The organism is Desulfitispora alkaliphila, from assembly GCF_050433185.1.
Classification (GTDB): Bacteria; Bacillota; Desulfitisporia; order Desulfitisporales; family Desulfitisporaceae; genus Desulfitispora; species Desulfitispora alkaliphila.
The window spans coordinates 1-57,671 of record NZ_JBNPXS010000014.1; the positions used below are offsets into that span (position 1 = coordinate 1).

At 38.2% G+C, this 57,671-nt stretch carries 52 protein-coding genes and 2 pseudogenes (1 of these 54 running past the window's edge); 7 read left to right on the top strand and 47 right to left on the bottom strand.

The window, feature by feature from the left end; translation table 11 throughout:
- Window positions 1–95: 95 nt before the first annotated feature.
- The 10 genes and pseudogenes from GGQ84_RS06725 to GGQ84_RS06770 form a co-directional block, all read right to left on the bottom strand.
- Window positions 96–1,016, bottom strand: a pseudogene (locus GGQ84_RS06725) (phage major capsid protein); the annotation flags it as partial.
- Window positions 1,017–1,029: 13 nt separating this feature from the next.
- A complete protein-coding gene (locus tag GGQ84_RS06730) occupies window positions 1,030–1,740 on the bottom strand; it encodes a head maturation protease, ClpP-related (RefSeq protein ID WP_429160891.1) in 711 nt (236 codons plus the stop codon).
- Complete coding sequence (locus GGQ84_RS06735; RefSeq protein ID WP_429161045.1) at window positions 1,741–2,970, bottom strand: phage portal protein; 1,230 nt, start codon at window positions 2,968–2,970, stop codon at window positions 1,741–1,743. It lies immediately after the preceding gene.
- A gap of 65 nt (window positions 2,971–3,035) precedes the next feature.
- Complete coding sequence (locus GGQ84_RS06740; RefSeq protein ID WP_429160894.1) at window positions 3,036–3,407, bottom strand: HipA N-terminal domain-containing protein; 372 nt, start codon at window positions 3,405–3,407, stop codon at window positions 3,036–3,038.
- 73 nt (window positions 3,408–3,480) lie between these two features.
- Window positions 3,481–5,034: a terminase large subunit gene (locus GGQ84_RS06745; protein WP_429161048.1), complete on the bottom strand. Its 1,554-nt coding sequence runs from the start codon at window positions 5,032–5,034 to the stop codon at window positions 3,481–3,483.
- The gene (locus GGQ84_RS06750; RefSeq protein WP_429160896.1) at window positions 5,034–5,507 is read right to left on the bottom strand and encodes a phage terminase small subunit P27 family; all 474 of its coding nucleotides are present in this window, start codon (window positions 5,505–5,507) and stop codon (window positions 5,034–5,036) included. Before GGQ84_RS06750 ends, GGQ84_RS06745 begins: the two co-directional genes overlap by 1 nt.
- A gap of 11 nt (window positions 5,508–5,518) precedes the next feature.
- Window positions 5,519–5,740: a hypothetical protein gene (locus tag GGQ84_RS06755; RefSeq protein WP_429160898.1), complete on the bottom strand. Its 222-nt coding sequence runs from the start codon at window positions 5,738–5,740 to the stop codon at window positions 5,519–5,521.
- 120 nt (window positions 5,741–5,860) lie between these two features.
- Window positions 5,861–6,046 carry a hypothetical protein gene (locus tag GGQ84_RS06760; RefSeq protein WP_429160900.1) on the bottom strand — a complete coding sequence of 62 codons (186 nt, stop codon included), beginning with the start codon at window positions 6,044–6,046 and terminating at the stop codon, window positions 5,861–5,863.
- Window positions 6,036–6,806 carry a virulence-related protein gene (locus GGQ84_RS06765; protein ID WP_429160902.1) on the bottom strand — a complete coding sequence of 257 codons (771 nt, stop codon included), beginning with the start codon at window positions 6,804–6,806 and terminating at the stop codon, window positions 6,036–6,038. Before GGQ84_RS06765 ends, GGQ84_RS06760 begins: the two co-directional genes overlap by 11 nt.
- Window positions 6,807–6,991: 185 nt before the next feature.
- Window positions 6,992–8,233 carry a site-specific DNA-methyltransferase gene (locus GGQ84_RS06770; RefSeq protein ID WP_429160905.1) on the bottom strand — a complete coding sequence of 414 codons (1,242 nt, stop codon included), beginning with the start codon at window positions 8,231–8,233 and terminating at the stop codon, window positions 6,992–6,994.
- Between the two features lie 141 nt (window positions 8,234–8,374).
- Between GGQ84_RS06770 and GGQ84_RS06775 the strand changes: the two genes are divergently transcribed.
- Window positions 8,375–8,731: an AbrB/MazE/SpoVT family DNA-binding domain-containing protein gene (locus GGQ84_RS06775; protein WP_429160908.1), complete on the top strand. Its 357-nt coding sequence runs from the start codon at window positions 8,375–8,377 to the stop codon at window positions 8,729–8,731.
- Window positions 8,731–9,021 carry a type II toxin-antitoxin system RelE/ParE family toxin gene (locus GGQ84_RS06780; protein ID WP_429160910.1) on the top strand — a complete coding sequence of 97 codons (291 nt, stop codon included), beginning with the start codon at window positions 8,731–8,733 and terminating at the stop codon, window positions 9,019–9,021. Before GGQ84_RS06775 ends, GGQ84_RS06780 begins: the two co-directional genes overlap by 1 nt.
- 266 nt (window positions 9,022–9,287) lie before the next feature.
- Here the strand turns inward: GGQ84_RS06780 and GGQ84_RS06785 are convergent, their stop codons facing one another.
- The 16 genes from GGQ84_RS06785 to GGQ84_RS06860 form a co-directional block, all read right to left on the bottom strand.
- Window positions 9,288–9,668, bottom strand: a complete 381-nt coding sequence (locus GGQ84_RS06785) for an HNH endonuclease signature motif containing protein (RefSeq protein ID WP_429160912.1) — start codon at window positions 9,666–9,668, stop codon at window positions 9,288–9,290.
- Window positions 9,669–9,895: 227 nt separating this feature from the next.
- Window positions 9,896–10,558, bottom strand: coding sequence for a PIN domain-containing protein (locus GGQ84_RS06790; protein WP_429160915.1), 663 nt, complete (start codon window positions 10,556–10,558; stop codon window positions 9,896–9,898).
- Window positions 10,558–11,364 (bottom strand): ImmA/IrrE family metallo-endopeptidase, encoded by an 807-nt coding sequence (locus tag GGQ84_RS06795; protein ID WP_429160918.1) that lies wholly within the window; start codon window positions 11,362–11,364, stop codon window positions 10,558–10,560. Before GGQ84_RS06795 ends, GGQ84_RS06790 begins: the two co-directional genes overlap by 1 nt.
- Window positions 11,354–11,710 carry a helix-turn-helix domain-containing protein gene (locus GGQ84_RS06800; RefSeq protein ID WP_429160921.1) on the bottom strand — a complete coding sequence of 119 codons (357 nt, stop codon included), beginning with the start codon at window positions 11,708–11,710 and terminating at the stop codon, window positions 11,354–11,356. Before GGQ84_RS06800 ends, GGQ84_RS06795 begins: the two co-directional genes overlap by 11 nt.
- 130 nt (window positions 11,711–11,840) lie before the next feature.
- Window positions 11,841–12,245 (bottom strand): DUF722 domain-containing protein, encoded by a 405-nt coding sequence (locus GGQ84_RS06805; RefSeq protein ID WP_429160924.1) that lies wholly within the window; start codon window positions 12,243–12,245, stop codon window positions 11,841–11,843.
- Window positions 12,246–12,261: 16 nt separating this feature from the next.
- Complete coding sequence (locus tag GGQ84_RS06810) at window positions 12,262–13,623, bottom strand: SNF2-related protein (RefSeq protein ID WP_429160927.1); 1,362 nt, start codon at window positions 13,621–13,623, stop codon at window positions 12,262–12,264.
- A complete protein-coding gene (locus GGQ84_RS06815; RefSeq protein ID WP_429160930.1) occupies window positions 13,620–13,898 on the bottom strand; it encodes a VRR-NUC domain-containing protein in 279 nt (92 codons plus the stop codon). Before GGQ84_RS06815 ends, GGQ84_RS06810 begins: the two co-directional genes overlap by 4 nt.
- A 299-nt stretch (window positions 13,899–14,197) precedes the next feature.
- Window positions 14,198–16,612 carry a virulence-associated E family protein gene (locus GGQ84_RS06820; RefSeq protein ID WP_429161051.1) on the bottom strand — a complete coding sequence of 805 codons (2,415 nt, stop codon included), beginning with the start codon at window positions 16,610–16,612 and terminating at the stop codon, window positions 14,198–14,200.
- A complete protein-coding gene (locus GGQ84_RS06825; RefSeq protein WP_429160933.1) occupies window positions 16,599–16,973 on the bottom strand; it encodes a DUF7768 domain-containing protein in 375 nt (124 codons plus the stop codon). The genes GGQ84_RS06820 and GGQ84_RS06825 overlap by 14 nt, the downstream gene beginning before the upstream one ends.
- A gap of 20 nt (window positions 16,974–16,993) precedes the next feature.
- Window positions 16,994–18,943, bottom strand: coding sequence for a DNA polymerase (locus GGQ84_RS06830; protein WP_429160936.1), 1,950 nt, complete (start codon window positions 18,941–18,943; stop codon window positions 16,994–16,996).
- 5 nt (window positions 18,944–18,948) lie between these two features.
- A complete protein-coding gene (locus tag GGQ84_RS06835) occupies window positions 18,949–19,479 on the bottom strand; it encodes a DUF2815 family protein (RefSeq protein ID WP_429160939.1) in 531 nt (176 codons plus the stop codon).
- A gap of 19 nt (window positions 19,480–19,498) precedes the next feature.
- Window positions 19,499–20,647 carry a DUF2800 domain-containing protein gene (locus GGQ84_RS06840; protein WP_429160942.1) on the bottom strand — a complete coding sequence of 383 codons (1,149 nt, stop codon included), beginning with the start codon at window positions 20,645–20,647 and terminating at the stop codon, window positions 19,499–19,501.
- Window positions 20,647–20,931: an rRNA biogenesis protein rrp5 gene (locus GGQ84_RS06845; RefSeq protein WP_429160945.1), complete on the bottom strand. Its 285-nt coding sequence runs from the start codon at window positions 20,929–20,931 to the stop codon at window positions 20,647–20,649. The genes GGQ84_RS06840 and GGQ84_RS06845 overlap by 1 nt, the downstream gene beginning before the upstream one ends.
- A gap of 15 nt (window positions 20,932–20,946) precedes the next feature.
- On the bottom strand, window positions 20,947–21,198 hold the full coding sequence (locus GGQ84_RS06850) for a hypothetical protein (RefSeq protein ID WP_429160948.1): 252 nt from the start codon (window positions 21,196–21,198) through the stop codon (window positions 20,947–20,949).
- Window positions 21,199–21,217: 19 nt separating this feature from the next.
- The gene (locus GGQ84_RS06855; RefSeq protein ID WP_429160950.1) at window positions 21,218–21,541 is read right to left on the bottom strand and encodes a helix-turn-helix transcriptional regulator; all 324 of its coding nucleotides are present in this window, start codon (window positions 21,539–21,541) and stop codon (window positions 21,218–21,220) included.
- Window positions 21,542–21,723: 182 nt separating this feature from the next.
- The gene (locus GGQ84_RS06860) at window positions 21,724–21,966 is read right to left on the bottom strand and encodes a hypothetical protein (protein ID WP_429160953.1); all 243 of its coding nucleotides are present in this window, start codon (window positions 21,964–21,966) and stop codon (window positions 21,724–21,726) included.
- 319 nt (window positions 21,967–22,285) lie between these two features.
- Here GGQ84_RS06860 and GGQ84_RS06865 point away from each other — a divergent pair, with 319 nt between their 5' ends.
- Window positions 22,286–22,993 carry a hypothetical protein gene (locus GGQ84_RS06865; protein ID WP_429160955.1) on the top strand — a complete coding sequence of 236 codons (708 nt, stop codon included), beginning with the start codon at window positions 22,286–22,288 and terminating at the stop codon, window positions 22,991–22,993.
- Window positions 22,994–23,159: 166 nt separating this feature from the next.
- On the opposite strand, the gene GGQ84_RS06870 is transcribed toward GGQ84_RS06865, so the two are convergent.
- Window positions 23,160–23,624, bottom strand: coding sequence for a VanZ family protein (locus tag GGQ84_RS06870; protein WP_429160958.1), 465 nt, complete (start codon window positions 23,622–23,624; stop codon window positions 23,160–23,162).
- Window positions 23,625–23,754: 130 nt separating this feature from the next.
- Here GGQ84_RS06870 and GGQ84_RS06875 point away from each other — a divergent pair, with 130 nt between their 5' ends.
- Window positions 23,755–24,576 carry a hypothetical protein gene (locus GGQ84_RS06875; protein ID WP_429160960.1) on the top strand — a complete coding sequence of 274 codons (822 nt, stop codon included), beginning with the start codon at window positions 23,755–23,757 and terminating at the stop codon, window positions 24,574–24,576.
- Between the two features lie 101 nt (window positions 24,577–24,677).
- On the opposite strand, the gene GGQ84_RS06880 is transcribed toward GGQ84_RS06875, so the two are convergent.
- The 5 genes and pseudogenes from GGQ84_RS06880 to GGQ84_RS06900 all read right to left on the bottom strand — a co-directional run.
- Window positions 24,678–25,805 carry an SEC-C metal-binding domain-containing protein gene (locus tag GGQ84_RS06880; RefSeq protein WP_429160963.1) on the bottom strand — a complete coding sequence of 376 codons (1,128 nt, stop codon included), beginning with the start codon at window positions 25,803–25,805 and terminating at the stop codon, window positions 24,678–24,680.
- A gap of 307 nt (window positions 25,806–26,112) precedes the next feature.
- The gene (locus tag GGQ84_RS06885) at window positions 26,113–27,969 is read right to left on the bottom strand and encodes a polysaccharide biosynthesis protein (protein ID WP_429160966.1); all 1,857 of its coding nucleotides are present in this window, start codon (window positions 27,967–27,969) and stop codon (window positions 26,113–26,115) included.
- Window positions 27,970–28,014: 45 nt separating this feature from the next.
- Window positions 28,015–28,668 carry a YdcF family protein gene (locus GGQ84_RS06890; RefSeq protein WP_429160969.1) on the bottom strand — a complete coding sequence of 218 codons (654 nt, stop codon included), beginning with the start codon at window positions 28,666–28,668 and terminating at the stop codon, window positions 28,015–28,017.
- Between the two features lie 12 nt (window positions 28,669–28,680).
- Window positions 28,681–29,706, bottom strand: coding sequence for a GDP-mannose 4,6-dehydratase (locus GGQ84_RS06895; protein WP_429160972.1), 1,026 nt, complete (start codon window positions 29,704–29,706; stop codon window positions 28,681–28,683).
- 26 nt (window positions 29,707–29,732) lie between these two features.
- A pseudogene (locus GGQ84_RS06900) lies at window positions 29,733–30,092 on the bottom strand (UDP binding domain-containing protein); the annotation flags it as partial.
- 541 nt (window positions 30,093–30,633) lie between these two features.
- On the opposite strand from GGQ84_RS06900, the gene GGQ84_RS06905 reads away from it, so the two are divergent.
- Genes GGQ84_RS06905 through GGQ84_RS06915 form a run of 3 tightly spaced genes read left to right on the top strand, consistent with a single transcriptional unit; the run spans window position 30,634 to window position 32,546 of the window.
- Window positions 30,634–30,996 (top strand): helix-turn-helix transcriptional regulator, encoded by a 363-nt coding sequence (locus tag GGQ84_RS06905; protein ID WP_429160975.1) that lies wholly within the window; start codon window positions 30,634–30,636, stop codon window positions 30,994–30,996.
- Window positions 30,977–31,855: an ImmA/IrrE family metallo-endopeptidase gene (locus GGQ84_RS06910; protein ID WP_429160978.1), complete on the top strand. Its 879-nt coding sequence runs from the start codon at window positions 30,977–30,979 to the stop codon at window positions 31,853–31,855. The genes GGQ84_RS06905 and GGQ84_RS06910 overlap by 20 nt, the downstream gene beginning before the upstream one ends.
- Window positions 31,845–32,546, top strand: coding sequence for a hypothetical protein (locus tag GGQ84_RS06915; RefSeq protein WP_429160980.1), 702 nt, complete (start codon window positions 31,845–31,847; stop codon window positions 32,544–32,546). The genes GGQ84_RS06910 and GGQ84_RS06915 overlap by 11 nt, the downstream gene beginning before the upstream one ends.
- 148 nt (window positions 32,547–32,694) lie before the next feature.
- Here the strand turns inward: GGQ84_RS06915 and GGQ84_RS06920 are convergent, their stop codons facing one another.
- From GGQ84_RS06920 to GGQ84_RS06990, 15 genes are all read right to left on the bottom strand, one after another.
- Window positions 32,695–36,534, bottom strand: a complete 3,840-nt coding sequence (locus GGQ84_RS06920) for a recombinase family protein (RefSeq protein ID WP_429160982.1) — start codon at window positions 36,532–36,534, stop codon at window positions 32,695–32,697.
- Window positions 36,535–36,655: 121 nt separating this feature from the next.
- Window positions 36,656–38,359 (bottom strand): recombinase family protein, encoded by a 1,704-nt coding sequence (locus GGQ84_RS06925; RefSeq protein WP_429160985.1) that lies wholly within the window; start codon window positions 38,357–38,359, stop codon window positions 36,656–36,658.
- Window positions 38,343–39,965, bottom strand: a complete 1,623-nt coding sequence (locus GGQ84_RS06930; RefSeq protein WP_429160988.1) for a recombinase family protein — start codon at window positions 39,963–39,965, stop codon at window positions 38,343–38,345. The genes GGQ84_RS06925 and GGQ84_RS06930 overlap by 17 nt, the downstream gene beginning before the upstream one ends.
- Before the next feature lie 941 nt (window positions 39,966–40,906).
- A complete protein-coding gene (locus GGQ84_RS06935; protein ID WP_429160991.1) occupies window positions 40,907–41,887 on the bottom strand; it encodes an Abi family protein in 981 nt (326 codons plus the stop codon).
- 366 nt (window positions 41,888–42,253) lie between these two features.
- The gene (locus tag GGQ84_RS06940) at window positions 42,254–43,462 is read right to left on the bottom strand and encodes a recombinase family protein (protein ID WP_429160994.1); all 1,209 of its coding nucleotides are present in this window, start codon (window positions 43,460–43,462) and stop codon (window positions 42,254–42,256) included.
- Between the two features lie 488 nt (window positions 43,463–43,950).
- The gene (locus tag GGQ84_RS06945; RefSeq protein ID WP_429160997.1) at window positions 43,951–44,970 is read right to left on the bottom strand and encodes a type II TA system antitoxin MqsA family protein; all 1,020 of its coding nucleotides are present in this window, start codon (window positions 44,968–44,970) and stop codon (window positions 43,951–43,953) included.
- Window positions 44,971–44,980: 10 nt separating this feature from the next.
- Complete coding sequence (locus GGQ84_RS06950; RefSeq protein ID WP_429161000.1) at window positions 44,981–45,433, bottom strand: hypothetical protein; 453 nt, start codon at window positions 45,431–45,433, stop codon at window positions 44,981–44,983.
- A gap of 332 nt (window positions 45,434–45,765) precedes the next feature.
- On the bottom strand, window positions 45,766–49,413 hold the full coding sequence (locus tag GGQ84_RS06955; RefSeq protein WP_429161003.1) for a recombinase family protein: 3,648 nt from the start codon (window positions 49,411–49,413) through the stop codon (window positions 45,766–45,768).
- Between the two features lie 141 nt (window positions 49,414–49,554).
- Window positions 49,555–51,222, bottom strand: coding sequence for a recombinase family protein (locus tag GGQ84_RS06960; RefSeq protein ID WP_429161005.1), 1,668 nt, complete (start codon window positions 51,220–51,222; stop codon window positions 49,555–49,557).
- Entirely contained in the window at window positions 51,209–52,828 is a 1,620-nt protein-coding gene (locus tag GGQ84_RS06965) for a recombinase family protein (RefSeq protein ID WP_429161008.1), read from the bottom strand. Before GGQ84_RS06965 ends, GGQ84_RS06960 begins: the two co-directional genes overlap by 14 nt.
- A gap of 238 nt (window positions 52,829–53,066) precedes the next feature.
- Complete coding sequence (locus GGQ84_RS06970) at window positions 53,067–54,050, bottom strand: N-acetylmuramoyl-L-alanine amidase (RefSeq protein WP_429161011.1); 984 nt, start codon at window positions 54,048–54,050, stop codon at window positions 53,067–53,069.
- 197 nt (window positions 54,051–54,247) lie between these two features.
- On the bottom strand, window positions 54,248–54,664 hold the full coding sequence (locus GGQ84_RS06975) for a phage holin family protein (RefSeq protein WP_429161014.1): 417 nt from the start codon (window positions 54,662–54,664) through the stop codon (window positions 54,248–54,250).
- An 86-nt stretch (window positions 54,665–54,750) separates the two neighbouring features.
- The gene (locus tag GGQ84_RS06980) at window positions 54,751–55,821 is read right to left on the bottom strand and encodes a hypothetical protein (protein ID WP_429161017.1); all 1,071 of its coding nucleotides are present in this window, start codon (window positions 55,819–55,821) and stop codon (window positions 54,751–54,753) included.
- Between the two features lies 1 nt (window position 55,822).
- Window positions 55,823–57,220, bottom strand: coding sequence for a phage tail spike protein (locus GGQ84_RS06985; protein WP_429161020.1), 1,398 nt, complete (start codon window positions 57,218–57,220; stop codon window positions 55,823–55,825).
- Window positions 57,220–57,671, bottom strand: partial view of a distal tail protein Dit gene (locus GGQ84_RS06990; protein WP_429161022.1) — the 3' portion only. The gene runs 256 nt beyond the window's last position; 452 of the gene's 708 nt are visible here — the last part of the coding sequence; the start codon falls outside the window, past its right edge; it ends in the stop codon at window positions 57,220–57,222. Before GGQ84_RS06990 ends, GGQ84_RS06985 begins: the two co-directional genes overlap by 1 nt.

Genomic DNA, 57,671 nt, shown 5'->3' on the forward strand with positions numbered 1-57,671 from the left:
GGCGTTACTCCTTCATTTTACCTATTGAATTATCAGTTCTCCCACAACCGAACGGTTGTAGTGCGTAATCTTTTCAATTACGAACGTGTCACACGTTGCCAAATATATTGCCCGTTATCGTCCTTTAGTTTCCTGATGGCTTTTGCAGTACTATCATTTAAAAGCCATACTGCATTTTTTCTGTAAGGCTCTCTCAAGGAATGCCAAAGGTCAATCACCTCATCAAAGGTAATAGCATCTGCCACTGTTGTTGTAACCCCTACTTGACTGGTTTCCAATAACCCGGTGGGCTTATTAGTTCCATTTCCTTTAATAAAGGCTTCTTCTTCAGCATCTCCAATTCTTCTTGCAAACTCTGTGGCAATATAGTTTTCAATGTTAAAAACACTGTCATTTAAAAGCTCTTCTGAAATCTTGATAATAGTCCCAAGTTTATGAGCGCCTAAAATTACTTGACTAAAGGTATCATCACTCTCATTAAAGCTCCCACCCTCTTCAATCCAAGAAGCAGTTCCTTTAGAAGATACAACTGGGATTTGCCGATCCCCATAGGATGTATTTATAACCTTTGCTAAAGTTCTCATAATGTTAGTATCATTTAAAGCCTGAATGAGTGTTCTTTCAAATTCATCTGGAACCAAGTAGCCTCCTTCTGAGTCAGTGCCTATCTTCAAGGCATTTTGAACATCAAAACTCCCTTTGCTTCTCATAGCATTCCAAAAGGCTTTTGTGTACTCTTTTGAAGCCCTGCCTGTCTTCTCTGGTTCTTGATGGTTGCTTGGCTTAGTGGTAATCGCGCTACTGGTAGCTTTTGAAAGCTCTAAATCTAGGGCTGCTTGCCTTTCTAACCTTTCAATTTCCTTTCCCAAAGCTACAACCTCTTCTTCCATCCTCTCATAGGTAGCTGTATCTTCGGCAGATAAAAGGCCATTATCTCCTCTTTTGCTGTCTAGAAAATTCTTGGCACTTTCCCATACCTTTGCTCTCTTTTCTCTTAGTTCTAAGATCTTATTCATTTTCATTCCTCCTCTATTTTAATAGTTCAAGCCGCTTGACCAGGTAATTATATGGGGTAGCGTTTGACCCGGCTTTTAATTCTGATTGATCCTGTTTTTTCACTCTGCAGAGTTTCCCCATAAAGTTATTTGTGACGGTTACCTTATCAAACATAAATCCATTTATAACTGCTTCAGGAATAGTTTCATTTTCTGCATACAAAACCTTATCACAAAACCCTAGTTCTAGGGCTTTACCTGAACTCATCCACGTTTCCCGGTCCATCATCTGTGAAATCTTATTTCTTGCTAGTCCTGTTTTTGTTTCATAAGCATTGATAATACTTTCTTTTACCTCTGACAGCATTGCAATTCCCTTTTTCATATCAGCCTCTTCTCCCCACACAATTGTGGCGGGATTGTGGACCATTAGCATAGATGTGGGAGACATGTATATTTCATCTCCTGCCATGGCAATAACTGATGCGGCACTAGCTGCAATGCCATCAATCTTAACGACAACTTTGCCTGGGTACTCTTTTAACATGGTATAGATTTGACTAGCTGCAAAAACATCTCCCCCCGGTGAGTTAATCCAGAGAGTTATATCATCTTTTGCCTCATTCAGCTCTGCTTTAAACTCCATCGGTGAAACATCATCTTCAAACCAACTTTCCTGGGCAATGTATCCATCAAGGTAAAGGGCTCTGCTATCTTCATTTTTAATCCAGTTCCAAAACTTCATCTATTCTTTGCCTCCTTTCTCCTTATCTTTAAGTTCCTTTTTTGCATAAGCTCCAATGTCTTCAAGCTTTAACATATTCCCGTTAACCGCATATACATCTCCGTTTTCAATGGTATTCATATCCTCTAGTTGTCTCACATCATTTGGGGATAAAAAGCCATTTTGAATTCCCGTTGCATACCCTTCCATTCGAGTTTTGTAGTCCCCGCGAAGTAGGCCTTCCACATTCAGTTTGATGAAGTAATCTTTCTTCTCAGATGGAGATAAAAGAGCCTTTTTCATGGCCATCTCCCATCTAGAAAGCCACGGCGTTAAGGTATACTTCACATACTCCAAGGATTGCTGCTCAATATTGGAAAAGCTTGACTTATCTAAGTCCCCAATCATGTGGGGTGGAATTCTAAATATCCTACCGATTTCATTCAGTTGAAACTTCCTAGTCTGTAAAAACTGACTTTGCTCTGGGGGTATTGTAATGGGCTTAAAAGATAAACCTTCTTCTAAAACTGCAACTTTATGAGCATTGCCACTACCACCATATACACTATTCCAGCTTTTCCGCACTCTTTCCGGATCTTTTAAAATTCCAGGGTGCTCTAAGACACCACCGGGATTTGCTCCGTTATTGAAAAAAGTAGCCCCGTATTCCTCTGTGGCTATGGCCATTCCAATAGCATTTTTCGCCATGGCGATGGGGGAATGCCCAACAAGGCCGTCAAAACCAAGGCCAGGAATATGGAGTACTTCCCAGTTTCTCAATAGGTACTCTTGCCCTTCCTTTTTGTAGCTGTAATATAGCTCCCCGCTCTCATTTCGATGAACTGTCATCTTATCTGGCATTAGAGGATACAAGGCCTTAACTTGTCCCCTGCCATCTCGAATAATCTGAGCAAAGGCATTCCCCCAAAGTAAAAGATGACCCATCAGTGTCTCTCGGAACACAAATGAAGTCATCTCTGGATTGGGCTCATCATGGAGCAGGTAATACAGCGGGTGGTCTAATGCTTTTTCTTTTCCTTTATCAGTTCGCTCATAAGTATGTAATGGCAGCGATGCTATGGTCTCAGCTAAAATCCTAACACAGGCATATACAGCACTAGTTTGCATGGCTGTTCGTTCATTAACCACCTTGCCACTTGAGGTGGGGCCAAAGAAGAAATTATATGCACTTTGCCACATATTATTTTGGGGATCAGCTCTTGATTTAAAAAACTTTGATAGAATTGGTATTTTCAATCTTTATCACCTCCTAAAGCTAGGCACAAAAAAAGCACCCAGGGTGACTGGATGCTCGCTCATCCTTTAATAGTTGGATCAACAAACTCTAAGCTATCAATTGGTAGTCTTCCACCACTTCTTTTTAAAAGCTTATACTCATCATATTCATCTAAATTATATTTTTGAAGGATTTTATCCATATCGTTTCTCTTAGAATCAGGTAATCTACTCGAAAAGGCCGAAAACAAAGTGTCACTTTTATAAACCTTGTTGATATCATCAAAAGGTATCAACAGTTTAAACCCTTTCTTAATAGCCTCATCAACTTCATGTCCATAGGAAAATTCAAACTTATCATTTTTAGATAACCTTCCTACAACATAATTGCGCTTTGATACAGGATCTTTCCAGATCAAATAAAGGAATTCTTTACCACCTTTTCTTGACACATTTATTTCTCCTTTCCAATATATAATCGATGCTTTTATAGTAGCAATCACACTGTTTTAGTAATTATTTCTTTCAAAACACCAAAATCCCTCGCTCATCATAAACAGACTTTCCACCACTGCCGCCTTCATTTCTGATTGCTCGATCTAATGCCATCACCATGGCTACAGCACCATCTATTTTCTCTGTAGATTTTGCTTTATCTGGCTTGATATTTCCTGCTGGGTCAGTCCTTACATGAATGTTATCCACCATCCATGTAAGAACCGGATGCCCACCATGAGCCATTCTTTTTTCTAAGGTAAGTTTCATTAATTCTTTTGTAGGTGGCGACATATCTTTAAACCCTTGACCAAATGGAACTACGGTAAAGCCTAAACCTTCTAGGTTCTGCACCATCTGTACAGCTCCCCAGCGGTCAAAAGCGATTTCCCTAATATTGTACTTTGTTCCTAAGTCCTCGATAAACTTTTCTATGAAGCCATAATGGATCACATTCCCTTCTGTAGTTTCAAGATACCCTTGTTGTTCCCAGATATCATAGGGCACATGGTCTCGTCTTACCCTTAAATCCAGATTATCTTGTGGTATCCAGAAATAGGGCAGTACATAGTACTTGTCATCTATATCAGTTGGAGGAAATATTAACACAAAAGCTGTAATATCGCTGGAGCTGGAAAGATCTAGACCACCATAGCATTCTCTCCCTTTTAACTTTTCAGGATCAACTTCAAAGGAGCATTTCTCCCAGATATCCATTGGCATCCATCTTACAGACTGCTTAACCCACTGGTTAAGTCTAAGTTGCCTAAAGAGGTTTTCTTCTGCCGGGTTATCTTTTGCGCTAATAAAAGCTGCTCTTACTTTTTCTATATCAATGGTATGTCCTAGAGATGGGTTTGCCTTATACCAGTTTTTTTCATCGGACCAATCGTCATTATCATCTATCCCGTAAATCACTGGATAAAAACCAGGATCGTGTTTTTTTCCCTTTAAAACATCTTCAGCTTTTTGGTGCACTTCGTAACAAATTGAGTTTCTATCGGTTCCTGCTGTTGTGATTAAGAAGAAAAGGGGCTGCATCCTAGCATCTCCAGAGCCTTTTGTCATAACATCATAAAGCTTTCTATTGGGTTGTGCGTGTAGCTCATCAAATATAACTCCATGAACATTCAAGCCGTGTTTAGTAAAAGACTCTGATGATAACACTTGATAAAAGCTACCCAAGGGCAGATAAACCAATCGCTTTTGGGAGATAACTGGTTTTATTCTCTTTTTAAGGGCTGGGCATTGCTCAACCATATCCACTGCCACATCAAATACAATGGAAGCCTGTTGCCGGTCTGCTGCACACCCATAAACCTCAGCTCCCCACTCACCATCTCCACAGGTTAGATAAAGGGCCACTGCAGCTGCAATCTCACTTTTCCCGTTTTTCTTTGGAATTTCAATATAGGCAGTATTGTATTTCCTATAGCCATCTTCTTTAACAGTACCAAAAATGTCTCTGATAATTTTATCCTGCCAGGGGAGTAGATCAAATGGAGCCCCATGCCAAACACCTTTAGTATGCTTAAGGGCATTTATAAATTTCACAGCTCTTTCCGCTTTACTGTGATCTATCATCATTTAGTCACCTTTAAAATTTCTTCCATTGGATCGTCGTTTTTGAGCTCCTCCGCATCTACACGAATTCTACTTCTTGCGGCAGGAGTCAATCCAAATTCAGAGCAGAATTCTTTCATTACTTTCAGATAAGTTTGGGCTATGGACACCTGTGGTACCTGCTGTATGTATCCCGATGGGGTTTTAAATATGGTACCGTGCTTTGATAAAAACTCCTCTGCTTCTTTCCACCTAGCATAAGCTTGACAATACCCGGCAAAGGCTGACATATCTACCTGGGTTAGAACCCCCAGTTCTTCTAAGATTTTAGACATCCGCTTCCATTCCTTTTTTGCTTCAGGCTCCAGCCATGACGGACAGCGGGGTGCTTTCTTTTCAGGTTTTGGTTCATTTTCGTTTAGGGGTCTTTTGCCTGGGTTTCCTTCAAGAACTTTTAAAGCTGTTGGTTTTGGTTTTCTACCTCGTGTCGCCATGGTTTCACCTCCTATTTATATTTTTTCCATAACTCCATTTTGAACTGTCCGTCAAAGACTAACCAGCGCACTTGCCCATCTTCAAGCTTAAGAATTAGCATGCCGGGTAGAAGTTCTAGTTGTTCTTTTGAATACCCTGATGCAAGCAAATCTCTTCTTTTTTCCAACAGCAACTCCATCCCTCTAAGCCCGTTAATTCCAACATGCAACATTTCAACATGCTCTCTCCACATTTTGTAATCCCCTCCTGTGTTTTGGTATGTCTATATATCACTCAAAGCACAGGAGATAGCAAGTATTACTTTTACTTATTTTAACAGCTCCTTAACGAGAAAAAGGGCTCTGTGGCCCCTCTACTCAACTTCCACATATTCCATTATAATTCTTAAGGCCTCATTATAGCTTTTTGATTGGATAACTCTGTCAGTCATCTCCTTAGCTTCTTTTTTAAGCCCTGCTTTTTTCAAAGTTCTTGCTGCAACACCCATGAGGTTAAAGAGGTTCCCATCTTTGCCCGACAGTTTGCATCTAGGCTTCATGGGTATCACCTCCCTTAGTTGTCTTTCTAAAGGCCCCATTCCCTGAGAGGTTTTGAAGCAATGCTTTCCTTGCTGCCTTGTACTCCTCACCAACCATCCCAAGGCGAAGAAGCCAAGTTCTAAAGGTGTATTTTTCATTATCCGTTGGCTTTGCTTTAGGTGATGCATTTTTTTGTGCCAGTACGTTTTCATTTATTAGAGCAAATAGCTGAGTGGTAGTTTTCATCTTTTCCGGAGCTTGTGTTATTTTAAAGGTAATAGTGCTTTCACAGAAATCAAAGTTAATTCCAGGGCAGCTTTTCTCTCCGATGTCCTCTAGGGCTTTTTTGAAATCCTCTAAAGTTTCAATTCTTACTTGATTCATACCGATGGAAAAATTCTCTTCGATGAGGTTTTCTTCTAACTCCAATGCTTTTTTAATCAGGGCTTGTTTGCTATAGATCATGTTGGTTAAGTTTCTTAAAGTTCTGCCGCTATGACCCTCCATTGGTAGCTTCAGCTCCAGTTTTAAGGGTTCTCCTTCAGTTGATAATTCCATTGGCCCTTCCACTTTTTCCTTGGGGGTTTCATTTTCTGGGCCATTTAGTAGTTCCTCTAACCCCATTTCCTCCCCTGTTGAAGTTATGATTTTTCCTTCCCGATCAATGGTGTAGGTTTCATCCTCAGTTTTAATTTGATAGGCAAAGCTTGGGGCTGCCATGTATTCAGCCTTTACTCCAAAATGTTCACTTAATGTTTTTACTAAGTGTTTTCTATCCATTTAAAATCCCTCCTGTGTTTTTGGTATGTCTATATATCACTCAGAACACAGAAAATAGCAAGGGTTTTATCTACTTTTATAACATTTATTTTTCCATTTTTGCACCCCAGAGTCCGCTTTCGTTTTTACGAGCGGTCATTTAAGTGCATTTCACCATATTTTAGTATAGATGCAAGATGCTTTGTTTAAATATTTTCATAGGGAATTTGCTCCCCGTCTCTAACTAGAAAAACCTCTTCATCTCCCATAGCCTCGATGTATCTTTTTGCAATAACATCACAATATTTTTCATCCAACTCTACCCCATAGAAAATTCTCCCTGTCTGCTCACAGGCGATTAAAGTAGAACCACTCCCTGCAAAGGGCTCTAATACAATGCAGTTTGTCATAGAGCTATTTTGTATAGGGTAAGCCACCAAAGGTACTGGCTTTGTTGTGGGGTGGAGCTCTGATTTCGTGGGCCTATCAAAGTTCCAGATGGTGGTCTGTTTTCTATCAGCATACCAGCGATGTTTTCCCGTTGGCTTCCAGCCATAGAGGATTGGTTCGTGCTGCCACTGATAATCGCTTCTTCCAAGAACTAAGGATTGCTTGGCCCAAATGCAGACATTGGCAAGATGAAACCCTGCATCTTTAAACGCCTTTCTAAAGTTCAACCCTTCCGTATCAGCATGAAAGATATATGTTCCAGCCCCATCATCTAGCGTTGCAAATATATTTTTAAAGGCTGCTAGTAAAAATTCATAGAAGTTCTTATCCTCCATGTGATCATTTTTAATAATTCTTTTATTTTCTTTCCCGGCAGTATAGTTCACATTATATGGGGGATCGGTAACACAGAGATTTGCCTTCTTCCCCTCCATTAACTTTTCATAGGTTTCTGCTTTGGTACTATCACCACAGATTAAACGGTGCTTACCTAAAAGCCAAATGTCACCTTGCTTAGATATGGGCTCTTCAATTTCTTCTAAAGCGGCATCTGCATCAAAGTCATCATCTTCCACATCTTTATCATGAACATTAGAAAACAGATCTTCTATCTCTGCGGCATCAAAACCAGTAAGGGAAACATCAAAATCTAGCTCTTTAAGGTTCTCCAGTTCCAGAGCTAGCAATTCCTGATCCCAACCAGCATCAAGGGCCAATCTGTTGTCCGCTAGAATGTAGGCTTTCTTTTGCGCCTCTGTTAGATGCTCCACCAGTACACAGGGAACTTCTTTAATTCCTTCTTCCCTAGCAGCCGTTACTCTGCCATGGCCAGCTATGATGTTTTTATCTTTATCTATAAGCACAGGATTTACAAAGCCAAACTCCCGTAGACTGCTTCTAATCTTTTGGATCTGGTCTTTACTGTGAGTTCTAGCATTATTGGCGTAAGGGATTAACTCATCTATCTTAATAAGCTTTAATTCTTCTGTTGTTTTCACGTATTACACACCTGCCTTACTATACTTAAATATAATTGAGATTTCTTTGTTTCTTTGTTATAATGATTTTAAAGATACAAAGATATAGGTATCATTTTTACGGTTTCTGCATATACTACAAAGGAGGTAAGAACCATTTCCATGGAGCGTGATCAAATGGAGCGTAAAATCATTAGTGTTTCAAAAAAGCGTCAGATTACAATACCTTTAAAATACTATAAACATCTTGGCCTTGATAATGAAGTCGAATGCACCCTTGAGGATGGTGCTATAATAATCAGACCTCTAAATAGAGATTCTGGTGAGTTTTCAGTAGAAATTCTCAAAGACCTTATTGCTCAAGGCTATTCCGGCGATGAACTAATACAGGAGTTTGAAGCACATAGTAAAAATATTAAAAAGGCTGTTACCAATATGCTTGAAGAAGCAGATGCCATAGCCGCTGGTGAAAAGAAATCGTCTAGCTTTGATGATATCTTTGGTCCGGAGAGCGAGTGATGTATGAAATACAATTCAGTTCTGCTGCTGAACGCTACTTTAAAAAACTAAAAGAAAAGTCTCTAAAGCAGACCTATGAAAAAGCTCTCCTTGATTTAAGAAAAAATCCTTATATCGGAGAACCAAAACGTGGCGATCTTGCCGGTATTTATGGATATGATGTTAAATACAAAGGTGTCAATTATGAAGTTGCTTATACAATCCACGAAGTTAATGGCCAAAAGTTAATTGTCCTTCTAGCCGGAACAAGGGAGAACTTTTATGAACAGCTAAAGCGATATATTAAATAGCTCTCACTCAAGGAGGGCTATTTTTATATTCATGCTTTTCCTTAGGCTTCTGCAGGTGCTAATGTCGCTATAAACCACTATATTTTAACCTTTTTATTTTTTGAAACCGCCTATACCCCCCTTGGGAATTTTGCGAATTCTCACGCGAAGGCCCGCCACCGGTCCTGGAAGACTTGCTACTAGGGATTTTCATCCCCCTCCCCCTTTTGTTCTCCACAGAAAAATCAGTGTTTTTCACAGACTATCCACAGGTTATCCACAGACCGTCAGTAAGTATATACTCTTCCTTTCTTTCCCCAGCGGCCATCTTCTTTAGCCGTCTTTCTATCATGGCAAGTCTTACAGAGTGGCTGTAAGTTTTCTAGGTTGTAGAATAACTCTTCATCACCTTCATGGGGTCTAATATGATCCACCACGGTTGCCGGGGTTAACCTGTTAATCTTCACGCACTCCACACATAGGGGCAGTTTATTCAATACCTGCTTCCTCAACTTCTGCCAGCGAGCGCTTTTATAAAGATGCTTATAGGGCCTGTTGTTTTTATCATAATCCCTATCCATTTCCCTTTGATGCGCCTGGCAGTACCTTCCTGCTGTCAGTTCTGGGCAACCAGGGTACCCACAGGGTTTCTTTGGTTTTCTCGGCATCTGTTTCACCTCTTTAACACAACTGGGGAACATGCAGTATACCTTCTTCGGTGCATACCATGTCCCCCAGACGCATTTTTTACATTTCATTTTTATTCAGCTCCTATTTTTAAGCATAGAAAAAGCCCTGAGAGCAAATGCTCCAGAGCCTGATAATTTTATGTATTATTCTTATTTTATACTATATCATTTTTACTTAGGACATTCCATGACATTTTGTGCCATGATTATAAAGTTCTTAAAAAATCACCTAGTTCGCGCATCTTGCTTTTATAGTCTATATGCTTATGGCTACAAAATTTATCAATCCACTGCTTGTCCCTTTCCGTTCCATACTTTTTACTAAACCTTCTAACAGTGGACAGCATCTTAGTTCTAAAATTCATTGGGTATTGACTCATACTATTTGAATTGACATTTTCAAACTCATCAAGTAGATTCTTAGGATCCATATCCGATTCTAGATATTTTAAGAACAGCAACTCATAGAATGAAAATGGTATCACATCTTCAATTAATTCTTGAACTAGAGTTTCATGAGGCCCAAATTCTTTAGTATCATCAGATAGAAAAGTAACTATCCCCATAGCTTTTGCCAGTGCTACAGCGTGTAATTCACCCGCATCAAATAGATAGTTATAGTCTTCTTTGTATCCTTCAAAAAGCCCTTTGATTTCCATTTGAACCAGATCAGAATTATATATTATTGTTATAAGTTCGTTTTCTACATCTAAAAGAAATTGTTCATAAACTGGATTTGATTTATTTTTAAGTTCTTTTACTAAAAGATATTCATGCATATATAACTTATCGCAATATGAAAAGAGCAAATCCCTCTTACCGCTCTTATAGAGATGTATAACGATATCTGTGTCTAAGGATGCATCCATTATTCGAACTCCTCAAAGATATCATCAATATCTAATTCTTCATCTTCTTTAGAATCATCTTTCTTGAAGATTTTAGAGTCTATTCCTAAAAGAGCGAGGGATTTATTTATACTTGAATAAGGGATGTAGCCATTTTCATAATTTGTAATTACATATTCTAAATACTGAGATGGAACCTTAATTGTATTTGATGGCTTTAGTAACTTCTCATCAGCATCTATGATTTTAAATAACGACCTTGATGTAATTTCATTTCTTTCATTAAACAACTCATTCTTAAGTCTATAATCTATAGCATTTATATCAAAGAGCCTCTTAACTGCAGAAGCGTAGCTTACTTGAAATTCTACTTGTATTCTTACAATATCTAATGCATTAAGATTTTTTGTATTTTTCTTTAACTCAAATTTTATAAATTTTAATAATTCCTCTCCCGGCATTAATAAACAATTAGCAAAATGAAAAGCTCTGGCTTCGGAAATGCTTTCATTTATATTCTCGATTTCTATATCAATTTTTACATCTTGATTGTCATCTTCAAAATCGTATATGATGTGGCCTAATTCATGAGCTATGGTATATATCTCTCTTGATAAAATTTCGGATGAGTTAGATACAACAATCCTCTTTCCTTCAAAAATTGTAGAAAAGCCTAATAGTATATCTTTTCCAAAAGGGTACCTTATTAAGTGAATTCCCCTTTGATTTATAAGACTATAAATATCCTTTACTCCATAAGTTTGTATATTATGCTCTTGCCTTATATCTAAGGCTCTTTTTTCAACCTCTGTTGTATCAATCCTCAAAGCCACCACGCACCTTCATCTGATGATATAACTTCTCATGGGCATGAAAAACTTTTAGTATTTCTTGTATTTTTTCTACTGAGTTTATCACATCTTCCCCACTATCTTTTTCCCTAAATAAAGTAACAAGTTCTTTCTTTTCTTCCTCAGCACTTGTTATATCAGATGTAGAAACTCCTAAATAATCTGCAGCTTTCTTAATCATCATAAAAGAAATGTCCACTTGGCCATTTTCTATGCGAGAATATCTTTGTCTAGTTGTCTCTAGTACATTAGCCATTTGTTCCTGACTAATTTTATGCTCTTGGCGTAATTCCTTTATTCTCATACCTAATGCATAACTCATATAAACCCCTCCCTGTAATAATTATATAACTTTTTGTTTTAAAAATCAATATTTATGTTATAGTATTGTTCCCTTTACTCTACATTTTATTCATTTTTTATGATTTGTTGTATGTTAATAAAATTAAAACTTAACTTACTTTAACCATTTTTAAAGCTTCTCCATGTATCCTATGAACCTGCCTGTAACTATAGTTGAGTTTTTCCGAGATATCCTCCCATGTTTTAAAGTTTAAGTACCTCATTTCTAAAACTAACCTATATTCGTCAGATTCAATCCTGTTAATAACTTTCATAATTTTTCTTTTTAAATCAACCAGCCTAACTATATCTTTATCGATTTCATGCTCTAATTCCATGAGTTTGACAACTGTATTTTCCATTGGATTTTTTTCTTTTGTCCTACTCACTTGCTCGTGTTCGTAACTAGTAGTTACTTTCATCGACAGACTTCTTAAAGACTTTAGTTGTTCGAGTTTACTATTTATTCTTTGATCCAGCCAAATAGCCTGGGATAAGTACTCTTTTGCATTCATTTTCAGCTCCCCCTCTCTATAAAACTTGCTCTAATCTCGCCTGCACTGCATTCAATAGCGCTTCTTGTCCTGCTTCTTTATTTTCTAGCACCTTCATCACTTCTTCATCTACTGTGCCTTTAGCAATTAGGTGATGAATGATTACTGAGTGTTTTTGTCCTTGCCGGTGCAGTCTAGCATTGGCCTGTTGATATAACTCAAGACTCCAAGTCAGACCAAACCAAACGATAATATTTCCTCCAGCTTGGAGATTTAAGCCATGACCTGCACTAGCTGGATGGGCAAGCATAACAGGCACTTTACCTTTATTCCAATCCTCTATATCCTCTGGCTTACTCAGTTCTTTTACATTTTCATTATTTAGATACTCCTTGATCCTTTTTAAGTCGTGTTTATAGGAATAAAAGATTAATACTGGCTTACCACTAGCAGCTTCTATCGTATCTTCCAAGGCCTTAAGCTTTTCATTATGGATTTCCTGCACATTACCATCTTCATCATAGACAGCACCGTTTGCCATCTGTAGAAGTTTATTTGTAAGAACGGCTGCCGTATCCGCTACAATATCTGTATCCATAAGTGGGAGAAGCAAGTCCCTTTCCAACTGCCTATACTTCTCCTCTGGTTTCTCTGGCAACTGAACTGTTATAGTGTTATTTACTCTTTCGGGAAGTTTTAAATAATCCTCAGCCTTCATACTGACACAGATATCTGATAACTTTTTATAAATTGCTTCTTCAGCATCTTCTTTTGGCTTGTAGGAAAAAACAACATTTTGATTCCTCTTATCGGGAAGAAAGTATCTATCCCTGTATCCTGTGATGGTTTTCCCCAATCGCTCTCCGCCATCTAAAAGATAGACCTGGGGCCATAAATCTATGAGTCCATTTGGAGCGGGAGTTCCAGTAAGCCCCACCACCCGTTTCATTAAAGGCCTCACCTTTCTCAAGGCCTTAAACCGCTGAGCTTTGTGGGATTTAAAGCTTGATAGCTCATCTATCACTACCATGTCAAAGGGCCAGCTACTTTTATACCTGTCAACTAACCATTTTACATTCTCTCGATTGATGATATAAATGTCAGCTGTTTTGTTGAGAGCAGATACTCTTTCTTTCTCTGTCCCAAGCACCTTTGATATTTTTAGGTGTTTTAAATGATCCCATTTAGCTGTCTCTTCATCCCAGGTGCTCTGTGCCACTCTTAGAGGAGCAACAACTAAAACCCTAGTTACTTCGAAATAATCGTGAAGCAATTCAGCAGCTGCAGTAAGGGTACAAGCTGTCTTTCCCATACCCATATCCAAAAAGAGTGCAGCTTTTTCTTTATCTATAATCCACTGGGTGGCGTATTCTTGATAATCATAAGGTTCATAAATCACTTCATCACCTCCTGAACAAACAAGTCAATTGCTCTATACGAATCAATGACATAGACTTTAAAACCTAAGCTCTCAATTTGCTTTTTCCTTTTTTGCTGCAGGGGCCTGAGCTTTTTCCCCGGTGCTTTCAGTTCTACAAATGCAACTCTGCCAGCAGGGAGAAGTACTAATCTATCTGGCACACCTGACATACCAGGAGAGGTGAATTTAAGAGCAAGTCCACCTAAGTTCTCTACCTCCCATTTTAATCTGGCTTCGATTTTTCTCTCTAACATGTTTTTCTTCCTTTTCCTTAAACAAGTTTAAATCTTGTTTATTAGTTTTTATAACCCTCTAACCCCCAACCCACCTAACTTTTATAGCTTTTGGGTTTTGCTTTTATAAACAAGAAACAAGATTTTCTTATAGACTACTCCTAATTATAGGATTTAGGTGTATACATATACGCTCTATACCTCTATATTTTTTATGTCTATATATAATCTTGTTTACCTTGTTTACTAATATAGGTGAAAGCGTTGGTGTAAAAAGGAATGTTGCAGTAAACAAGATCGGTAACAATCTACAATCTCGTTTATTCTGGTTTAGCGCTTCTAATAAAAATTCGCTGCACTCCATAGAGTGGAATTTTAGCATTACCTTGTTTGTTTCCGGTATATCTCTCCCAGCCATCCACTTTTCTCATGATTGCATTTATTTCATATGAGTCTATTTTCCTCATGGCACTGGCTTCTTTACCGAATAACTCGCACCAAATTTCCATGGTGCAAACCTGCTCTCTTTTTACAGTGCCGACAAGGCCTTCACTAAACTCCTCGCCTTTAATAAAGTTTCGCCTAGCATATAAGTCCATCTCATCCCAGCCCTCAGGCAGGAGCATTTCTAAATACTCTTTTACCAGTCCCTCTCGCTCATCACTTTCAAGAGCATCAACCTGGGCTTCACTTGCAATTTCTTCTGCTTTATCACTTAATATCAGGATCTCGCCTTGATTATAGTAATCCATCACTTCTGCCCAGATTTGCTCAACATCCTTTATATCCCACGGTTTGTCCCCTCTACTTCCAGGGGTCTTTACTGGCCAAAACCTTCTCCCACCAGTGATATCCCTTAAAAATCCGGACTCTTGATTAGTAGTGCCTACAATAATGCACTGCCTTGGATGATCTTCTACCGAATACCCGTAACTCGCTCGATACTTATCATCTTGTCTTGAGAGAAATGATTTTAAAGTTTCCTCATCAACCTTTCTAATGCCAGCAAGCTCTCCAATCTCTAATAACCAGTAACCTTGAAGTTTTTCTGCTGCTGTTTTGTCTCTCATATCTGAAATGGACAGGGAATCACTAAAAAATTTACCTCCTAGCTTTGAAAACAGAGTACTTTTACCAATTCCCTGTGGCCCGTTTAGCACAAGAACATTATCAAACTTAATCCCCGGGTCCATGGTTCTAGCTATTGCTGCCACTAAAGTCTTTCGCATAATTTCTCTAGTATAGACATTGTCCTCTGCTCCTAGATATTTAATTAACAGCTCGTCCACTCTTTTTTTACCATCCCATTCTGGCAAGCTATTTAAATAGTCCTTTACTGGATGACGCGACCTTTCAACCGAAACTTTAAGAGCTGCTTCTTTTAGCTTTCCTGGAGCGTAAAGATTATAAGTGGCATCAATATACCCAGCAAGAGAGGCTTCATCTGTTTTATTCCACCCACCCTTAAGTCTCTTCCATGGCACTTCACCTTCTATATCCACACCTTCTCTTAGCTCGTTATAAAAGATGTTTGCAAGTGCCGGATCATGTCTTAAGATGAGGATCATATTGCTAAGGGTGTTTTTAAGCTCTCCTCCGTTATTAATCTCAAGCCCTTCCTGCCAGTCTACTTCACTTTCAAATTCCTGGCTGGCTGTGGCCATCCTTTCGTTAGCTATTTGCTTTTTTACCTCAGTATCTTTGGTTGCAAGCTCCTGCATGGCTAAGTACGATGGGAGTTTGTTAACCGGCGTTCCCTCCTTAGCTTCTTCATCAAGCTCCCCAAATCTATGTAACCTAACTAGATCAAAGGCGTTACAGAGCTTGCCACTGATTGGGTCAGTTCCATGATGGGAGTAAGCAAAGTCGCCATTTTGGTAAATTATTAATCCTCCAGATGAACTACCTTCTGTATAGGTGTAGCGATTTGAGTCATCACATGGTGTATACACCTTTTTTAAAAATTTTTCTATGGCACCTACCACTGAATAAGTCCTACAAAAAGCTCCTATAATACCAGCTTTCTCCCTGGGATCACCTTGTTTTTCAGCTATTTTTTTTCTCTTGTTTTTCGTTTTCGAAGACTCAGGCCAATAAGAAGAATCCCTCCAATCTTCATATCTCGCTAATATCTCATCAGGATCTAGCCACTCTTCATCTAGTGCTCTAAATACGAATTCACCATCAGATGAAGTGGAGGGCCAGTACATTAAGCGGTGAGGCTGGTAGGTAGTATCATCGAAAAAATCAATGCACAGGTCTGCTGCAATTCTTCTAGAAACGGCCCCGTATTCATCAGGAGATACCGGCCTTTTAAGAGGAATTACTAGCCTTAATCTTTGATTAGAAGAGCTATGGCTATGGGTAGAGTACATCACTGCTCCACAACCAAGCATGGTCTCCACCCCAGCCCATAAATCCCCTTCCACAAAATCCGCATCAAGGGTAACAATTTGCCGCCACACCACGCTATCAGCTTTTCTTCTTCCCGCCTTTAAAGTTCCACCCACAAAGCCTCCTACATCTTTAACATCATCTCGTTTGGCCTTTGAAAGCTTTTTATATTCCTCATAGGTTTCATTGGTTCTGGTGGTATTGCTCAATTTTTTAACAAGCTGCGACCAGAGCATCTCTTTGTTTTTCCATTCCAGTTCTTTTCTGCTTCTGCCTGTTGCAATGGTGAGTACACCATCATGCTTTATTTTAAGATTTCTCACTTCACTAGGCTCTTTCATAGCCATCACCTGCAGGTAGTAAAAGAGCCTGGCATTTTTCATTAAACCTTTTTACCGGAATCTTTAATGCTTTTGCAACACTAACTTCCCTATCCATTCCCTCAGTAATCTTCTCTCCAAAGACCCAGAGCTCATCGCATTTTCTCAACAGCTGTATCCCCATTTCAATTCCTGCTTTTCTATCAGCAGGGTCTTCATCATCTAAAAACCGTGTAAAAATGATATGGGGAGCCAAGGGAATTCCACCCTCGGCATAGACAAATCTTGAGTAGCCAATAGCCCTATTAATGTTTCTTTCAATATCTCCCCTAAGCGGAGAGCATACATAGACAAAACTATTAAAAACTCTCATATTTTCCATGTTAAAATCCCCCTTCGCTATTAATCCTTCATATAAAATTCTGTTTCAAAACCGTCTGCATTAAGCGGTAACCCTTGAGCCCAATCAATAGGCTGGCTCATAATTCCCTCTACTTCTTTTAAAGAACCAACTCCATAAGGAACTTCTAGTATCGCTTCATCGTGAACATGAAAGACCGTGTTATAGCCTGCTTTATCTAGCCTAAGCATGGCTTCAGCTAAGCAATCTCTAGCAATTCCCTGGATAACATTCTCTGCAAGCTTTCCTCCGTATGTGCTAATCCGGCCCCATTTCTTTCCCTGCTCGATCCCTTCGTAGGTTAGCTTGTCTTTATTAAATCTTTCATCTATCTCAATTTTTGGTCTGACATAAGCAAGACATCTACCAGAGGGAAGTCTTATAAAGAGTACTCCACCTTTAAAGTAAAGCTTCAAGTTATGTTGCATGGTTACAGGAGTTTTTTCTTTTACCGCTGTAATGGCAGCTTTTTCTAAGCTATGCCATAGCTTTACAATATTTGAGTTTGAGTTGCGCCACGCTGAAACTAACTCTGGCAGTTCTTCTTCCGCAAGTCCCATATTTAAAGCACCCATAGCTTTCAGAGCTCCTTTGCTCCCGCCATAGCCAAGGGCGAGTTCTGCAATTTTTCCCTTCTGCCGGAGAGGACTGCCCTTAGTCACGCTTTCTACCGGAACTCCAAACATCTGGGCTGCTGATGCTTCATAAATCTTTCCGTGGGAATTGAACACATCCATTCGCCACTTCTCCCCAGCAAGCCAAGCAATCACTCTGGCTTCTATGGCACTAAAATCGGCTACGATAAATCTTGAACCTTTTGTGGGAATAAAAGCCGTTCGAATAAGCTGGGATAAAACATCCGACACAGAGTCAAAGAGCAGTTCTAGCACCTCGTACTCTCCTGACTTTAAAAGCTCCCTTGCCAGCGCTAAGTCCTCCATATCATTTCTCGGTAGATTTTGTACTTGAACAAGTCGCCCGGCCCACCTTCCTGTCCTATTTGCTCCGTAAAACTGCAGGAGCCCCCTTACTCTCTCATCACTACACATAGCTCTGGCCATGGCTTCATACTTTTTTACAGAAGTCTTGGACATATTCTGCCTAAGTTCCATTACCTTTTTTATTGTAGGGTTATCTGTAGTATCCAAAATTTCTGCTACCTTCTCTTTGGATAAACTCACCATGTGGATGCGGTGGTTATCCTGCAACCAACTCTTTAACTGAGCAGGGCTGTTTGGATTTTCAAGCCCTGTCAACTGAATAGCTTCATCTAACAATTTCTTCTGATGCACTTCAGCACACATAATAGCGTGGTCAACCAGTTTTTTGTCAACCAGTACACCTCTATCATTAACCCTCTGGTCTAACTGCCAAAGCTTTGCTTCCTTCTCGGTCATGGGGTACTGCTCCAGCTTCTTTCTAATCTCCCGTTCTACTTCCACATCTTGCTTACAGTAGTCCTTAAAGCTTTCCCATTTCTCCCTATGATGGTGAGGCAGGTTTCTAGTCCTGCCGCCATTGGCTTTGGTAGACTTACACGGTACAGAAAAGTACCTAATCAGAGCCTTACCTTCTTTCATCTTTTGCTGGGGCAGCTTTAAGCATTTAGCAACCCCAGCTAGATTTGTAGGTAAACCTAGTGTTAATGCATGGGCCTGGGAGCATAGCCACTCACTTGGTGGAAGGCTAATGTTTAAGTATTTTATCAAGCAGGCCCTTTCAAAATTTGCATTAAAGGCTGTTTTGATCACTGTTGGATCTGTTAAGGCGTTCATTACTTTAGTTGGTATCTCCTCTCCGCTTGCTAGGTCAGCTACTTCTACTTCCTCACCATCGAAGGCATAAGCAAAGAGCAGAATTTCTAAGTCATCCGCTTCGGTGTAGGCATAGACCCCACACTTTGTGAGGTCTATGCTACTATATGTTTCAATATCAATGCTCAGAGTTCTCATGAGCACTACCCTAAAATCTCATCTGCATCATCTTCTACGGCTTCGAAATCATCCTCGGCTCTGGCCTTACCCCCTAGAGCCTCTCCGTCCTCAAGCTTTTGTAGGTTTTGAAGGCCACAGGCTATTCCCTTGTTTCCATTGGCGTTGTAGGCGTAAAACACGATAGATGCTCTGCCGTAGCAACCTGAATAAAACTCTGTTTGATCTATAATTGCTTGTAAGCTTTTATCTACAATTCCAGGCTTAACTTTGCTATTTGCATTGATAAAATAACTGTCTGCATAAGCTTCATCCTCAGGCCTGTCCACATCACCATCACGAAGTGGTGTCTTCAGATTAGCCGGTATCTTACCACCTAGCCTTGAGAGCCCTTCCTTTTTAGCTGTTTCAATGGCCTTGTTAATCTTCTCCAGTGTCTTTTTATCTGATTTTGGGATGATTAAACTTACTGAGTACTTTGGCTCACTTCCGTTTACACTTTGTGGTTCAAAAACATTAGCATACGAAAATCTTACTTTCCCTATAATTACTTTCATCTATAATTCCCCCTAAATTTTATTTGAAATCTGTTTCAGCACTACTCTTTGCAGTAGGCCTATTATCACTCTCGGGTACTAGCTTTAATTTCCCCGGAGGGCTTTCAATAAGGTCTCCAGCAACCTGGTGAAATTCTTTTTTACCTAGTGCTTTTTCCAGTTTAGTCAGGCTTAAAAGAGCTTTATTATATATTTGGTCTTCTGAGTATCCAGCAGCTAATAGTTTTTTTGCCACTTCTGTTTCAGAGGTGTACTTTCTACTCTTCCTGCCCTCTATCAATTTAAGTCCCGGCCACTCTTTCCCATCATTTATGGCTGCAGCTAAAGCATAACTTTCAACATCACTGGCCCATTTCTGCAATTCCCCTATTTGGGATAATACTTCTACAACTTCATCATCTGTTAGCAATGGCGGTTCTTTGAAATCCATACATGCCATTTTTAAATTCTCATCTGCCCTAGCTCGACAGGTTTTGATTTTACAGAATGTACAATGTTCCCCGGATTGAAATTCTCCCTCTCCCTTAAAGGCAAGTTTGGCTTTGGGTTTCACTTCCTTTTCTGCCCAATCCAACAACTCCTGTGCTTCCAGCTCCTCAGTTGAAATGTTATCAATCCTCGGTTGACAGATGGTGGCTTTAACTTTTTGGATATCATAGAGACAATCGTATTGGTTTAAAGCTCCCAAGGCATAAAGCCTCATCTGAGGGTTGTCTATAGCTGAAACCTTAATTCCTTTTCCGTATTTTAGATCTATGACCTCTAACGCTTCATCTGCCACCAATACCAAGTCCCCAGTTCCAAAACCTTCAGGTACCCATGGCGAATAGTCAAGTCGCATTTCAATCATTACTACAGGGTCTTTGGTATTTGCCTTTGCTTCATTAACCCTCTCAATAACTAAGTTTGTATAAGTCTCAATAAACTTCTCCATTTCAGCTGTGTAAAGCTCACTTTTTCTTAGTTCTTTTAGTTTTTTGTTGTACTGCGCTTTAGCCAGGTTTCCTAAGTGATAGGCAAGCTTTACCTCTGCCAAAGCATGAGCAAAACTGCCCTCTCTTGCGTACTCACTTGCTTCTTCATCTACCATTTCCTCAAGCCTTGCCGATGGTGGGCACTTCATCCACCGGTTAGCTCCTGATGCTGAGAGGAGTGCATGTTCTGTCATTACAGCTCACCTGCTTTTTTAAGAAGCTCTGGGTATTTCTCTTCCGATATGTCGCTGAGCTTTTTGGCACCAAAGGATGTGATGAGCTCTTTGACTTCTTTTTGCTTTCCATTTTGGGATAAGGCAGCCAGCTTCTTTCTGACTTCTTCTAAAGCAGGTAGCTTCTTTGATGTTCTTGCTGGTTTTCTTTCTACTTCTGAATTTTGTTGTTCTTTTGTGAAAGCTTCTATACTATCTGCCAACTTTCGTAAATCTTTAACGATTTCTAAAGTTTTCCCACTCATATTCCTCTTCCTCCTTTACAACTTTTTTGCTTCTTCAAATATCGCTGGATAGTCTCTTGGTTTAACTTCTACTAACTTTCCTGCACTATATTTCTTTAATAGAGTTTTGATATCAGCCATTTTCCCCTTATTCATTTTTTCAGCGAGAATATAGCTTACATCTTGGATATTGATTTCCTTTGCATCTTTCTGACTTTTGGCTAGAGCCCGATATCCTGCCGCCAGTTTTTCTAGCTCTTCTGCTAAGGTTAGATTTATGTCATTCACAAGCACGCCTCCTTTCCTGCTAGTTGTTCAGAGCAAAATCCTTGATGATACTATCCATCACCTCGAGGTCACTGCCTGACAGGTTTGTATAAAGTCTCTCCAGTAGCTCTTGTTGCTGAGGCTTCAGGTACTTCCGGTTCAAATAATATCCATCTGTTACCTTTACACCTCCACCATGACGACCTCGGATGGTTTCAATAGGGTAGGAGAGCGATAGGGTATCAATATCATTTTTAATAGTTCTTGTGCTAACGCCAAACTCAGTCGCTAAATTCGACATTGTATCTTGCCTTCTACGGCATAAGGCTTCTATAATTTTCATTCGCCTTTCGTTAGGCCCCATCGCTCTCACCCCCTTCCCTTGCTCTGTAACTAAAGAATAAATGTTAAATATGCAGGTTTTTTTCTTATTGAAAAAAGTTTTTTAAAATAAAAAAACCAGACTAAAATGCTATGTGATATCTCACACAGACATTTCAATCTGGCCGTCAAGCAGCTCACTTGAGATTGATTTGTATTAAATTTTTAGGAAGCTTGCTTTAACCTCTTTTTATATATAGATTTTACAATTCGCCTAACATCTTTTACATCATCAAACTCTAAGTAGGGCCGAAGTAGCTTTTCTAAGTTTATAAGTATCGGTTCATCGATGTCACGGCATTTTGCTGATATGAATATAGCGTCTTCTTCAATTTCTAAGTTGAATAGCAACTTATTATGTTTCCTCTGTTTCTTTTGAACTTCATATCTAACCTCTTTTAGTAACATTGGCATCCCCCCTTTATATAATTTAATTGTACTGTTTACATCTTTATTGTTTAGCTATTGTTTCTATTCAATAGCAAAAGCAAAAAAATGTATAGATATAGACATAAACATACATTTGTTTATGCCTAGCTAAACCTGGTACAGAAACGCCCCGCCAAGCTCATTTATCTCCATATTATGTATTTATTTCATGATAACATACTATTATAATGAATACAATATCTTTTTTGAATGGATTTGTATTATTCCATTGACTATTGTCAATACTAATTATATAATATGCATATAGTAATATATTTGTTTAGGGAAGGTGAATTAGATGAGTAACGAAGAACTATTTAATAAAGAAACCTTTGCTTTTCTTCTTGATAAGGCAAAAGGAGATAGATCTATTAATCAGTACGCTAACGAGACTAGCGTAAGTGCAGCCCACATATCAAGGTTTCTTAGACAAATGATTGGTTCACCTCCTACTCCTGAGACTATATCAAAGTTTGCTGAGAATGCCGCTAATGATGTTTCTTATAGGGATCTTATGATTGCGGCGGGATATATTAGTGAAGAATCCAAAAGAGAAAATGACTCACCTAGAACTAGAAGAAAACTTGCTGAAGAGATGGAAAAGAGGTTTTTCCAAGTAATTTTATCAGAACTATATTCTAAGGATTTTCAATGGAGTATTCAAAAACCAGAGAAAAGGAGACCTTTTCCTGATTTAACAATCGAAATCAATCATGATGGGTATAAGAGATGGTATTTAGAATTTAAAGGGAGTTTTAATGATAGACCTGTCGCATCTCCGTTGCCAATCCACCTTTTATATGCTCAAATAGCAACGATGGAGCTTTTACCAACTGATAAATTTACCATAGCATTGAATGATGAAAAACTATACCAACGAATTTTAAAAAAACCACCTGTTACCTTAAGAGCTAATTTGTATTTAATGCTTGTAGATTTAGAGGAAGGAAAGATAGTAAGGGAAGAAAAGTTAAGTGACTTTGATTTTAAAGGGCCATGCCAATAAAGGTATAGTCCTTTTTTTATGCCAATAAATTAAACATCCCAGCATACTATCATAGTCTACCAGGGTACCACCTTCAGCCCAGTCCGTGTTTATTCACAAACTTCATTATATTAATACATTAAAGTAAATAGGCCAAAAAAAATACCCGCTAAGCCAACAATCTAGCTCAACGGATATCTATTAATCTGTCTCTAATTTTTCTTCTCTTGCTAACAAGCATATACACTCCAATACCCACACTGGCCCCAGCGCTATCAATGAGTACATCCCTCAGCTCACCAGACCTTCCCGGAATAAACAACTGATGGACTTCATCACTAACAGCGTAAAGAACACAAATTCCTAAAGCTAATATTAAGCTCCGAGTTCCGTTTACACCACTCACCCTCAGGGCATTTATCACTAGCAGCCCTAGCACAAAATAGGCAAAGAAGTGAGCGTTCTTCCGGATAATATGGTTCAAGCTTCTTATATCAAACTCCGCATTTGGAGCAACTCTCTCTGTAGTATTTACAACACCTTTTGTTATTCCTTTACTCAGCTCGTTAGACTCTGGTGCTGGTTGGTGTGACAGATAGAATATTAATACCATCCAGAGAATAACAGCTGCCCAGGAGATAGATTTTTTCATTAAAAACCTTACCTTTCGTTTTCAATTAAGTCCATTAGGGTTTCCAATTACTATACCCCCAGGATACATGTAAAAAGTAATAAGACAATCTCATTCTTTCATAGGTTTTAAATGAAAGGGGGTCTACACTATGACTAATAAAATAGTATATGTAAACATTCTTCCAACTAACATAAGTACTTTTTATTATGACAAAATTTCTAAAGATACTGCCCAAAAACGTTTGAGAGCATTGGATAGCCTAGACTACCATCGTTCTGTATTAGTTGTAGAAGAAATTAGCTCTCACAAGTATATATTAATCGAGGGCTTTAGGGAGTATTCTGCTATTATATTATTACAACCAAATAAATTAATCCTATGTAATTTAGTAAATTCAACTAATGAAAAGAAACGACTACTTCGTATTTTAAAAAAAGTAATCACACTTGAAGCAACCTCTTGGTGCTTTAAACACTTCCATATAAAAAAGCTAATAAATGACTACCATATGAACCCAATAGAAATAAGCAATGCGATTAACCAACCGATTTCTTTTATTAATAGATATTTATATCATGATACAATTCCAGATCACATACGACGGCTATCTGATATTAACAACGCCTCTAAAACACTTTTAAACAAAATAGCCCGCTCACAAATCTTAAATGACAATATGCGTATTTTATTATTTGAAAGAGCAGTCCGTCCAAAAAATCATCCTCAACGATTAAAAGAAAGACAGTTAGAACACGTTAAATTATTTCTTAATAATTTTTCATTATCAAAAATTGAACATGACAATCCTAACTTTAATGCTTCATTATTAGATTCCTTATTAGAAGGAGATATGCAGTTACTCTCTTATTGGGAAAATTTATTGCTAGACCTTAGGCGTAAGAACAAGAGTGATTACACTACCCAGTATAATTATTATAACCCCTATAATAAAATCTCCCCGCTACAATAGTGGCAAAGGTCAAATTTCTAATCCTTAGAATACATCTAATATATTCCTTTCCACATAAGCTGGGTTACATATAGTACTTCAATTATTTTATTTTCCACAAACTACTCCCCTAAACAGCATTTCTTATATTTCTTCTCACTACCGCAGGGGCATGGATCATTTCTGCCGACTTTCTTTCCAGTTTTGAAGCTTATGACGTTTGACTCCTCGCTCCCCTTAAACTCAAAAGGCTCTTTAGGCAACGGTCTTAAATGTGGCTTCTCATATTTCTCAAAAATCTCCTGGGGTGTGTGGCCGTTGTTCTCCCAGAGCCGTGTATTGTTCGCCAGATCCATGACCAGCTGCATTACTTCGTTTACTTGCTCTTCACTTTTAAAATTTACATTCCTGTTGTTAAAGATATCAAAAATCTTATTTACTGAAAATCCGAACTGGCAAACTCCTTGAATATCCTCACTTAACATTTCCGCTTTATAATCATCTCCGTCAAGGAGGTTTTTAGCTAGGTAAAACTTCAAAGCTTTGTATTGTTTGTTTTCCTCAAAGTATAGTTCATCTTTATATTTGAGAAGCTCCATTTTTTCCGGGATGTAATATGGCTTTCCTTTACTTTGCCTTAATTGCTCATCAAAATCACGAAACTCCAAGATTGATTCAGCAACAAAATAATCCTTATGTATCTCGACAAAATTATCTTTTAGTTCCTTGGGTACCTCTTTCATAATATCGCTAATAGCCTGTCCATCAATCTTATCTTCATTTTGGGAATTGTAAATCTCTACAACCTTATCCTTATGGACCAAGCCATACAGATGGGTAAGAGATATTGCATAATCTATAATTGGTTGTTTACTGAACTTTTCTGGTTCAGTATCTTCATTGACACCCATAAGTAGCTTCGCTTCATTAAGAGCTATCTCATGGTTCAACTTATCTTCCAAGTCACTACTTATCTTAATAGGTTCATAATTTTTTAACTTCTCTACATAAGTCTTCACCAGCTCTTGATACTCCTGGTCATTTTGTAGTTTCTTATAATAATTAGCTCGTCTAGCCTGACGATCCAATATCTGCCCGATTCTGCTATTAGACAAGCCGTACTGTGCAGCTATTTCTTTATAGGGCAGACCCTGTAGAAACATTTTTACCATCTCTTTATTCTTTTTGTTTCCCGTTAATATATCTGTATTAATGCCTTCAAAGGCAGCTAGCTTTTCTTTTTTATTCACTTCACTTATTCAGCTCCTCATGCACAGTCGCTTTTTCAAGTTGATTAAGCTTATTCTTAATCTCCTGAACTTCACGATCATACTTACCGGTAATATCTATTTTTTCCCTTTTTACATTAACTTTATAGATTTTATCTCTTTAAGTTTAAGCAACCCTCGACTGGTTAAACTAGTACAAGGAAAGGGGAGAATTAACATTAATAACATTAACGAGGAAACTAATTTTTTCAAAGGACTAATTAATGGAGTGATGATTAGCATCCCTCTGTGGCTAGGGTTGTTGTTTTTAGCATTTAAGCTGATCTAGTTACCCTGTCATCTTGTTTTCAACTACCTTATACTCAGGTATAAACTGCTTTAAAAATGCCTCTGTTTCGCTCTGGCTTTTTGGCAGAACGCCTTTATGAAAGCCAAATATTGTTTCTTCGATTAATTCTCGATCTAACTCATTGGGCTTTGCCACAAAGATCCGCTTATGAGTTGTGGCATTAACTCCCTCTTCTGCTGTTAGTAGTTCTTCATATAGCTTTTCTCCTGGTCTCATCCCTGTTACAACTATCTCTATATCCTCACCGGGTTCAAATCCTGAGAGCTTGATTAGACTCTTGGCTAAATCCATAATCTTAACCGGGTCTCCCATATCCAGGACAAATACCTCTCCCCCTCTGGCCATGGCACCTGCCTGAATGACCAACTGTACTGCTTCTGGGATAGTCATAAAGTACCTAACCATCTTCTCATGGGTTACAGTAACTGGTCCTCCCTGGGAAATTTGCTTTTTAAACAGAGGGATCACACTGCCCTTACTTCCCAGCACATTGCCAAACCTGACAGCTACAAAGTTTGTTTCACTGGTCTTGTCTAGCTGTTGGATAAACATCTCCGCCACTCGTTTAGATGCACCCATGACACTGGTGGGATTAACAGCCTTATCGGTAGAAATCAAAACAAACTTGCTGGCACCAAAGGTATCTGCTGCCTGAGCCACATTGTGTGTTCCCATTACATTGTTTTTAATAGCTTCTTCTGGGTTTGCCTCCATTAGAGGAACGTGCTTATGGGCTGCTGCGTGAAACACTACCTCTGGCTTATGTATCTTAAAGACCTGCTCAATGGCACTTTTATCCCTTATATCCTTTACCAGTGGGTATATCTTTAAGTGAGGGTCGTTTCTCAACTCCATCTCTATACTGTAGAGATTGTTCTCACAGTTATCCAGCATTAAAAGCCTTTTAGGAGTAAAGTTAGCTAGCTGACGACATAGCTCAGAGCCTATGGAGCCACCGGCTCCTGTGACTAGCACAACTTGTCCCTGCACGTACTGACTTATCCCCTCTAAGTCCACTTTCACAGGGTCTCGTCCCAATAAGTCCTCTAGCTGTACCTCCCTGATCTCACTGACCTTTACATTTCCCTCTATTAAATCATACATACCGGGCAATATCTTAATTTCTGCCTCTGTCTCATGACAAATATCTATGATCTCCCTGACAACCTTCCCCTCAGCAGAGGGTATTGCCAGTACTATTTCCTGAATACAAAACTGGGTTACCAGCTCTTTAATATGGCTTCTGTCTCCTAAAACCTTTATCCCTAAGATCTGAAGTCCCTTTTTTTGAGGGTCGTCATCCACAAAGCCCACTATATTGACCGCACTTTCGTAGTGTCGCATCATCTCTTTAGCCACCAAGACACCGGAAGAGCCTGCGCCCACTATTAAGACGGGCTTACCCCCTTTAGGCTTGTTATAGTTTATGCCGTAGTCCCTAAAGAGCCTCCAACTCAAGCGAGAACCTCCTACTAAGAGAATGCAAAGCATCCATGTGAGGATATAAGCACTGCGAGGAAGCAGTACCTCTCCTGCCGGCATAAAGAAGTAAGCTATAGATATACTGATTGTTACCCCCATGGTAATTGCACCCATAACTGACAATAGCTCTCCGATACTGGCATATCTCCACACTCTGTTGTAGAGGCCAAAGAAGTAAAAGCATGTTAAAAACACTAAGGTAAAGAGCGGAGCAAATGTGTAAAGTGCCTCTATAAATTTTTCTGGTATCTGTCCGGGCCCATCAAACCTTATTACCAATGAAGCGTATAATGCTATGTTTATCAAAATAGCATCTATCACCATTAAGGCCCCTATGCGCGTGTACCTTTCCATAAAAACAACCCCTCGTTATTGGAAAACATCTATGGTTTCTCTATTCTATATTTCAAACTGCTCTCTGATATGAAAGTTTGTTAGCTTCAAGTACTCTAATACTACTCGCTTAAAATCCTCTCTATCCTGCCACCACTTATCAGGATTAAAATTGTCGTACTCACTAGGGTATGAAATCACTTTCACATCCCTGTCTAAGGTGGCAAAGGCTTTAGTGAATATCTGCTTAGCCCTTGTAGAGTGATATTTTGAAGTGACTAATATTATTGATTCAATCTCTTTCTTTTCCCTCAAATAATCTCTTATGTAAATGGCCTCATCCTGAGTGCTCTGGGCAGCACCATCTAGAATAGATATACTCTCCTCTGGCACTCCTAAATCTAAGGCAATCTTTTTGCTTACATCTGCATTTCTGGGAATGTCTATCCCTTTATCGACTAATATATCGTACCCTACCATCTTTGAGTGCACCATCATAACCTTATCTGCATACCCTTCAGTGTATACATCAGCTGCTGCAGCTGTTCTGTCGGGAATACTTCCCATTAAAACCACAATGGCATCACTTTCCTCTAGATTATCCTGGGTCACTAGATACTGTCCCAGATGTGGCCTTATAGCAAACCCCATAATTATGAATATGAGGATAACTGCTAATAGATAGTAGAATTTTTTAGCATGTTTTTTAAATATGTTCATAGGCATTACCCTCTACTTCACCTTATAATACTCAACATACCAGTCTGCAAATTTCTGCAGGCCTTCATCTATGGTTGTCTTTGGCTTAAATCCTACAGCTTGCTGCAACAATTCAGTAGAGGCATAGGTAGCCGGCACATCCCCAGGCTTTATTGGCTCAAATATTTTTTCAAATACTACTTCTCGCCCAGTAGCTTTAGTCAAAGCCTTCTCTAATGCTTCAATAAACACCATCAGCTTTTCAGGGCTGTTGTTTCCGATATTATAAACTTTATGAGTAACAGCTTCAGTAGGAGGATTATTTAGGAGCCTCTCTACTCCCTCTACTATGTCATCAATGTATGTAAAGTCTCTGTAAAGGTCGTTTTCAAAATCGCCATTGTTAAATACCCTAATGGGCTCATTATTAAAGTACTTATCAGCAAATCCGAAGTACGCCATGTCTGGTCTTCCCATAGGTCCATAAACAGTAAAGAACCTTAACCCTGTAGCTGGTATTTTGTACAGGTGACTATATGTATGGGCCATCAATTCATTGGACTTTTTGGTAGCTGCATAGAGGGAGACAGGATTATCTACAAAATCGACTTCCTCAAAGGGAACCTTTTTATTAGCTCCATATACAGAACTAGAAGAAGCATAGACAAGGTGATCTACTGGATTATGTCTACAGGCTTCAAGGATATTATAAAAGCCAATGGTATTGCTTTGAATATATGCATCTGGGTTTTCTAAAGAATAGCGAACTCCTGCCTGGGCAGCTAAGTTAACTACCACATTAGGCTTGTACTCTTCAAAAGTTTTCATGAGCACCTCCTTGTCAGAGATGTCACTTTTGATAAAGGTATACTTCTCAAAGGGCTTTAGTAGCTCTAGACGCGTATGCTTTAGATTTACATCATAGTAATCATTTAAATTATCTATGCCAATTACTCGGCAGCCCTGCTCTAGTAATTTCTTCGACAAGAAAAAACCTATAAATCCAGTACCACCGGTAATTAGGTATGTTTTGCTAGTATCTAACTGCTTGTAATCCATAAGTCTTCAACTCCCCTAACATCTATTTAATCCCTAGTAAATATATCTCTAGTGTATACCTTGTCCTCTACATCTTTAATATCATCAGATAGCCTATTAGCCACAATTACATCACTGATCTGCTTAAACTCATCAAAGTCTTTAATTACCCTGGAGTTATAGAATTCATCATCCTTTAGGGCAGGCTCGTACACAACCACCTCAATACCTTTAGCCTTAATCCGCTTCATAACCCCTTGGATCGCTGACTGTCTAAAGTTATCAGAATCCATTTTCATAGTAAGTCTATAGATGCCTACAATCTTAGGGTTCTTCTTAATAATCATGTCAGCAACATGATCTTTCCTAGTTCTATTGGCATCCACAATAGCACCAATTACGCCATGAATCGCGAAGGATAAAAAGGAAACCTAGTATATTTACAAATGTCAAGAAAAAAGTTGATATTCGAAGAAATCCTCTCATATATAGGTTAATTTTCAGAATTTTCAAACTTGACAAGTGAGTAAAACTACTATATAATTCGAACCTAGTTCGAATTACGGCAAGCTTAAGCAATTGATTCCAAATACAAAAAGAAGCTCGTACCTCTATCCATCAATGGATGGAGCTTTTTTATTTGAAAACTTATCAACATTCACGGCAGAATAAGATTTAGGTCATGTAGCATAATACATAAGAAGCAATAAATCATGTAATGATTCTTCCGGGATAAGCAAAGACTTCTGTCTTGGACCAAGTGGATTCACTCTCTCCGGCAACCATAATTAAGTCATGTAGCTGTATATGCTACTATTATTTTTTTGCGTGTTATGTTATTATTAATTTCATATATGCTGTCAATCAGTATCCATTGACGTATTTTGTTATTTGTAGTATCATATAATTAAAAGAGGGCATACTATATATTGAAAGGAGGCCCAAACTATGAAAACTTTATCAACTAAAAAACTAGCTGAAGCCATTACAAAGTTAAGAGAAGAAAAAGGGTTCACAAAAGAAGAACTGGGAAATTTAACTGGCATCAATAGAATTATGATTGGCCGTATTGAAAGAGAAGACTTTATTCCATCTATTGTTCAGTTTGAAGCCTTATCAAATGTTCTGGGTTTTGATCTTACAGAAATGTTTGTAGAGAAGGAAAGAACAAACTCTTTTGTTGCTCTTCGCAGTGAAGCATTAAGCGATAGTGAAAAGGAAGGCGTAGATAAGCTGTTCACGATGATGTTGTCGCTTAGACAGCAAATTCAATTAAGGAGATCATTTGAAAATGAATCCGGTCAAGCTTAATGAAGTACAAATAGATGAGATCCGCAAACTTGCTGGAGAAAAGCGCCGTTCTCTAGGCTTTGTTGAAACACCGATTGCCAACGACATATTTACAATTCTTGATAATCTAGACATCATGTTGCTGGAATATCCCATCGAACCTGAAGGTGATAAACCGGCTTTTTCTGCTGCCATTATGTATTCTGAAGAAGACAATAATAAACTAACTTTTTTCGGACTTAACACCGCCGATTATTATGATAAACAGATCTTTGCAATTGCTCATGAGCTGTATCACTATTTCACAAAAACTGGCTCGCATCTAAGTAGACCGGAAGATGAAGAAAGTAGCCTTATTGAGGTAAAGGCTAATCGATTTGCAGCAGAGTTTTTGTTGCCTGAAACTGCTCTTGAAAGCATTGTACTCGATGAGTTTAAGACATCTTCATTAAAGAAAGTCCAACATAAAGCGCTTCTAAGATTTATCGCCAGGCTCCACTGCACGTGGTGGCTTCCTTATCGTTCTCTTGTTAAAAGACTTCATGAAATCGAAGCAATATCATCAGAACAGTATACGGAGTTATACGCTGTTAATGAGAGAGATCCGGAAGGTGAGTATGTTAAAACCGGTCTCGCCATTAATAAGGAAGAATTCCAAAAACTGAATAAACCAACTAAAAATATTGGCACTTCCCCCAATGAAATCGAGATCATCATTAGAAACTTTGAAGACAATCTCATTGATGAAGATAAATTTGCAGAAGCTTTAAGTCTTTTCAATAAAACGCCTGATGAATTCGGCTATGAGATTAAAGTCTCTCAAGATGACATAGATGAGCTTGATGCTTTCTTCAGTGGGGAGGATGATGATGAAGATTAATCTTGAAAATCCAAACCCCGCATTAATTAGTATTATTGAGAACCCAGAGCAAATCATTACACTAGATGCAAACTTCCTTATAGCTCCTGATAGAAGGCCAATCACTAAAAGAGGCATCAGATTTGAACAGTTTACGGAGATCTGGTTAGACCCCATTTTCAGTGCCTTTCCAAAACTGGCAATTCATGAAGCAGTGTATGATGAACTTGTAGGTATTTCTCCTCAAAACTATGTAGAGGCTAAGAGAGATAATGATCCACCTGAAATCATCATTCATATGGATTCTTCATTAAACGAGGTAGAGAAAGTCTTAAGGGATGCCATCGAGACTAGAATTTCTTCACATACAAAATATGAGCCATTACTGGATAATAAAGACGATCGTGGAGAAGTGAAGTCTCTATCCTACATAGCTGTCAAGGGATTATTGTACTTTGCTGCTAATGATCACAATGCTATTCAGCTCATTGAAAAGTCAGAAGAATGGTCCACTGGTTTAGATAATGTACAAGCCATCAAGATGTATGAGCTAATTTACTATCTGTGCAGTAATGACCTGGCTGATAAAACAGCTATGAAAATGCTCTATAAATACCAGTACTATCTAACCGATCGGGAGAAAAGTACAAACCCTGGCTGGGGAGATTTTTCTGCTATTATGGACAGATTGTATGAATCCTATTTCAAATAAAAAACCCACCAAGTGGCCGGATAGATTTCTATCAAGCTACTCAGTGGGTTTTTATTTTAGTCATGATTTTCTTTGTTTTTGAAGAATAACGTTCCCTTTATAAAAAAGAACATCATCTATTTTATGACTCAACTAAAGCTGTATACTTTTAATCCACCCAAATGTATAATCTTTGATTAACTGGTTTGTCCCTGTCTGCGACCAGTTTACCAGCCTTAATAAGTGGTTCTTGAATTCTCTTTCTATAAGAAATCTCACTCTTAATGCCTAAAAACTCCCTGATTTTCTTAGGCTGTCTCGGTTCCTGGCAAAATTCCTTTACCCTTAATACTTCCTCGGAACCGAAGAACTCCTTCATCTGTATTTTTCTTTTTTCTTTTTCAAACATCCCTTTATATTTTTTATAATTTAGCGAAGCCCCAAACTCGACGCCCGCTGCAAACTTATACTTTATACAACCTTCACTATCTAAGGTTGCCGATAATACATGCTCTTTAAAAACATCTTCAGGAAAATGATCATCACCTTCTAAATCCATGTAGGAGACGTCTCGAGCGCTATTGGTTTTAGAATACAAGCTGTCACCAAAGTTTATCCGTGGCCGCATATTATGGTAGTTCTTAAAGGAGATAGGTCGCATGTTTTCGCAGAAATTAATAAGTTTCTCTAACCGACTTCTGTCTTCCTCTAATTGTTCTAATCTCTGAATATAACGGTAATGCTGTTCTCTCAGTTTAATAATGTCATTGGTTATCTGATTGATAAGTGCTGTATCCTTACCATTCTTCTGAATCTCTGTATCCACGGCCTTGTATAGCTCCTGGTTTAATTCCTCCATTTGTTTTTCTAAATCCGTTTTATGGTTCAACTCTTCTTTTGATAAATCAAGTTTATTTAGGTGCGCCTTTATCTGCTGCTTAAAGATTTCGTTGTCTTTAATCGCTCTTAGTGTTGCTACAAAATAGTAATCTAAATACCTTTCATTGAATTCTGTTGAGGCATCACAGGTTGAGCCTATTTTTTTAAAGGAATTATAGCACCGCCACTTACTACCTTCTCTGGAATCATAAGTAGCACTTCCATACCTTGATATAACATGACCACATTCAGTGCAAGTGAACTTCTTATAATATATTTCTCTGCCTGCCGTCCCATCTTTTTTCTCATTTTGGACGGGTTCCCTTTTTCTATCTTCGAAAAGTGCCTGAGCATTTTCAAATGCCTGCCGATCTACGATGGCCGGATGATGCTCTTCTATATAGTACTTCGGCACCTGCCCAGTATTAACTTTTTGTTTGCCACCGACATTCTTGGTAAAGTATTTTTGAAATTCATAGTCGCCCAGGTATTTCTCATTTTTCAACATTTGTCGGATCGTATTGTAATTCCAAAGCTCACTGCCCGTGGGGCTCTCAATGCCCATTGCTTTCAGGTGATCAATAATCTCATATATGGTTTTCCCATCATTAAACAGTCCATACATCAATCGAACCACTTTAGCCTCTTCTTCAACAATGTGCCACTCCCTGTTCTTATCAATGGTGTATCCGTACATACCCGTCCTTCGACTAATGGTCCCTCTTTGAGCAAGACTTTGGATCCCCCAGGTGATGCTATTGGATAATGACACAATCTCTTCTTCTGCGACGGTTGCCATCAGCGACAAGATTAATGAGGAGTTTAAATCATTGCTCTTCAAGTTTTCTTTTTCAAAGTAGCATACACAGGCTGGTTTTAAATCATTGAGCATTTTTAATGTCCCCAAGACATCCACAACATTCCTGCTGAATCGAGAGATCGATTTAGTGATAATCATATCGATCTTGCCTTTTTTGGCGTCATCGATCATCCGGTTAAAACTATCCCTAAATTCTGTCTTGGTTCCGGATACCCCTTCGTCCGCATAGATTCCGGCAAGCTCCCAGGAAGGATTGGACAGTATTTTGTAGTTATAATATGCAAGTTGCGTTTGCAGGGAGAGTTTTTGTTCATCCATCTCTGTTGAAACTCTGCAGTAGGCAGCAACTCTAAGTCTCTTTTTCTCTTCTTGCTTTAGCTCAAGCATTCTATTCTTTAGAATATTCTTCTTTAAATCACCAAGATCTTTAATGGTTAAGCCTCGATCTAGGACAACAACATCTCTCATCGGTTTATTCCTATACGCATTTAAAGAAGTATTGGGTTCAGCCGTTATGGCTTTGGACTCCATTATCTTATCCTCCTTCCTTTGTTCTTTGGGCCTTTCAGTATTGGCAACGTTTCGGTTTAATGCTTCAGAATTTACAAGTTCATTTATCAGCGGTCTATTTTGCTCTTTAATTCTTTTTTCCCGCTCTTGTCGTTTCGCTTCTGCAGCTTTTATAATATCGGGGATTTCTTCTTCCCCAATAGTAATAGTTTTTTCATCAATCCACTGGATCACATAGGCCGACCCTGAGTAAATTGTTAGCTTTGTCATCCATGCCCTAACCAGTTCAATTGTTGCAGACTTAATAAAGTGATCTATCCCTCTTATGGTCTTTAGCCAAATAATCGCGTCATTCCTATACTCTCTATCTCTTTCAATACAGCTGGTCTTTTCTTCAAATGTGTCAAATTCATTCTGTATCTGCTCAACTCGGTCAACCTGATTCTGCTTCTTTGCAATTTCAATGTCCGTGAAATACCTTAATCTATGGAATTCAAAATGATCATTTTGATTGACCCTAACAAGAATTCTCTCAAGATCTCTAAGCATCAGACGAAAATCTTCTTTCAAAGTGTTCTCATCTCTACCATGGGGATCTACTATCTGATAGGTGATGTTTTTGCTGCTTTTACTTGCTATAACAGTTAGGCCCATCATGCGTTCAAATAAACCTCTTAAGCCCATAGCAACAAAGTCATATGCTTTTATAAATTCCAAGTCACAAAGCTTAACGCTGGCCTCTGTATACACACATCCATATCGATATTCATTTTTTCGCCTAACAACTTCCCCGCATCGACCACAGTTAATTCGGCCTTTCATCGGGTTTCTTACAATGGCTTTGCTTTTCATCCTAGACCTTTTAGCTGAATTAACATATTCTTGGGCTTTATTAAACACATCCATCGATATAATCGCCGGATGACTATTTTCTATTAAATACTGATTTTCTAAAGAACCGCTATCCGTTATCTTTCCGGTAAGAAGATCTTTTTTTCTTGAATTTACAAGCTTGTTTCCTGTATATCCTATTGCATTGATGATTTTCCTAATTTGTGTGTTAGACCAGCGATCATTTCCTTTTTTCGTTTTAATCCCCCGTTGAATTAGTTCTCTGGTGATATCAGCATATGTGGCGCCACCAATAAACTGACTAAAAATCCACCTGACTACTTCCGCTTCTTCTTCGTTGATCTTCACCATGTCTTTACTACCAGGCACAACAATGTCATAACCATACATCTCATGAAAATAAGGACGCTCTTCAGTGAGGCGTTTCTGATAAGAAAACTTTACGAGGTTTGAAACCCCTTCCATAAAGTCCTGAGCCAAAGCTGCATGAGTTTCCAAAACCAGTGAACTTAGTCCCTTAGACACCTCCACCCCTTCACGTTCAAAATATATGGTCGTGCCGACTTCTTTTAGCTGTTGAATCACTTCTAATGTTTCTTTGGTATTTCTGGAAAATCTGGCTATGCTCTTGGTAAGAATCAGATCAATGCGGCCTTCTTTGGCATGCCTAAGCATTCGCTTAAATCCAGGCCGATGCTCAATCGTTCCACCAGATATTTGATTATCAATATACACTCCGACAAATTTCCAGTTTGGTTTATTGTAAATGTAATTACTGTAGTAGCTTACTTGATTTTCAAGAGATCTATAATTGGTGTTTCCTTTGCTAATTCTGCAGTAAGCTGCTACGCGAATGCCTTCTTTTTTACTGTTTAATGGACTTTGGTGCATCTCATCGAGGGGGTCCCAAAGGGTGTGCACCCACATGGCTTTATCTTTTTCATCCATAAAAAAACTCCTTTCCTTATATAAATGGTACTTGCTTGTAATGTTTGCATTGGTGCCAAACTATTGCAAGTACTATCTCTAAAGGATTAAGGAGTTATTTAATCAACGCTTTTTCTTTTGGTTAGTCTATAACATGGTCCTCCAAGTTTTCCACCGGTTTTTTCCCTCGTTTCCAGCCGTAGGCTTTTCTCTTGATCCCGCATTTAAAGATAAATTCCATCTTATAGTGATCATAAATCAGGCCCCGGTCCACCATCTCTCTAAACATTTTTCCATCGAAGGTCTCAAAATCTCTAAGGCTCTTCAAATGGTCTAGAAGAATATCCAGATTCTTTTTCATGAAGATGCTTTCTTCTTTATTTTTCTGTAGATTCTCTTGTTCTTGCTGGTAGATTTGTGACTCATAAATCAGGTTCCTAAGGGTCGCATCGTAGATTGGATCGTTGGTCATGCTCTCTCTCATGGACATTTCACTAATCTGGTCGCTGATTCGTTCAAGGGTCTCTTCAACTTCCTTTAGCCTCTCATTTTCTTCTTTGGAAAGACTGACTTCTTGAATCGCTGCCTCACCTTCAGCCCGAATCACATCGATTTCCTTTGTCATTTTTAAGAGCATTTCATTATAGGCCCGCTCAATTACCTCTTCCCATATATATTTAGAAGAGCATTTGTAATCAGCTTCTATTTTCATGGCCGACACTCTACACTGCCAAACCGTAAATTTATAGGGCACTCCATCTTTTTTTGATGAAAGGCGTCTTCGATGCACCGGAACCCCACATTCTCCACAAAACAGCATGTTAGAAAATGGGGCCTTGCTGCTATAGCAACTTCGGTACTTTCCATCAGGATCGTGACGCATCCTGCTTCTTCGTTCCAGTTCCTTTTGAGCGGTATTCCAATCTTCTTCCGAAACAATGGGTGGGTGATGGTTTCTTATGAAATATTGAGGCTTATGGTTTTTATTTCTCACCCGTTTATGGCTCAAAGGGTCCAGGGTAACGGATTTTTGGCAAAGGGCGTGGCCACAATACTTTTCATTTTTTATAAGCTTAAGAACCGCATCACTGGTCCATTTGGTATTTCCTCTAGCGGTTTTTCGCTTGTCCTTCGTGAGCCCTTTTGCGATTAAAGGGGTGCCTTTGCCGCCAAGAAATTCTTTGAAAATCCTTCTGACGGTTTTTGCTTCCTCTTCATTGATCACAAGATTCCCTTCTTCATCCTCATCATATCCCAGGAAGTAGGTTGTCGGTATATGGGGAATGCCTCGTGAAAATCTTTTCTGAACACCCCAGCTTACATTGGCGCTGATGGTCCGGCTTTCCTCCTCCATAACAGAAGCGATCACGACTAGAATCGTTTCAGACTGGGAGTCTAATGTATTGATCCCCTCTTTATCGAATATAATGCCCACCGGCTTATCCAGGTTCTTAAGCATTCGTACATAGGTCAAACAGTCGAGAGTGTTTCTTGCAAATCGGCTTATGGATTTGGTGATGATATAATCAAATTTCCCTTCCTTCGCATCTTTGATCATCTCGTTAAATCCAGTTCGGTATTTTGTGTTGGTCCCCGTCACACCTTCATCGCTATACACTTTATATAATTCCCAGTCTGGCTTCCTTTCAATGTATTCTTCAAAGTAGGAAACCTGCAGCTGATAACTCGATTGCTGTTCTTCTTCAAGGGTTGATACCCTAGCATAGGCAGCCACTCTGGTCTTTTGTTCTTCTTCTCCTTCGCCTCTTCTGGGAGTGTTCATATTGGCTGGTATCATCCGAACCCTTGGATTCAGGCCTGAAGAGTTCCTATTTTGCGCCATCATACAACCCTCCTTTCAGTTGACCTACGACGGTCTCTTCCCCATCAAGCCATTTGATGGTAAATAAAAAAGGTGACTCCACTTTGATGTGAATCACCCATGCTCTTATAAAAGAGATATCCAGTATTTGATTAATGGCTTTATCCGAACCCTTAAGGGCTTTTAACCTTTTTAGGGAAGCTTCTCTAAAATGATGATCTTTATCGAAGTCCTCCCAAAGCTTTGTTTTTACTGCTATTTTCTCTTCCACTTCCATTCTCTTTGCTTTAACTTTATCGGTGTCCTGGTTACTTAAAACCGCCTTGTTTTCAGCTATTAAGCGCTTTTCAAGCTCCACCCGCAGCAGGTTCTGTTCCCTTTCTCTCACTGCTTCAGCACTGGAAAGCTCTTTGATTAGCTGCTTAATAAGAAGCCCATCATTGATTCTTTTTTCGGTATCATATCTTTTCTCAAACCCTTCAACTAAAAGTGCCTCGATTTTTGCTTCTTCTATGGGCTTTGCCTTACAGAGAAGGTGGCTCTTACTGTTTGATGCGCATCTCCATCGAACGACTTTTGCTTTATTGCCAAACCGGTGGTAGTTTTTTCCGCAGCTAGAGCAAATAATACGACTGGAAAAAGGAGTTTTCTCATAAGCACCTTTTGGCGTGGCTTTGTTATTATCTGCCGCTATTTTTTCTTGAACCTTCTGAAATTCTTCTTTTGACACAATGCCCTCATGATGATCTTCCACATAATACTGAGGTTTATGACCTTTATTGATCACCGTCTTATGGGTTCTAAAATCCAGGGTGCAGGTCTTTCTGCTAAGAGCATCTCCTGTGTACCTTTCATTGGTTAAAATGCTTCGGATATTCGCGCTGTCCCAGTCAATTTCTCCTGACCTTTTTTTATAGCCGCTTCTGATGAAGTGTCGGGCTATTTCCGCCATGTTACTCCCTTTAAGGAAAAGGGAGTAGGCTTCCCTTACAATTCTTGCTTCACTTTCTACAATGGCCCATTCTTTATCCTTCGTGATTTGATAGCCAAATAATTGACCAGCCATCACTTCGCCTCTTTCAAATCTTTTCCTGAGAGCCCATTCAATGTTCTCCGATGTGCTTCGGCTTTCTTCTTCAGCAAATGTGGCTAATATTTTAATGAGTAGTGAGCTGCTCACATTCTTAGTATTAAGCCTTTCTTTTTCAAAAATAACCTGGATATCCTTTTCCGTAAGCTGTCTTACAATATCCAATGTGTCGACGACATTTCTTGCAAAGCGTGAAATCGACTTGCAAATAATGATGTCTATCTCTCCATTCATTGCTTTTCGAATCATTCGATTAAAACCAATTCGTTTGGTCATATCGGTTCCAGACTTTCCTTTATCCGAGTAAACGCCTGCATAAATCCACTCAGGCTTGGATCGGATGTAATTGGTGTAATGAATGATTTGATTCTCAAGGGAGCCTAGACGCAGTTCTTCTTCACTGCTCACTCTGCAGTAACAAGCTACCTTAGGTTTGACCGTCTCTTTTAGAGGGTTGAAATCATTTAACACAGGTCCTGCATTGATGACGGATACCGATGGTTTTTGTATTTCTGTTATCTGGCTTTGCTGAAAGCTCATGTAATTCTCCTCCTTTCTTTTTATCCCTTGACTCGCATCATGTTGCGTCATTTATAAAGAGCCAAAGAGAAAAAATAATAATGCCAAAACCCCTTCATATCAGTGCTTTAGGGAATTTTGCGTACTACATATATCACTCAGAACGCCATGATACGAGAAGGATTACTCAGGCACATTTTGTACATATATATTTGATTTATCTTTCCAGACCACAACATATAGTAGCTCTATTCACTATGAGGAAAGGCTAACTTGGAAAAAGGCAAAAAAATAAAGCCCACCACAACGTGATGAGCTGAAAACTTGATTCCTCTATGTACTCTTTAAGCGCTTTTATTTTTACGTGCTAATTATATCAATAATTCTAAAATACTCCTGCAAGGTCTATCTAAAACAATTTTCTTCTATTATATATATATGTATTTCAATTTCAAGTTCCTTCTATTAATATATGTGTTTTCTCATATCCACTTTTTAATCGATGATTTTAACGAATCAAACTTTAATTACTATAAATACTTCTATTTCATACCGATTTTTCTTCGGCTTGAAAAAAATCCACGTTTTATTTTGCCCTGTAAGCGTTTTAAATTAAAATTTCGACCCACAGTTCCACAATTAATAAAAGTGCCACAAATCGGCTATAAATGAATTCTAAATTAAAGCGGCCAAAACAAGCTCTGGAGACTACTGTTTTTAACCTGAATCCTTTGTAATTACATAATATTTTCAGAATATTCGCATATTTGACAAGTGTATACAACTGCATTATAATTCGAACTAAGTTCGAATTACGCTCCTCTTAGGTAATTGGCCCTTAATAAATAAAGAAGTTCGTAGCTCTATCCAAAACCGGATGGAGCTTTTTATTTTTGAGATTCTACCCCAAAAAAATATGCTAAAAACCATTATTAAGTCTTTAGCATTTATTTCTATTCAATTTATATATCTTTAATATCATACCAATTCAACGGGAACCCCATCTCTTCAAGTACGTCTTTGATACTTATCGTCTTTAGCCTCCCGGACAAGTTAGCTATTTCAGATTTCACAAGTTCTGCGAATTTGCCAAATGTGTCTTCATGCAAAATAAGTTTACTTATTATCATAATTGAAAACAAATCGTTCTTCCCATATATTGGATTATTGCTTTTATCTTTAGGTATGTTTAGTTTATAATGAATATCATTTGTTTTTATCATGTTTGGCTTTGTATCATTTTTCAAAGCTTTAAGATTATAAAACCTCTCATCATGAGCACACGCATTTCTGTATATAGTGAGAACAAATAATATCTTTGTCATCTCATCGGGCCTTAAGTTAAATTTTCGTCCCACATCATTTTGATCTTTCTGTTTTAAGTAACTATAAAAAACACTTATTGTACCTAATGTAAGTGAATTCACCAACACCCATAAAGGTACATAACCATAGGTTAGCATGTTGTGAGAAATCATAGGATTATTTTTCGAGAGTTGCCTAGAAATATCTCTTTGCATATTTGCTATTAAGCTTGCAACTTCCCCAATCTTTTGAGCAGCAGTCTTTTTTTCCCAAGGCTTAACTGAAATATCAAAATTGGATATCTTTAAATAATTATCATGCCCATACTTTTTAGAAAAATCATGAGAAAGCACTGCTTTTACATTGTTTTCGATTTCTAATATATATTTAATGAATATGTTTTTCAACTCTCGATCAAATAGGTAAAGACTATATAATTCATTGAAATCAGCACCATCCTTGTACTTTTCATCAGGTCCTGTGTAAGTCTTATCAATGAAAAGCTCTTTATAGCCATTGATTACATTATAGTAGTTCTCCTTTTCAAGAACACCTTTAACCCCAGGGTCCGATACATTCAGTCCTCTAGAGTCTAATTTCTTAATCTGATCTTCAATTGTTGAAAATAACTTATCCATATTATCACCCAAAATAAAAACCCCGGGCCCGTAGGTCACCGGAGTATGATCATTAATATTTTATGCGAACACTACTTTTACTATACATTAATTATACTACGGTTTGATTGATTTGTCAAAACCCTTGATTAATGGAGTCTTTTGTGTTCATAAATAACTATACATTATTAAACTATTTTCGTCAATATGAAATTCTAATCAACACTAATCAATGGGATTTTATTGTTTCTTCTTTTCTTATTAGTTATCTCTAGAGTCCTTGCAATATGCGGATATAATTCTAGCTTGGCTCCGTTTGTTTGAAATAAAAAGAAACCCACCAAGTAGCTTGATCATCGTAATCTGGCGACTCAGTGGGTTTCAATTTTATTTTGTTTTCATCGGTAGCTTCCAATGTTGCTTACGATTGTCTTTTGCGATCCACTTAATCCCAATACTCAGTTTATATTCAATCACACCATCCGGGAGGAAAGTACCCGATTCTACCAACCTTGAAAAAACATCACCTCTAAATGAAACCCTTTCCTTCTTAGGATTAAAAGCCTCTAAAGTCAATAGTTCTTTTCTTAACCATTTCAGTTCTTCTTTTATATCCTTCACCTTTTCCTGACGTTCTTCAAAGTCTCGGATCTTACCATGCAGTTCCATGATATAATCTGTAATGATTTTGATTGCTTCAGTATCTTCTCCATGTTTCTTACCCTCTTCTACCGTAGCATAAAGGTTCTGGTAGCAGTTTTCAATTTCTGTTTCAAGCCACTCAAGCTGTTTTATTTCATATGGCTTTAAACCGATATCCTCTAAAGCTTCGTTTACCAATTCCGATAGCCTCTTTGGTTCCTTCATCTCCTGGAGCATTACCATAAAAGTGTGCTCTATATTTTCTTCACGAATTCCCTTCACACTGCAAGGTTCTGTATGATTCTTCTTAACTGCTGCTCTACAACGCCAATAATGTTTTTCTCCTCCACTTAGACTTTTCACATGAATAACCGGGCAGCCACAGTTCCCACAAACAAACACTTTAAAAAATTCTTTTCTATGATGGGGATGTCTTTTTTTACGCTGATCGATTTTGGCTTCAATATGATTTTCTTGAATTAATTTTTCAACCTCATCCCACTTTTCCTTTTCAATAATAGCTGGATGATTGCTTTCTACATAATACATGGGAAGTTCACCATTATTCTTCACTCTACTTCCTGAGATTGTATCGCTTGTGTACATTTTCTGATACAACAAATCCCCTTTATACGCTTGATTGTTGAGAATCTTAAGCACTGTAGTTTGCCCCCAGGTTTTATTATTCCTAGGACTTAGAATTCCATCACGAGTTAGTTCATTTGATATTTTAAGCATGCTTTCTCCCGCTAGATAATCATTGTAAATCCTTCTAATGACCTTCGCCTTATCTTCATCAATCTCCCAGCTTCCATCATTTTGTGAAGTATATCCATATGGCAGCACAGAGACTTTAACTAAACCACGCTCCGCTACTTTCCTTCTTGCCCACGATATATTCTCTCCTAAACTCCTTGATTCTTCTTGAGCAAGAGCACTATAAACTGTTAACAAAATTTCTCCATCTTTCTCAGCAGTATCGATTTCTTCCTTCTCACCTCGAATCTAAAAGGATAAAAAGGAAACCCAATACACAGAAGAATGTCAATAAAAAGGTGATTTTGGACAAAAAAAGAAACCCACCACAACGAATGTGATGAGTTGAACTTTGGTTTCTGTATATACTCGTAGAGCAATTTATAAGATGTGTTTTATAAAATTAATACTATCCATACACAAAATCAGCAAATTTAAAAAGGTCTTTTCAAAAAACGAGCCTTCAGTTTGCCCTATAACGGCTTTTTTTAGAAATTAGGTCCTGTAGTTCGTCTTTAAGCTTTATCCCCTAAAATCGCTTATAAACCTATTTTTTAAAGAAAAGCAGCAAACCCACCAAGATTCAGTCTAAGTTCGGGACTTTACCGATCCTAGATACCTTCTTGGCGGGTTACTTTTGCTAAGCAAAATAAAAAGCCCACCACATTGTGATGAGCTAAACTTTTTTAATGGATTGAAAGCTTTTCTGCATAAGAAAAGGGAATTGTACAATTCCTACCTGTGCATTTATATGCATCTTCATCATGCATTTTATCTATAATCTCCTGGGAGTTTAAATGCCCAACTTCTGCTATAACTGTATCCAATATTTCAATTTCCTCAGGAGTTAGTTCTTTGATTTGAAAACCTTCCACCGGGTAAAACTTATAGCCCATACGATCTAAATCATATAGAACTGTTTCAAATTCCACGCCATCCAAATCTAAAATCTGTTCATATCCTTCTGGTACTGCACCCATAGGTAAAGCGTTATACACTAGGCCAGTTATAGATTTTCCTCTTCTTTTATAGCTAACACTATCTCCATACCATAGCATCTTCATTAACTTTACTTTGTGAAGACTGGAAACTTTTGAAGCGTAATAATTAATGATTTCTATCACTTTATTCAAATTCAATTCTACCCCACCGGTTATAATGTCATCAACAAAATCAGCATATAGGGCTTGAATCGAATCCATCAAGTAACGATTTTTCATTCTTCTGAACTCTGTGCTTGCTGATTTATGATATTTGTCATAGGCTTTATCGGAGATTTTACCTTTAGCTCTAGTTAACATTTGTAGAAACCATTTAGGATCTGAATCGATTTTTCTTAGTACATCGTCATGAGCACGATCCTGGACTTGATGGTTTTCATATCTTGTAATTGTAGCTCTTCCCCAGTCTAGGATTTCTGAAAAGTCCTTTTGACTTACTTCATACTTGTCTCTAATCCTAATGATTTCTTGAGAGGTTAATAGACCTACTTTTTCTCTATAAGCATCTTTCATCGCTAGGCTATTAGCCTTGATCATATCTTCTGTTTCAAGATATTCATCTGCATGAGCACAATACTCATATGTTGCATCAAAGGATACTTCTTCACCTTTAAACTCTTCTATATCCTCTAGGATAACTGTTTGCACTTCATGCTCTTCCATACAGATGAGACATAATTTCTTTTCTTTTTTAATTGTTTTCATTTTTCTCACCTCAAACTTTCTTATATGGAAAGTCACTTTCTTTGAAATCCCACTCAGAGTAGTGGAATGACATCACCATTATAAAACTATCTCCGCTAGCATGGGCAATACTAACCAATTCTACTCGTATCTTAATATATACGTCATCTCCTGAATATTGTTTCCCAAAGACTCTCATTTCACTCCGTTTGGGAAATCTTGTATCCTTCACTGTTTCAATGTATTCCTCAACAGTAAGAAGTGACAACTCCCTTTTTAATGCTTCAACCTCATCTTCATCAGGAAATAATTGTCCCATAGTATATCTATTTGTATATTTCTTATTACGGCCCTGATCAACATTTCTGTCTTTTTGAAAATTAATGGTCACAGAACCACTCTTGATTGCATATTTTAATCTATCTATATAGGTCTGAACTTCTAGTTTGGATTCTTTTCTTTTAACTTCTGTTATCTTGCTCATCTTTATTATAACACTCCCCATGGTCAAGGTCAATAATTTTGGTATCAATTGATTCCAAAAATTTAATTTTAAAATCTCCTAACTTATATTGTATACCATATAACCCTATCTTTCTACATAGAATTACATTTTTATCAATGGTTAATGCTGTTGTATCAACATTTTAAGGCATTTCTATTTTGCTTTCAATTTTATTTATAAATAAAAAATAACCCACCAAGTAGCTTGATTACTCCTATCAGGCAACTCAGTGGGTTTCATTATGTTTTTTTAATTTTGTCTTGTTTTTCTTTATTTTTAAAGAATACTGTTCCATTTATAAAAAAGCATTACTACTTTTTTACTGAATAATATTTCTGAAGTCTGCTACTCGGTTGATCCGGCAATGTTTGTTTTAAAACCCCTTTTTCCATTAATGGGATTACAATAGCCCTTTTGAAAGTATCATTGTTGACATACTTTGGTAGATACTCTTTCATTTCAGTTAAGGATTTGGGTTCTCTGCAAAATTTCAACAAATCTCTTACCTCCGGTCCATTTAAAAAGGCTTCTTTTTCAGTAGCTCGTTTTGCCGCTCTTTTTATTCTTATCTGTTCCTGGAAAGATCTATAGTTTATAGGAACTTCCCATTCAAAGCCAGAAATAAATTGATAGGTAATTTGACCATCTTCTAAAACGATTCCTTTTTCAATAAACCGCTCAAACAACTCTAACTGAAATTCAAGTGTATATTGGTAATACCCAAGAGGATCTTTTCTTTTGTCTTTTAAACCTTCTAAAGCCTTTCTAAGACTTATTATTTCCACTTCTATCGCTTCTAACTGTTCTTCTATCTCTGTATAATTTGAAAGCTCTGCTCTTATCTTCATTATTTCATCAGTCAAATAATCAACAAGTTTTGCATCTTTACCATTTTTACCAAGTTCATTTTCCACCGCTTGATATAACCGCATATTGAGTTTTTCCTTTTCTTCCTTCAGCTCATCTCTTTGTTTTTCTTCTTCTGGCTTAATCCTTAAGTTCTCCATAAAAGAACGAATATAATCATCAAATGCTGGATTAAACTTAATATCCAATAAAAGCTGAGAGAAGTTTTCTTCAATGTATTCTTGTCTCATATATGGTACATCGCAGTATCCTTTTAATGCTTGATGACAACGCCACCATCTCATTTCGTAACTTTTCCTCTCTCTTCTGATAGCCCTAACATAGCCTACTACACTGCCACATTTGCTGCAATATAACTTTTTATTGAAAGCTTCATTCTTACCCCCATCCTCTGGATACTCCTGAATATTTTCCTTCCGTCTTTTTTCAGATTCGTCTATTATATTTTGTACTCTGTCCCATTGAGCAGAATCTATTATCCCCTCATGATGATTCTCAATAAAATACATGGGTAGCTCCCCTGTATTCTTCACCCGCTCATTCGCTAATGTAAACCCCGTATGGTATCTTTGATAGATGTAATTACCACGATATATTTCTGAAGTTAATATCCTTTTAATGGTAGTCTCATGCCATCTTTTTTTTCTATCAGGAGTAGGGATATTCTTTGAGATTAATAAATCTTTAACCCTAGAAATTCGCTTTTCTGCTTCATATTCATTGTATATCAACCGCACTATCTCTGCTTCCTCTTCGTTAATCAACCACTCTTTGTTTTTTCCATACTGAAAGCCATATCCAATCTTTCCCGGGTTTACAATGCCCCTCTGCGCTAGGCTTCTTTTACCCCAAGCAATAGCTTCTCCTATATTAACACTTTCTTCTTGACTAAGAGCAGATAATAGACTGATAAGCACATTACTCTTATCATCAAGGCTCCGCAGATTTTCACGCTCGAACCAAACATCGACTTGTGGATCTAGGCTCTTCAACATGTTTAAATAGGTTAATGTATCGACAGTATTTCTGGCAAATCGAGACAGTGATTTTGTAATAATCAAGTCCACTTTTCCCGCTTTACAATCTTCCATCAAGCGCTTGAACTCAGGCCTTCTTTCAGTTGTTCTTCCACTTTTACCATCATCTATATAGATATCGGCTAAGATGTAGCGTGGGTCCTTGAGGATAAGGTACAGATAATATGAATATTGAGTCTTGATACTTGTTTTTTGCTGCTCAAGTTCTGTTGAAACTCGTACATATGCAGCTACTTTTAATTTCTTTTCTCTTACAACAGGTACACTCGTCCGCATCACCACAGAATTGCTTAATTGCTTTTGAATATTTTTAACCATCAAATTTGGTTCAAGTTTTCTTTCTGCTAGCATCTTCCTGTCCTCCTCGTCTACGCTATTTTGATTACCACCTTTCTCCGAGGTGATTTGGATATTTTTCATTACCTCAATTTCATGGTCTTTTTGAACCAATAACTCCCCTTTAGGTTGTAACTCTGGAAGTGGCTCTTTAGTATTTGGTTTTATGGATATACATTTACCTACTTCTGTCTCTTTACCATCAATCCAATAAATTTTGTAATCTTCTTTTGAGTAAATGACCACCCTAATGATCCAAGCCCTCATATATTCAATAGTGGCCCACTCTTCAAATTCATCAAAGCTTTTAATATTCTCAAGCCACTTTATGGAACCAAGCCGAAACTTCCTATCATCTTCAATTTCTACAAGTTGCTTCTCAAATTTCTCATAATCTCTTTCCATCTGACTAATGGCTTCATCTGTAAACTTAATACCTTTCAACCTTTTAGCCAATTGAATCTGAGTCAAGGCCTTAAGGCGATGAAACTCAAAGTAGTCATTCTGGTTTATTCTAATCAACATTCTCTGAAGAATTTTTATAATCTTATTATCTTTCACATCAAACCGTTCCTTAAATGCCCCAAGCATAAATGTAGACATGGCATCTTCTCTAATCGTTGGTGTTGCGCAGAGGGCTTTGTCTGTTGCTGCAGTAAAACACCTAAAATAGTCCCAAGATCTGTTGCTACTTCTTCTTAAGCTACGATTGCAATTCCCACAACTAACACGGTTTAGTAAAGGATTCTCTCTGTGAGTTTTGGGATGCGAACCTTTCTTTTTAGTTGATCTTTTTTCTTGAACCAACTCATATACTTCTTTTCCGATAATCGGCGGGTGATGATTTTCAATCAAATATTGGTCCCTAATACCTTCCGATGAACGTATTTTATTACTCATCAGATCTCTTGTATTTTTTCTAGCTTTTACATCTCCGGTATAAGAAATATTGGACAAAATTGAATCAACTGTTTGTGACCCCCACAGTTCCTTGCCAAAATAGGTCCTGATTCTTCTCCTGGTTAACTCAGCCGCAATAGCTTTGCAGCCCATCCCATCAAGATACAATTGATAAATCTGTCTAACAACGTGGGCCCGCTCTTCGTTGATTGTAATAATTGTCTCAATACCAACTTTTGTTTTATCATAGCCGTATGTGTGCCCGATATTAACCTTGCCCTTCATTATTCTTTTTTCATGACCCCATTCTATAGCCTGAGAAGTAGCCTCAAGCTCTCCTTGGGCAATGCTGGCATAGGTTTTAAGAAGATATGTGGTATCGCTTCTGGTGCTTGTAATATTTTCCGCTTCAAAATAGACAGTGACCTTTAGTTCCTTGAGTCTTTCTATGACTTCAATTAACTCCTGCGTGTTCCTTGAAAAACGGGATACATTTTTGACGAGAATCAGATCAATCCTATGTTCTTCACAGTGTCTGAGCATCCGAGTGAATCCACGTCTTAATGAAGCTTTTCTTCCTGTAACTAGATCATCAAAATAAATACCAACAAAGGTCCAATTGTCCCTGCTATTTATCACATGGGTGTAGTGGCTTACTTGACTTTCCAATGAATGGGACATTCCCCGTGAATCAAGACTCACCCTACAATAGGCTGCTACTTTGATTCCTTCACGTTTGCTATAAAGCGGACTATCATCTATCTTTTTTAAAGGATCCCATAACTTATTGATCCACAAGCTTTTATCTATTTGGTCCATTTAAAAACTCCTTTCCCTTTAAAAATTGTACTTGGTTCTAATGTTTGCATGGGCGCAAAACTATTGCAAGTACTATCTTCATAAGGCAAAGAAGTAATGTTTTAATTAATCGATTTTAATATAACTTTTTTTCAATGAACGCTACTCGTTCTTCCCACGTCTCCATCCGTGAGCCATTCTTTTAACTCCACATTTAAAAATAAATTCAATCTCATAACCTTTATGGAGAATGCCTCTTTCAACAAGCTTTTTAAATTCAGTGGCATCAAAGGTTTCAAAGCTACTTTGGTTTTCAAGATATGTTATTAAGGCTTCTAAATTCTGCCTCATATAGATTTCTTCGTCCTGGCTTTTGACAAGTGCTTCATGTTCCTGCTGGTAGATTTGGGATTCATAAATCATATTTCTAAGAGTTGCATCATAGATTGGGTCATTGGTAATACTTTCTCTCATGGCCATTTCACTTATGCGGTCGTTAATTCTATCGATAATTTCTTCAAGTTCTTTGAGCCTTTCTTTTTCATCATATGTTAAACTTACATCCTCAATGGCTTCCTCTCCCTCAGCTTTTATAAGGTCAATTTCCTCCGTCATTTTTAGAAGCATTTTGTTATATGCTGCTTCTATAACCTCTTCCCAAACATACTTTGAACGGCAGTCAAAGTCAGCTTCTACTTTTTGGGCCGCCAGTCTGCAGTGCCAAACGGTGAACTTGTAGGGTTTACCATCTTTCTTTGATGTAATTCGCCTTCTATGAACCGGCATTCCACACCCCCCGCAGTAAAGCATATTTGAAAATGGTGCCTTTCCACTATAGGTTCTATGGTATTTTCCATCAGGATCGTGCTTCATTTTACCTCTTCTATCCAGTTCCTTTTGTACATAATTCCAATCTTCTTCAGAAATAATCGCAGGATGATTGTTCCGTATAAAGTACTGCGGTTTATGGTTTTTATTTCTTACTCGCTTATGGGTTAAAGGGTCAAGGGTCACTGACTTCTGACAAAGTGCATGACCACAGAATTTTTCATTTCGAAGTATTTTCAAAACGGAATCACTGGTCCATTTGGTATTATCCCTTGCAGTTTTTACTTTGTCTTTTGTTAAGCCCTTTGCTATTTGCACCGACCCTTTTCCAGAGATAAACTCTTGAAAGATTCGCCTTACGGTTTTTGCTTCTTCTTCATTTATAATAAGATTTCCTTCTTCGTCCTCGTCATAGCCTAAGAAGTAGGTTGTTGGAATATGAGGTATTCCTTGAGAAAACCTCTTTTGGACACCCCAGCTAACATTAGCACTTATTGTACGGGACTCTTCCTCAGCTATGCTAGAAATTATTGTGAGTAGGACTTCAGATTTTGAGTCAAGGCTGTCGATGCCTTCACGATCGAAAATCACCCCGACCCTCTTATCCAGACTTTTAAGCATCCTCACATAGGTTAAACAATCCAGGGTATTTCTTGCAAATCGGCTGATGGATTTTGTGATGATGTAATCAAATTTTCCTTCCTTGGCATCTTGTATCATTTGATTAAATCCAGTTCTGTATTTCGTATTGGTTCCAGTAACACCTTCATCGCTGTAGACCTTATAAAGCTCCCAGCCTTCTCGTTTCTCAATGTATTCTTTAAAGTAAGAAACCTGTAGCTTGTAACTGGACTGTTGTTCCTCTTCATGGGTGGATACCCTGGCATAGGCTGCTACTTTGATTTTTCGCTCTTCATTTCTTCTATAATCAGGGTTATTCATATTTGCAGGGATTACCCTAACCCGAGGATTCATCGTCGATATGTTTCTACTTCCTTCCATCCTGATAACCTCCCCTAAACCTTCCGACTACCGTCTCCTTCCCGTCAATCCATTTGATGGTAAATAAAAAAGGTGACTCCACTTTGATGTGAATCACCCACGCTCTCATAAAAGAGATGTCTAGTATTTGATTAATTGCTTTATCAGAACCTTTTAATTCTTTTAATCGGTTTAGCGAAGATTCCCTAAATTCATAGTCCTTATCGAAGTCTTCCCATAGCTTAGCTTTTTTTGCGATTTCTTTTTCAATTTCTTGTCGCTTTTCTTTTAACGCCTCAGTATCATGATTTTGAAGAATAGCCTTATTCTCTGCTATCAAGCACTTTTCAAGTTCAACTCGCAGTAGGTTTTGCTCTCGTTCCCTTACAGCTTCAGCACTGGATAATTCTTTCGTCAGCTGCTTAATCAATAATCCATCGTTGGTTCTTTGATTGATGCTGTAGCGCTTTTCAAAACCTTCCTTTAGCAGCTTTTCAATTTCATTTTCCTCAATAGGGTCTGCTTCACAAAGTAGCTCGCTTTTTTTATTGGATGAACATCGCCACATTGTTTTCTCTAGGTTTTTACCGAAGCGATGAAAGTTCTTTCCGCAATGAGTACATATTACTCTGCTAGTAAATGGTGTTTTTTCATACTCACTCCTGTTAAATTCAGATTTATTAACCCTTAATATTTCTTGAACCTTTTCATAGTCTTCTTTTGAAACGATGCCTTCATGATGGCCTTCTATATAATACTGAGGTTTATGACCTTTATTGATAGCTGTCTTATGGGTTCTAAAATCCAGTGTACAGGTCTTTCTGCTAAGGGCATCACCAGCATATCTTTCATTAGTCAACATGCTTCTGATGTTATTGTTATCCCAGTCAATCTCACCCGAACGCTTCTTATATCCTCTTCTAATAAAATGTCTTGCGATCTCTGTCATGTTATACCCACTAAGAAAAAGGTCATAAGCTTCTCTTACAATCTGAGCTTCTTTTTCAATAATGGTCCATTCTTTATCCTTGTTGACCTCATACCCAAAGAGCTGCCCCGCAACAACTTCACCCCTCTCGAATCGCTTTGTATAGGCCCAATCAATATTCTCCGATGTAGCTCGGCTTTCTTCTTCAGCGAAAGTTGCAAGGATTTTTATTAGCAGTGAACTGGTCATGTCTTTGGTGTTCAATCTCTCCTTTTCGAAGATTACGTGAACACCCTTTTCTGTAAGCTGTCTCACAATATCCATTGTGTCCACAACATTCCGTGCAAATCTAGATATGGATTTGCAGATAATCAGGTCAATCTCTCCATTCAGGGCATTTCTAATCATCCGATTAAAACCAATTCGTTTGGTCATATCTGTTCCAGACTTACCTTTATCGGAATAAACTCCTGCGTAAATCCATTCAGGATTAGATCTGATATAGTTGGTGTAATGAATGATTTGATTTTCAAGGGAGCCTAATCGAATCTCTTCTTCACTGCTGACCCTACAGTAACAGGCCACTTTGGGTTTAACTGCTTCTCTTTGAAGTCTAAAATCATTTAATCCTAGTCCTGCATTTATTACTGATACCACTGAGTTTTGCAGAGGTATCTCTCTAACTCTTTGCTGATTCATTCTTTTTTCCTCCTTCCCTTTTTATCCCTTAACTCGTGTCATGTTCTTCAAGTTATTTAGTGCAAAGGATAAAAATAATAATCCTCAAAACCTTGTTGTTTCAAAGGTTTCAAGTTTTGTGCGTATTACATATATCACTCAGAAGCGAGTATTTATCAAGTCATTTCTACTATATATAGGGATAAAAATAAGCCGATGCTAAGGGGATAACACCGGCTCTAAATTTAAAAATTTTATCTTAATCGTATTTCATATAGGCATCAAATCCAGCCTTTTTAAGGCACTCCATTAACGCCTTAGCATTCTCTTTTTTACTAAAGGCACCTACCTGGACCCGATAGAATTTTTGAGTAGTTTTCGTTTCAGGCTTAGGCTCTACCTCTACACCTTTACTCACCAGATCTAAAATGTCTTTATCTGCCCAGGTCATAATGCCATCTTTTTCATCCATGTTACTTTTAAGAATGGTCCTACCTAAGAGAACACATTCTTTTCCACCTTTAATAACCGGCCTATTGCCAGACTTATCTTGAGTGATTAAATGATAGTTCCATTTAACCCAATTTGGAATAATAGGCCCATTTGGATAATAGCGTTTAGCTGAGGCTTTAATTTCTACAATATCTCCAGCTTCTAGATCATCTTCACTATCAATAGAAATACCTGTTGTAAGACCTTTCTTTACTGCAGCCCTAAAGGTATCCATACTCTCACCATGCTTTGGAAACCAGTGCATGGGGTCTGCATGGTTACTGGCTATACCCTGTCTATGACCTTCAGCGTGACCTATGATATCCTTCTCCGTCAGACCATATTCCTTACAAAGAAAAACACATAAGTCTACTGCATTTTTCCAGGCAGCTCTAAAGTAGGCTTCATTCTTTTTTGCATCATAGTTCACCATAGTGGATCCTTGATAGGAGTGTCCTCTCGGCTCGCAGATTTCAATCCCTATATGACTATTATTGGCAGCGCCACCTGCATGCCACCCTCTGTGGTTCCAAGGCAGGTACTGCCATATTTCTTTATCGTCTAAAAAGGCATGGACACAAACCTGCCTGTTAATCTCTCCGGCTCTAAAGGACTTATTCCACCTACTAAACCAAGCACCTGCCATTACTCCGGGCGTGGCTGTGGAGTGGATCATAATACCTTTTGGTGTGATCTTACGATTTGCTGTATAGCAGTCATTTCTGGTCATGAATTTGGTTTTTAGATTCACATTAATCCCTCTCTTTCTTAAATTTTGGGTACAAAAAAAGACACCTCCATTGAAGTGCCTTAAAAAGTAGATATTCTATTTATTTTAATGTAAATGCAAATTTGAACTCGTCCTTTTGGTGCGTATTTTAAATTTATTTACGAACAAAAAAGACGCATCTCATATATTTTTATCCAAGTAGCTTAAATAAGTCCTTGTTATCTATTCCCATCCTTATCCCCTCCACTTTTTAGTTGTTCTAAGACATCTACCAGTTTCTTAGGTATAGGCAGCCCAAGCCTTGTGGCATTTTCAATGATGCTGATTCCTTCATTGGACATATAAAAGAAAATAACTGCAGTTCGAATGGCACTGCCATCACCTATGATATTTTGGTCGATGATATGGGCCACTCCTACTAAAGAAAAAATCACCACTTTCTTAAAAATTCCTCTAGCACCTACATCGCTGGATAGATGTTTTTCAATGATGGCACACATGACTCCTAAGATGTAGTCAATGACAACGAAAGCTATTAAAGCATATAAAAACCCATCGTAACCTCCAAGAAACCAGCCCAGCCATCCGCCGATGGCAGCAAATATTATCTGAACAACATTCCAAATCTCTCTCATGTTCTTTCCCTCACTTTCATAAAAGTTTTATCTATTAAAAAAACGCCCGGTGAAGGACGTCATATCATTCTCTTAAGTTGTTGTATTTAGTAAGGAGCGTAATAGACAAACCCGTTCCCCTTCACGTAGAAGCCATCTCCCGGCACATAAATAGCACCACCAAACATATTACCGTGGGGTGTTAGAGCAAAGCCTGGCTGCTCTACCCCCTCCCAATAAATCCCGTCTGCTGAAGCATAAAGCATATTTTGAGTAAAGAGAGCATATTTTCCCCAGTCCTTCATCCATACTATATTTTGAGGATTTGGCGCTCTGTTATCTGCCAAATCTCCATAGTGGGATAGGTTAGTTTCAATCAGCTGGGTGGCGCTATCGTTTAGGACACATAGATTCACACTAAAATTCCCTGGAGATCCATGGTATCTAAACCGGTGAACAAAGAGTTTGTTATTAACAGAGCGAATGTACATATAGCGATGGTCCAGTGGATCTTCTGGAATAGTTGTAGTCCATGCCCAAGGAGAAGCAGAGCTTGCTACAGCGATAGATTTATCTCCTCCAACCACCCCTACAAAGGTTCCTTTATGGGCAGTCATATACTTAAAAATCGGTACAGAATTTCCATCAGAGCCTGTAAGAGTCCACTCAGTTCTTTCCGTAAGGGAATCGAAGCTGTAATACACAGGAGACTTATACCACCACCAGCTTACAACCCCTACATTCCTTGTAATGTCGTAAGCCCCTGTTTCCATATGGTTTTGGGCACCTCTACAAAATCCTGCATTATGCCAGGTGATACCGTCAAAGGAAGCGATGATATTAGCAAGGCCTACGATTCTAGCTAAAAACACACCATCTCCTGCCCATAGGATTTCTGGTATTCCATGATTCCACCAAGGTACATCAACGATTGTCCACTGGTCCGTTTGATGGTTAAAGTATGACATTCTGGGGTTCTGTGCTCTATAAACTGCTATTTGGGCTTGGCCATTATCAAAGACATCAATCCTTGTAGCACTGCCGGTTTGAGGGTAGCCAAAATGATGATAATAGCGTTTTTCCCACTTTAATGTTGGGATAGGAAGAATAAGATTTCCCCTACCGCCAAAGGCTGTCCATATGGCCAGTGTATTATTAAATCTTTCATGATAGGTCACTTTACTCCCCCTCCCACACCTTTTCTATTGCTGTAATTCTGCCACTACTATCTGTGGTAAAGTTGTATCTTGCTTTTTTCCCATCAGCGTAAACAATATCGAAACTTGTCATATCCACTATCAGAGTGGATACTTCTTTTAATAAAAGCTCTGAAAATATTCCTTCGAGAGTGATACTGGTCATACGCCCTGAGTCGTCTAAGGTAAAGCTATAATCTGCATGATACTGATGGGTGCTGCCTCTTTCTACTTCATAGGTAACATGAATCATATTTTCTTCTATTCGGATGTTTTTTACGATGGTATAAGAGACTCCCAAATCATCTAGCTGAGTCCTAATACCACCAATAGATTCATCCACCTCTTGAAAGTTTTCATCGACATTTTCCTTAAATTCCTCAATGTATTGGTCCAGTGTATAAAGAGGTTTACCTAGCTCCACTTTGGTATTTTGAGACCTTAAGATATCCTTTTCTATGGAGATCACTTTAATTTTAAAATCTACTCCAAGTAGCTTATGCTTTACGGTTACCGTATCTCCAATAGAAACCTTTAAAAGTGGTTTATATTCTTCATACTCCTTGGTGTGTTCAAGCTGGATAAAATCCACTTGATAGTTAACTGCAAAGCCTGCATGTTCATAAAGATAATTCTCCGCCATTTGTCTTAGGGTTTCTTCATCCTTAGCTTCTTTAAAGTCCACCCTTTTAATCAGTTTAAAATCCGGATAATCTGCTCCTGACCACTGGGCATTAATAAGATATTTTTCTGGTAGTGTTAAGCCTTCTGCCCCGACAGGATAAATCCCCGTTAGAACCTCATCGGCACTAAGCTTCTCGTTAATTCCGGTGATATTCTTTCCATAAGCTACAGTGACCCCTTTATCATTTAAGTGTCTTCCATTAATCTTTATATGAAAATTATCTCTGAAAAGCTCCCCCTTCCACCTATTGGCCACCATAAACATGGCCTGAGAAGCGGACCTTCTAATAAAATACTGGGTGTTTAATGTTTCAATATCACTTTCAATGGTATAGACATCTGTTAAGCCTGCTTCATCTAAAACCATCTCCATAGCATCAATAGCCTTTTTATCTACGGCTCTTCGATCTTCAATGAAATAATGATTGAGATCATAAAAGATATGTCTTCCACTAACCCTTAGAAGGTTACTAGGTGTATCTTTTTCCACATGATAAATCCTAAAAAGCTGCCCATCTGCTTTGATAATATTAAAAGGTTTTAGATATTTTTTCTTCTCTAAATGCAGGGGATAAGAGAGCTTGATTTCATAAATTCCGTTTAGCTTTTCTAGGGTTTTACACTCTGAGCACTTATCTAAAACACCTAGGCCATTGGTTGAGAAGTTACTTTCCTTCTTGTCATAAACCGTAATCATTAGAGCCACCGCCAATTCGGAAGAACTTCAAGTTTTGTCACATTCCCAGACCAAGTGATGGTGTTTTCTCCTGTCTTTAGAAGTGGAAACTCCCCTACCATTTTAGAATTGAGATTGTTCATGGCATCATCATAGCAGTCCTGGATTTCAGAGTTTAAGATGATTTTTCCTTCAACTCCATTTAGCCCTATGGATTGATCATTAATATTTAATAGGATATCCCCACTTCCATACACATAAATCACAGGCTCACTCTCTAGAGAACCTGGATTGTGGACTGTTGCATCTGTTTCATTAAGAGTGATTATTTCATTTTCTACTTCATATTTAAAAGGATGGCAGTTAAAGATTACCGGAAAGCTTGAAGTGTATTTATAGACTTGAGTGAAATCGATAGCATTGACCACTTGAGCGATATATTTCTTATCTTCACCAAAACTAAAAACAAGGT

Coding starts and splice junctions, on each gene's coding strand:
- GGQ84_RS06730 (WP_429160891.1), bottom strand. CDS start 1,740: ATGAAGTTTTGGAACTGGATTAAAAATGAAGATAGCAGAGCCCTTTAC.
- GGQ84_RS06745 (WP_429161048.1), bottom strand. CDS start 5,034: ATGATAGATCACAGTAAAGCGGAAAGAGCTGTGAAATTTATAAATGCC.
- GGQ84_RS06750 (WP_429160896.1), bottom strand. CDS start 5,507: ATGGCGACACGAGGTAGAAAACCAAAACCAACAGCTTTAAAAGTTCTT.
- GGQ84_RS06755 (WP_429160898.1), bottom strand. CDS start 5,740: ATGTGGAGAGAGCATGTTGAAATGTTGCATGTTGGAATTAACGGGCTT.
- GGQ84_RS06760 (WP_429160900.1), bottom strand. CDS start 6,046: ATGAAGCCTAGATGCAAACTGTCGGGCAAAGATGGGAACCTCTTTAAC.
- GGQ84_RS06765 (WP_429160902.1), bottom strand. CDS start 6,806: ATGGATAGAAAACACTTAGTAAAAACATTAAGTGAACATTTTGGAGTA.
- GGQ84_RS06775 (WP_429160908.1), top strand. CDS start 8,375: ATGGAGCGTGATCAAATGGAGCGTAAAATCATTAGTGTTTCAAAAAAG.
- GGQ84_RS06780 (WP_429160910.1), top strand. CDS start 8,731: ATGTATGAAATACAATTCAGTTCTGCTGCTGAACGCTACTTTAAAAAA.
- GGQ84_RS06785 (WP_429160912.1), bottom strand. CDS start 9,668: ATGCCGAGAAAACCAAAGAAACCCTGTGGGTACCCTGGTTGCCCAGAA.
- GGQ84_RS06790 (WP_429160915.1), bottom strand. CDS start 10,558: ATGGATGCATCCTTAGACACAGATATCGTTATACATCTCTATAAGAGC.
- GGQ84_RS06800 (WP_429160921.1), bottom strand. CDS start 11,710: ATGAGTTATGCATTAGGTATGAGAATAAAGGAATTACGCCAAGAGCAT.
- GGQ84_RS06805 (WP_429160924.1), bottom strand. CDS start 12,245: ATGAATGCAAAAGAGTACTTATCCCAGGCTATTTGGCTGGATCAAAGA.
- GGQ84_RS06815 (WP_429160930.1), bottom strand. CDS start 13,898: ATGTTAGAGAGAAAAATCGAAGCCAGATTAAAATGGGAGGTAGAGAAC.
- GGQ84_RS06820 (WP_429161051.1), bottom strand. CDS start 16,612: ATGAAAGAGCCTAGTGAAGTGAGAAATCTTAAAATAAAGCATGATGGT.
- GGQ84_RS06825 (WP_429160933.1), bottom strand. CDS start 16,973: ATGGAAAATATGAGAGTTTTTAATAGTTTTGTCTATGTATGCTCTCCG.
- GGQ84_RS06830 (WP_429160936.1), bottom strand. CDS start 18,943: ATGAGAACTCTGAGCATTGATATTGAAACATATAGTAGCATAGACCTC.
- GGQ84_RS06835 (WP_429160939.1), bottom strand. CDS start 19,479: ATGAAAGTAATTATAGGGAAAGTAAGATTTTCGTATGCTAATGTTTTT.
- GGQ84_RS06840 (WP_429160942.1), bottom strand. CDS start 20,647: ATGACAGAACATGCACTCCTCTCAGCATCAGGAGCTAACCGGTGGATG.
- GGQ84_RS06845 (WP_429160945.1), bottom strand. CDS start 20,931: ATGAGTGGGAAAACTTTAGAAATCGTTAAAGATTTACGAAAGTTGGCA.
- GGQ84_RS06855 (WP_429160950.1), bottom strand. CDS start 21,541: ATGGGGCCTAACGAAAGGCGAATGAAAATTATAGAAGCCTTATGCCGT.
- GGQ84_RS06860 (WP_429160953.1), bottom strand. CDS start 21,966: ATGTTACTAAAAGAGGTTAGATATGAAGTTCAAAAGAAACAGAGGAAA.
- GGQ84_RS06865 (WP_429160955.1), top strand. CDS start 22,286: ATGAGTAACGAAGAACTATTTAATAAAGAAACCTTTGCTTTTCTTCTT.
- GGQ84_RS06870 (WP_429160958.1), bottom strand. CDS start 23,624: ATGAAAAAATCTATCTCCTGGGCAGCTGTTATTCTCTGGATGGTATTA.
- GGQ84_RS06875 (WP_429160960.1), top strand. CDS start 23,755: ATGACTAATAAAATAGTATATGTAAACATTCTTCCAACTAACATAAGT.
- GGQ84_RS06885 (WP_429160966.1), bottom strand. CDS start 27,969: ATGGAAAGGTACACGCGCATAGGGGCCTTAATGGTGATAGATGCTATT.
- GGQ84_RS06890 (WP_429160969.1), bottom strand. CDS start 28,668: ATGAACATATTTAAAAAACATGCTAAAAAATTCTACTATCTATTAGCA.
- GGQ84_RS06895 (WP_429160972.1), bottom strand. CDS start 29,706: ATGGATTACAAGCAGTTAGATACTAGCAAAACATACCTAATTACCGGT.
- GGQ84_RS06905 (WP_429160975.1), top strand. CDS start 30,634: ATGAAAACTTTATCAACTAAAAAACTAGCTGAAGCCATTACAAAGTTA.
- GGQ84_RS06910 (WP_429160978.1), top strand. CDS start 30,977: ATGAATCCGGTCAAGCTTAATGAAGTACAAATAGATGAGATCCGCAAA.
- GGQ84_RS06915 (WP_429160980.1), top strand. CDS start 31,845: ATGAAGATTAATCTTGAAAATCCAAACCCCGCATTAATTAGTATTATT.
- GGQ84_RS06920 (WP_429160982.1), bottom strand. CDS start 36,534: ATGGATGAAAAAGATAAAGCCATGTGGGTGCACACCCTTTGGGACCCC.
- GGQ84_RS06925 (WP_429160985.1), bottom strand. CDS start 38,359: ATGATGGCGCAAAATAGGAACTCTTCAGGCCTGAATCCAAGGGTTCGG.
- GGQ84_RS06930 (WP_429160988.1), bottom strand. CDS start 39,965: ATGAGCTTTCAGCAAAGCCAGATAACAGAAATACAAAAACCATCGGTA.
- GGQ84_RS06935 (WP_429160991.1), bottom strand. CDS start 41,887: ATGGATAAGTTATTTTCAACAATTGAAGATCAGATTAAGAAATTAGAC.
- GGQ84_RS06945 (WP_429160997.1), bottom strand. CDS start 44,970: ATGAAAACAATTAAAAAAGAAAAGAAATTATGTCTCATCTGTATGGAA.
- GGQ84_RS06950 (WP_429161000.1), bottom strand. CDS start 45,433: ATGAGCAAGATAACAGAAGTTAAAAGAAAAGAATCCAAACTAGAAGTT.
- GGQ84_RS06955 (WP_429161003.1), bottom strand. CDS start 49,413: ATGGACCAAATAGATAAAAGCTTGTGGATCAATAAGTTATGGGATCCT.
- GGQ84_RS06960 (WP_429161005.1), bottom strand. CDS start 51,222: ATGGAAGGAAGTAGAAACATATCGACGATGAATCCTCGGGTTAGGGTA.
- GGQ84_RS06965 (WP_429161008.1), bottom strand. CDS start 52,828: ATGAATCAGCAAAGAGTTAGAGAGATACCTCTGCAAAACTCAGTGGTA.
- GGQ84_RS06975 (WP_429161014.1), bottom strand. CDS start 54,664: ATGAGAGAGATTTGGAATGTTGTTCAGATAATATTTGCTGCCATCGGC.
- GGQ84_RS06985 (WP_429161020.1), bottom strand. CDS start 57,220: ATGATTACGGTTTATGACAAGAAGGAAAGTAACTTCTCAACCAATGGC.